We start from the raw sequence: 57,123 nt of genomic DNA, 5'->3' as shown, positions 1-57,123 counted from the left end.
TCATGCTTTACGAGATGTGCTGCGGTGTCACTCCGTTCGCCGACAAATCCACGCTGGTCATACTGAAACGGCACGGCGGCAGCATGCCGGGGCGTCCGCCGGGCGTCCCCGACCCGCTGTGGGAGCTGGTCGAGGCGCTCCTCGCCAAGGACCCCGACGCCAGGCCCGGTCCGGCGGGACGGGTGGCGATCCTGCTGGAGGCGCTGGCCCGCGACCTGCACCAGCTGCCCGCCGCGCCGACCCTCGCCGAACCGCCGGAACCGGTTCCCGTCGCGCACGACGCCGCGACCGAGATGTCCCTGCGCAACCCGCACCGCGCCACGGGCGACCAGCCCGGCGACACCGGACGGCGGCGCGGCCGGGGACGGCGGCGCGCGCTCATGGTCGCCGCCGGATGCCTCGTCGTGGCCTGCGCGATGGCGGGCGGCGCCTACGTCGCGACACGGTCCGACGATCCGAAACGGGCCGCCTCCCCCGGGCCGACCTCGGCGCCGTCGACCGGGGAGTTCTCGCCGCCGCCCAGCCCGGGGCAGACCACGGCGCGGCCCTCCTACGGCCCGAACCAGGTGCCCGCCCTCGTCGGCCTGCCCGAGCAGGAGGCGCGGGCGTTGCTGCCCCCGACGGTCGGCGTGCAGATCCGCCGGGAGCAGGCGCCGCCCGGCTCGCCCGACGGGGTCGTCCTCGCCCAGGACCCCAGCCCGGGCTCCGACCTGCCGTCCACGATCGCGCTGACGATCTCGTCCAAGCAGGCGATCCAGTACCTCGCCGACATCGAGCCGAGTTCGGGCGACGACGTCATCACCGGAACCAACGCGACGAACTACCGGCTGTCGGGACACGCCCAGCTGCACGCGGTCGGGGTCGAGGGATCGCCGTGCAGTCGCGAGGCGGGCGGCGCCGAGTACGACCTCGGGCAGCACTACACGCTGCTCCAGGGCCTCGCGGGCGTCGACGACAACTCGGCGGCGGCCAAGACGCAGGTGACCGTCGAGTTCTACGGCGACGCCCGCAAGCTGAAGGCGATCACCGTGACGCTCGGAAAGGCCAAGGACCTCGACGTGGACGTGCGCGGCGTCCTGCGGCTCAGCATCCGCTGGACGTTCAGCGGCGGCGACGCCTCGAAGTGCGCGGGCGGCACCCTCGTGCTCGGCGACGCCCAGCTCGTCGCCGCCGCCGGGTACACGCCGCCGCCCACCGGGGACCCGACCGCCCCGGTCCCGGGCGGGTGAGCGAGCCGGGCACCGGCCCGGGGCGGCTCACCGTGACCGCCGCCGGGACGACCCGCGCGTTCCGTCCCGGCGACAGGGTGCTGGTCGGCCGCGGCGCCGAATGCGACATCGTGCTCGCCGACGCCCGTGTCTCCCGCCGCCACCTGGAGCTGGCGTTCGACGACGGCTGGGTGCTCCGCGACCTGGACACCGCGAACGGCACCTGGCACGAGGAGACCGCGCTCAGCGCGCGGCCGGTCGGCGCGGGGCTCGCCGTCCGCGTCGGCGACCCGCTGGACGGGCCCGTGGTCGAGCTCGTCGCGGTGACCGCCCTCCCCGGGAGCACCGGCGGCCTGGCGACGACGGGCCCCGGCGCGTTGCCCGAACCGGTGGCGCTGGGCCGTCACCTGACGATCGGACGCGGGCGGGGCAACGCCGTCGTGCTGGACGATCCGCTCGTCTCCCGCAAGCACGCGCGGATCGTCCTCGGGGCGCGCGGGCACGTCGTGCAGGACCTCGGCAGCGCCAACCTCACGTTCGTCAACGGCGACTGCGCGACCCGCGCGGCGTTGCGCGACGGCGACGTGCTGACCTGCGGGCGGACCCGGCTCGTCCGGATCGCCGACCGGCTGCACTTCCTGCCCGGCACCGCCGACACCGGGCTGGAGGCCGACGGCCTCACCGTGTTCCCGGCCGCGCCCGGGGGACGGCTCGCGCCGACGCTGACCCTGCGGCTGGCCGGTGGCTCGCTGCTGGCGGTCGTCGGCCCGTCCGGCTGCGGCAAGTCGACGCTGCTGCGGCTGCTGGCCGGGCGGCTGCGGCCGTCGGCGGGCCGCGTCCGCTACGAGAGCCAGGACGTGCACGCCAACGCCGAGGTCCGCACCAGGATCGCGCTCGTGCCGCACGAACCCGTGTGCCCGGCGCGGCTGACGGTCGGACGGGCGCTGTCCTACACCGCGGAACTGCGCCGCCCCCGCGACATCGGCGCCGCCCAGCGAACCGAGGCGGTGCGGAGCGTCCTCGCCCAGACCGGCCTCACGGACGCGGCGGGCCTGCGGGTGGCGGCCCTGGACGAGGACCGGCGCCGCCGCCTCGGCATCGCCGCCGAACTGATCACCGATCCGTCGCTGCTGCTGGTGGACGAGCCGCTGGCGGGCCTCGACCCGGGGCGCGCCCGCGAGATGATGCGGCTGCTGCGCCATCTCGCCGACGCCGGACGCCAGGTGGTGGTCACCACCCGGGAGCCCGCCGAACTCGACCTGTGCGACTCGGTCCTGGTGCTGGCGCCCGGCGCGGCCGAGTCCTATCTCGGGCCGCCCTCCGGGCTGCGGCGCCGGTTCGTGTCCACGTCCTGGGCCGACGTGTTCGACGACCTCGCCACGGTCGCCGCCGCCCGATCCGGCCTGGCAGGCGCGAGAACGGGCGGCGGGGCGGATACCCATGCGGGCGGTCGTCCGGAGTCGCCGACCGCGCCCGCCGCGCCGGTGGTCCGCGACCCGGCCGTCCGGCGCCGGGTGCTGCGCGACGCCGGGGTGCTCGCGCGGCGCCGCCTCCGGCTGATGGTCACCGACCCGACCGAGGCGGCGCTGCTGGTCCTGGTCGCGCCGCTGCTGGTGCTGCTCGCCGTCGCGGTCGCCGACCCGTCCGGGCTGGCCGTGCCCGGCGACGGTGCCCGCCGCGTCCTGGTCGTGCTGGTGCTCGGCGTCGCGGCCGCGGCGGCGCTGCCCGCGGCCCGGGACCTGGCGCGGGAACGTCCGCTGTACGGGCACGAACGGGACGCCGGGCTGCTGCCCGAGGCGTACCTGCTCGCCAAGGTCGCGGTCTTCGGCGGCGCGGCGGCCGCGCAGGCCGTGCTCGCGGTGCTGGTGCTGCGCGCCCTGCGGCCCGGACCGGCGGACGCCGTCCTGCTCGGCGCGGCGACCCTGGAGATCGTCGTGGGGCTGGCCGTGACCGCCGTGGTGTGCGCGCTGCTCGGTCTCGTCGTCGCCGCGCGCGCCCCGGGCGTCGAATGGGCACTGCCGGGCGTCACGCTGGTGACGGCGGTGCAGATGGCGTTGTGCGGCGGGCTGATCCCGTTGGGCTCCGCGCCGCTGCCCGCCGGGGCGGCGGTGCTGCTGCCCGCCCGGTGGGGCCTCGCCGCGCTCGCGGTGACCGTCGACCTCGGACGCGGCACAGCCGCACCGGACCCGCTGTGGCGGCACTCGGCCTTCATCTGGACGCTCTGCCTGCTCGCCCTCGCCGCGCAGGGCGGCCTCGCGGCGTTCCTCACCCTGCGCAGGCTCCGGCGGTGACCCGCCCCGCCCGGCGCCGGGGGGCTGGCGCCGGGCGGGGGTACGTCACTCCTCCTCGGCGCCCCGGCCGACGTGCAGGACGACGCCCGCCCGGGGGACGGCGCTCAGCGCGGCCACGACCCAGTAGCCGTGGCCGAACGGGACGGCGGTGTCGGCGGCGCCGATCGCCATGGCGACGGCCGCGGCGATGAGGCCGAGCCGGGTGGCGAGGTCGACCGCCACGACCGCGGCGGCGGTCCGCACCCAGCGGAAGCGTACTGTCCGGAACATCGTTCCTCCTGCTCGTTCGCGCCTCGTGGACGCTTCCCAGCATCGGGAAAAGCGATGGTCGCGGCTGCTCCCCGATCGGGGAGTTGCGCCCCGGCTCCGGGCGCTGCTCCAGCCCTACTCCAGCCGCTACTCCAGGCACTGCGCCCATTGGTTCGCCTGGACCTGTTTCCAGTAGTCGTTCTCGAAGAGGTCCAGGTGGCGGCGGCCGAGAATGTCGTGGCGGATGATCGTGGAGGCGATGACGGTGTTCCCGACCGGCCCCTCAGCGGGGAGCAGGGCGCGCGCCTCCAGCTTCTTGCGCAGCGCCTTCAGGTGATCGCGCACCTTGCGCCGGAGCCGCTCGCGCAGCTGCGGGTCGGCGCGCACCCGGCGGGCGAGGTAGTCCTCCCCCACCGACTCCAGCACCAGCGGGCCGATCTCGGGTTCGGACGGCAGCGGGTCGACCCAGGCGCTGTCGCGCAGCCACGGCACACACAGTTGCAGCGCCACCATGAACTCGCGGGACTCGGGGTTCATCGTGATCCCGGCCACCGTGCTCGTCTTCCCGCCGGTCCCGGCGGGCGGGACGGCGGTGACGTCGGGCATCGCCCCCGGCAGCCGGAGGTGGACCGCGCGGCGCTCCCGCAGCATGAGCGCCGACCCGACGAGCGCGCTGCCCGCCGTCAGCAGGCACGCCTCGGCCGGGTCCTGCGGCATCCTGGCGCGTAACGTCACCGGCTCGCGCAGCGCCGGGGCGGCGGCGCCGGGGGCGTAGTCGCCGCTCTGGACCACGAGCGCGTACTTGCGGCTGAGGTTGACGACGCGGACGCCGTCCACGGCAACGATGATCTCCCCCACCCGCCGGGAGATCCACCGGTCGTCGGGGCCGAGCGGCAGGTCCACGTCCGGGCCGCGCCCGAAGACCAGACGGTCACCCGGGCCAAGGCGGCGCGGCGGGCCGAGCGGGCCGCTCACGACCACGGCGTCGTCGTCCGCGCCGTCGTCGGCGCCGTCCAGGTCAACGTCCACGTCGTCGAAGGCATCGTCCACGGTGGCACCCCACGGCTCGTCCGGTCCTGTGGGCACCAGCATCCCGCTTCCGGGCCCGTCCGGGACGCCGAACGCCGGACGTGGCAGGGCCTCGGCGTTGATCTCCACCGTGGTCGAGGTTGCAGCCTTGGTCCATGGACATCGGAATCGGACTGCCCGGTCACGCCCCCTGGACCGACGGCAGGGCCCTGGTCGAATGGGCGCGACGGGCCGAACGGCGCGGCTTCAGCACGCTCAGCGTCAGCGACCGGCTCGTCTGGACGACCCCGGAACCCCTCATCACCCTGGCCGCGGCGGCGGGCGCCACCACCCGGATCGGCCTGCTCACCAGCGTGCTGCTGGCCCCGCTGCGGGCCGACCACGCGCTGTTCGCCACGGCCGTCACCACGCTCGACCAGGTGGCCGGTCCCGGACGTCTCCGGCTCGGGCTCGCGCCCGGGGTGCGCGAGGACGACTTCACCGCGGGCGGCGTCGACTACGCCTCGCGTGGCCGGGACTTCGACCTGCTGCTCGACCGGCTCGCCTCGGTGGTGGGCGACGGCTCCGTGGACGGCCACACGCCGGTCGGCCCGCGTCCGTCCACCCCGGGCGGGCCGCCGCTGCTGTTCGGCGGCCACTCCCCCGCCGCGATCCGCCGCGTCGTGACCCGCGGCGCCGGATGGATCGCCGGTGACGCGACGGTGGAGGGCGTCCAGGGCTTCATGCAGGGCCTGCGGAAGGCGTGGGCGGACGCGGGCAGGCCGGGCTCGCCACGGCTGGTCGCGTCCGTGATGTTCGCGCTCGGCCCAGACGCGCCGAAGGCCCTCGCCAACGCCATCGGCCCCTACTACGCCTTCGCCGGGGAGGAGTACGCCGAGTACGGCGTCTCCCAGGCGTACCGGTCCGCCGACCGGATCAGGGCGGCGGTCCGGGAGTTCGCCGAGATCGGCGTCGACGAGCTGATCTTCACCGGCAACGACCCGAACCCTGACCAGGTCGATCTGCTCGCCGACACCGTGGGACTGTGAACGCGTCCAGTGAACGCGGCGCAGGGACCGGCAGACCGCCGGTCCCTGCGTCATTCCATCGTCACGGGCCCTCGGGGTCGACGATGTCACGGTCCACCCAGAAGGGGTCGAGGAGGGAGCGCAGCTCCTCCGCCCCGACGCTGTCCAGCAGGTCCAGCGCCGCGATGTTGTCCTTGAGCTGCTGCATGCTCGTGGAACCGAACAGCACGGTGCTGGTGGACGGGTGCGTGAGCGTGAACGCGATGCACAGCTGGGCGGGCGTCGTGTCCAGCTCGGCGGCCAGGGCGGCGATGCCCTGGGCGGCCTCCTGGATGCGCGGGCGGATGTCGCCCGGGTCGCGGCCGATCTGCCGGGTCTCGCCCGACTTGCCGGCCAGGATGCCGCCCTCCAGGACGTCCGACGCCTGGAGGGACACGCCCTCGGCGAAGACGGCCGCGAACGGCTCCCCGTCGGGGATGGACCGGCGGCACGGGCTGTACTTGAGCTGCGCGAGCTGCGGGCCAGGGGACCCAGCGGCCAGCGCGTGCTCGCGGATCGTCCGGATGGCGGTCGCCGACCAGTTGTTCACGCCCCAGCAGCCGAGCAGGCCCTCCCGCTCCAGCGCGGCGAGGTCCTCGGCGAGGGCCTTGAGGTCCAGGTCGTCGCTGCGGATGTCGCCGAGGACGGCCACGTCCGCGTGGTCGACGCCCGCGCGGAACAGCGCGTTGGTCAGCTGGTCGCGCATCGAGTGCTGGGGGTAGCCCTCCAGCCACAGCTTGGCGGACAGGAGGTACTCGTCGCGGGCGATCCCGGCGGCGCGCACGATCGCGGAGAACAGCACGTCGGTGAACACCGGCGGGTGGATGCCGGGGATCCCGTAGACGGCGACGTCGAACATGTTGACGCCGGAGTCGACGGCGTGCCGGACCATCTTGACGGCGTCGCCGAAGTCCATCCGGTCGTAGGTGTGCCAGGAGCCGAGCGCCAGGACGGAGACGTCGGGACCGGCGGAGCCGAGACGGCGGTGGGGGACTTGCTGCGAAGACACGAGGGGGCGTTTCCTTACTGGTTGGGGTTGATGACGGCCTTGACCTGCTCCAGCCTCGACATGGACGACAGGGCGCCGGACGCGCCGTCGAGACCGCTCGGGGTGCCGAACAGGTCGTCCCAGGGGAAGCGGTCCCGGGTCCCGCTGAGGAACTCGATGCTGCGGTACAGGTCGCCGACGTCGCCGTTCAGCGAGCCGAGCACGTTCAGCTCCTTGCCCATGATCGCGCCGAGCACGATCTCGTCGGGCTGGAAGCCGGTGCTGCCGACGATGACGAACTTCCCGCCGAACGCGGCCATGCCGATGGCCTCGGCGCCGACGCCGCGGGCGCCCGCGAGGTCGAGGACGAGTTCGGCGCCGCGCCCGTTGGTGGCCTCCATGACCGCCGCGATCCGGGAGTCGGCGTCGCCGTCCAGGTCGACGGTCACGTCGGCGCCGAAGCCACGGGCCAGCTCCAGCCGGGAGTCGGGGGCGCCGATCGTGATGACCTTGCCCGCGCCGGACAGGCTCGCCACGGCCGTCGCGACGATGCCGAGCGCGCCCGCGCCCTGCACCACGACGGTGGAGCCGGGACGCACTCCCCCGGCCCGGTCGTAGGCGTGCAGGACGGTCTTGACCGCGCACCCCGCCGACGCCGCCCAGGTGTCCTTGACGTCGTCGGGCAGGACGAGCTTCAGCGCGCCGGGCGTCACGTAGTTGTGCCCGGCGAGGCCGCCCGTCGCGTACGGGGGGCGGTCGGCGCGCAGCAGGAACCCGTAGCCGCGCTGCGAGCACGCCACCGGGTTGCGCAGGATCGCGCAGCCGTAGCAGTGCCCGCACACGGACTCCGACCAGCCGATGCGGTCGCCGACCTTGACGTCGCGGCCGAGCGCGTCGCGCGTCCCCGCGCCGACGCTGATGACGGTGCCCATCGTCTCGTGGCCGAGGACGATCGGCAGCATCTCCGGGAACGCCATGGCGCCGGACCACAGGTGCACGTCCGTGGCGCAGAGCGTGGCGCAGTCGACCTTGACGACGGCCGCGCCCGGCTCGACCTCGGCGGGAAGGGGGAGCTCCTCGATGCTCAGGTCCGCGCCGTGCTCGCGCAGCACGGCAGCCCTGGTGGTGGTCGGGTGACCCATCTTTCCTCTTTCCTCGTCCGGGGGGACGACCCCCCAAGGCCCCCCGAAAGGGCTTTCTTCGCTTGTTACCTGCTGTGGGCGGTGTCCCAGACCTCGCGGCGGCTGCGCCACCACAGGAGCACCAGGATCACCAGGAAGGGCACGACGCCCTGGTACTTCTGGATGGAGTCGACGGACGACGACATGCCCTCCAGGCAGCCCACGATGATGCCGCCCGCGAGGGTCAGCGGCAGGCTGCGGAACGCGCCGACCATCGCCACGGCCAGCGCGGTGCTGATCAGACCCGACAGGGCGCTGAAGTCACCGCCGAGCCGGGGCGCGACCAGCACGATCACCAGCATGGTGATGGCGCCGACGCCCGCCCAGACGCCGACGGCGAGCCGCGGCGCGGGGATGCCGACGACCTCGGCGGTGCCGGGCCGCTCCGACAGCGCCTGGAGCTTCAGCCCGAGCCGGGTGCGCGTGAGCAGCAGCCCGACGCCCAGGGTGATGAGCACCGCGAACGCCAGCGACACCAGCACCGACTGGGGGACGACGACGCTGTCGAGCGTGAAGACCGGCTTGTTGAACGGGTTCGGGAACTGGTGCGCGCCGGTGGAGTTGCCGCCGAAGAGGCGGACTCCGAGGGCGGTCAGCGCCACGAACAGCGCGACCGTGACGGCCGCCTTGGTGCCCTCGCGGTGCCCCGCGAACCAGCGGACGAGCGCCGCGCCGAAGACCGCGGACAGGGCCGCGGACGCGACCAGTCCGATGAGCAGGGCGAGCCAGACGTTCCATCCCCGGTCGGTGAGCGACACCATCACGAAGGCGCCCATGGCGCCGACGGCCGTCATCGCGAAGTTGACCACCGCGACGAGGCGGTAGGTCAGCACGACGCACAGGCCGAGCAGGGCGTAACCGCCGCCGCTGGTCAGCCCGGCGATCACAGAGTTCAGCATCGGATACCTCCGGGTGGGGCCGGGCGCGCGGCGCGCCGCGCGCCCGGCTACAGGGCGGCTACTTCTTGGGGGTGGGGACGGTGAAGCCGCCGGGGAGGACCTTCCAGCCGCCGTTCGTCGCCTTCACGAACTGGCTGCCCTTGATCGGGTTGTGCTCCTTGTCGGGCCCGAACACGTACGGGGTCCCGACCATCGGGTAGTTGATCGGCTGCATCGTCTTGAACGCCTTGGTCACCGACTCGCGGGTGATGTCGCCCTTGATGGTCTTGAGGACCTGGACGAAGATGTCCGCGGACATGACGGCGCCCTGGCTGAACGCGGTCTTCTGGATGCCGTTCTTGTCGGCGATCTTCGACCAGCGGTCGTTGCCGGGCAGCGACGGGTCGGTGTAGGGCTGCCACTCGGTGCCCGCGTAGACGTTCATGTCCGCCGGGATCACCTTGGCGTTGGCGTCGGTGTAGCTGTTGGCCGCCAGGATGAAGTCGATGTTCTGCATCTTCTGCACCTTGGCCTGCTGGAACCACGGGCCGACCGTCGCGTTGTAGGCCACGGCCTGGCAGCCGGCGTTCTTGAGCTGCACCAGGTAGCGGGTCGGGTCACCCTGGCCGACGGCGACGTTCTTGAGCGTCAGCGACTTGCCGGTGAGGTCCGACCAGTCCTTGATGGCCTTGTCGATGCCGCCGCCGCTGCCGGGCAGGATGGTGTAGGCGAGGCAGACCTTGTCGCGCTTGAGCGTCTCGGAGGCGTAGTACAGCATCGCCGTGGTCAGCGTGAACGGGCCGGGGTTGACCGGCGCGATGTTCGGGCTGGTGAAGCAGGACGGGTCGACGCCGACCGCCGGGACCGAGACGACCTTCTCCTTGCTGTAGGTGGCGCGGTTCACCGCGCAGTCCACCGCGCTGGAGGAGCCGGCGAGCGCCACCACGTTCTCGGACTTGATCAGCTCGCGGGCGGCCTGGCCGGACCGCGCCGGGTCCATGGCGTCGTCCTTGCTGATCAGTTCGAGCTTGCGGCCGTTGATGCCGCCGGCCGCGTTGACCTCGTCGAAGACCGCCTTGACGGCCTTCGGGACCTCGGGCGTCTGGAACAGCCCGGTGACACCGTTGATCGCTCCGACCTTGATCGGGCCCTTGCTGTCGTCGGACGACGAACAGCCTGCGCCCGCCAGGGACAGGCCGATCGCGGCCGCGGCGGCGATCGAGATTGTGCGCGCGTATGAGCGTTTCATTGCTGGACCTTGTTTCGCGGGGAGGGATGGATTTGTTGACGAGTTCCTTGCCGGGATCCGGTCAGGTCGCCGGGACGTCCGCGGCGCCGAGATAGGCGGCCCGGACGGCGGGATCCTCGAGGACCTCGCCGGTGGGCCCGGAGGCGATCACATGTCCGAAGTCAAGGACCGTGACTTCCTCACAGACCGCCTGGACGAGCTCCATGTCGTGCTCGACCAGGAGGATCGATACCCCGAATTTCTCGGGTACAGCCGCGAGCCGGGCGCCGAGCGCCAGGGACTCGGCCGCGGACTGCCCGGCGGCGGGCTCGTCCAGGAGCGCGACCTTCGGTCGGGCCGCGATCGCGGCCGCGACGTCGAGGAGTCGGCGGGTTCCGGCGTCCACGATCGACACCGGCACCTCCCCGGGCGGGCAGCCGAAGAACTCCAGCAGCTCGTCCGCCTCGGCCCGGGGCAGCCGCCGCCCCGCACCGATCGTCAGGTACTCGTACTGGCTCAGCTCCGGCGCGATGACCGTCGTCTGGAAGGTGCGGCGCAGGCCGAGCGTGGCCCGCTTGTGCGGGGACAGCTTGTCCAGCGGCCGCCCGTCCAGCTCCACCGAGCCCTGGCCACCGACGAAACCGCTGACCGTCGCGATGAACGTCGACTTCCCCGCGCCGTTCGGGCCGATCAGCCCCACGACGCCGCCCTCGGGGACGGTCAGGTCGACGGCGTCGAGCGCGACGACCTCCCCGAACTTGACGGTCAGGCCCCGCACGGTGAGGACCGGTCTCCGGTCCGCCGCCGCACGTGGTGTCGGCGGCACGGGCACGGCGGGTGTTTCGGATGTCCTGCCCTCCGCCGTGGCCTTCTCCTCGGCCTCCTCGCCCGCCTTGAGCATCTTGCGGGCGCTGATCTCGCGCTTGCGCATCCGGGTCATGTCGGTCTGGCTCAGGCCGCTGCGCAGCGCGAGCAGCGCGCCGGCGCCGAACAGGATGCCGCCGAAGTCCTGCGGCAGCGAGATCTTCTCCATGATCGTGGCCGTGATCGCGCCGAAGATCCCGCCGAGCACGGCGCCCTCCGGGTGGTGCGGGCCGATCATGATGGCGACGGCGAACAGCGCGAGGGACTGGCCCATCGCGAAGTTCTGCGGCACGACCAGGCTGAGCTGGCCGACCAGCAGGCCGCCGCCGATCCCGGCGACGAACGCGCTGATCGCGAAGGCGGCGAGCTTGCTGCGCGCCACCGAGATGCCGTGCGCGGCGGCGGACCGCTCGGAGTGCCGCAGCTCGTACCAGGACAGGCCGAGCCGGGTCTTGCCGATGATCCCGAGGATGACCGCCAGGATCGTGAAGACGATCACGCAGAGGATGAAGTACCCGCCGTCGGTGTCGAACGGCTTCGGCCGGTCCAGCATCAGCAGGTCCTGCGCGCCGGGGAACGGGTTGACGCTCAGCACGATGTCGGCCGAGACCGCGAACCCGAAGGTGACCACCGCGAGGTTGACGCCGCGGATGCGCAGCGCGGGCAGGCCGATCGCGATGCCGACGGGCACCGCGGCGAGGCCGCCGAGGATCAGCCACACGAAGAAGCCGCCCGGCGCCTCGGCCACGTTCAGCCGCAGCATGACCCACGCGCCGATCGCCGCGAACGACATCTGGCAGAGCGACATGACCCCGGCCCGGCCGACGATCACGCCGAAGCTCTGCATGATCACCGCGCTGACCGCCGCGCTGATCGCCAGGTAGATCCAGTACGGCGGCAGCACCACCGGCAGCACCGCGCACGCGAGGACCGCGGCGCCGAGGCCGGCGCCGAGGCTCCGCTTGTCCAGCACGTTCATTCGGGCTCGCTCTCTGTAGTGGCGGTGTCCGCCGCGTCCGACGCGGTGTCGGTCGTGGAGGCGCTGAGGGGCGGTCCGCCGAAGTAGAGCCGGTGCAGGCGCTGTTCGTCGCCGCGCAGCTCCGCGCACGGGCCGGAGAAGACCACGCCGCCCTTGCGGAGCACGTGGACGTGGGTGCCGACGTCGAGCGCCAGGTTCGCGAACTGCTCGATCAGCACCACCGCGATGCCCATCCCGGCCAGCTCGGTGACGGTGCCCATGAGCCGCCGCACCACCAGCGGCGCGAGGCCCAGCGACATCTCGTCGATCAGCACGACCTTCGGCGCGGAGACCAGCGCCCGGCCGAGCACCAGCATCTGCTGCTCGCCGCCGGACAGGTACCCGGCCTGGAGGCTGCGCCTCTTGTCCAGCTCGGGGAAGAGCTTGTAGACCGTGTCGAGATCACCGTCGCGCGACTGGGACACGATGAGGTTCTGCTCGACGGTGAGCGTCCGGAACGTGGTGCGGGCCTGCTCGACGTAGCCGAGCCCGGCGCGGGCCCGCTTGTAGGGGGCGAGCTTCTCGATGGCCGTCCCGTCCAGGCGGATCGAGCCGGCCTTGACGGGCGCGAGGCCCGCGATGCCGTCCATCAGCGTGGTCTTCCCGGCGCCGTTCGCGCCGAGGATGACGGTGACGGCGCCCGGGGCGGCGTCGAGGGTGACGTCGTGGACGACCGGGACCTCCGCCCGGTTCACGGCGACGCCCTCCAGGGACAGTGCGGGGGCCGCCATCACCGGCCGTCCGTCCCGAAGGCGGCGCGCAGCGCGGCGGCCGCCCTGTCCCTGGCCTTCTCCGCGGCCGACAGCTCGGTGGCCAGCGGGCCGAAGAAGGCGTGGATGAGGCCGTCGCAGCGGACCACCTCGGTCCGCACGCCCGCCTCCGCCAGCCGCGCCCCGTACTCCTCGCCCTCGTCGCGGAGCACGTCGTACTCCGCCCCGAGGATCAGCGCCGGGGCCACGCCCGTGAGGTCCTTGGACCGCAGGGGCAGCAGGTAGGGGTTGTCCAGGTCGTCCGGGCCCGTCGGGTACGTGACGAAGAACCAGTCCATGCTCGACTTCGACAGGAAGTAACCCTCCGAGAACTCGCTGTAGGAGGCGCGCCCGTCGTCGGGGTGGCCCAGTACCGGGGACACCAGGACCTGGAGCGCGATCTCGGGGCCGCCGAGGTCGCGGGCCTTCAGCGCCGCGACGGCGGCCAGGTTGCCGCCCGCGCTCTCGCCGCCGGTGGCGATCCGGGGCAGTTTCCCTGTGGGGGGGCGACCCCCCACACCCCCCGGCGACGGCGCTGGGTCGGCGCCGATCTCGGCCCCGTGCTCGGCCACCCAGGCGACGGCCGCGTAGGCGTCGTCGGCGGCCGCGGGGAACGGGTTCTCGGGCGCCAGCCGGTAGTCGACGGACATCACGATCGTGTCCGCCGCCGCACAGACCGCGCGACAGGAGAACTCGTTCTCGTCGAGGCCGCCGATCGTCCAGCCGCCGCCGTGGAACCAGACGAACGCGGGGAACGGGCCCTCGCCCTCCGGGGTGTAGATCCGGACGGGCAGGTCACCGCCCGGGCCCGGGATCGTGGTGTTGACGACGGAGCCGACCTCCGGCAGGGGGTCGGGCATCTTCCACATCTGCTGGAAGCCCTCGCGCATGGCGACGACGTCCAACGGCCCGGACGCGTTCGGGTCCTCGGCGGGGGTGCGGTCGATGATCCGCTGCGCCTCGGGATCCAGGGGCATCGTTTACCTCCGAAGGCCCGGTGTGTCCGTCCCGCGAGTGAACCAGCAGGTCGGACACTCCAAAATCGTATCTGATTCCGTGTACGTTAATTGGACCTCAGCGACGGTGTCCAGAGTTGGAGCAAGTTATGCCGGATGAATCCGCAGCCGCCGACCTCGTCCTTTTGGGTGGACGGGTCCACACGGTCGACGCGCGTGACCGCGTGGCCGAGGCGGTCGCCGTGCACGGTGACAAGATCACGCGCGTGGGCGCGACAGAGGAGGTGTCTCCCCTGGTCGGGCCCGGTACCCGTGTGGTCCGGTTGGATGGTAGATCCGTTTTGCCCGGCATCAACGACTCGCACCTGCACGGTATGTGGCTTGGCTCGATGTGGCCAAACCTGCTCATGGACCAGCTGGCCGGAACCGGCGGTCACAGCCACGAGGGCCCGACCAGGCTGGAGACCTCGGACGACCGCCGCCGGGCCCTGCTGCGCACCGCGGAGCTGCTGTCCTCGTTCGGGATCACCAGCTACACCGAGCCCGGCCTCGGGCCCGGCGAGGACGACGGCGCCACCGGCTGCTTCGGCTCCGCCGCGCTGCACGACTACGCCGAGCTCGCCGCCGACGGCGCGCTCAAGGCGCGGGTGACCGCGCTGCTGCTGTTCGGCGAGCTGGACGGCCGCAGCTCGGCCGCCGAGCTGCTGGCGGGGCTGCGCGACTTCAAGCCGCCCGCGGACGTGCCCGGCCGGTTCCACATCGCCGGGGTGAAGATCTTCGCCGATGGCATCCCGCCGATGCAGAGCGCGTGGACGGATCGTCCCTACGCCGACGGGTCGCACGGGGCGCTGCTGGTCGACGGCGACTCCGACGCCGAGCGGGAGGCGGCGCTGCGCGCGATGATCGACGCCGCGCACGACGCGGGGCACCAGATCGGCGTGCACGCGACCGGCGACCGCACGACCCGGGTGGTGGCCGACGCCTTCGCGGCGGCGCTCGCCAGGGACGACCGCGACGCCCGTCACTACCTCATCCATGGCGACCTCCTCTCGCCGCAGACGCTGACCGTGCTCGCCGCCGCCCGGATCGGGCTGAACACCCAGGCCGGGATCCCCGTCGCGACCGAGCCGATGCTCGCCGCCGCGCTCGGGGAGGACGCCCTGCGGGACGCCTGGCCCACCCGTGACGCCCTCGACGCGGGCGTCCGGCTGTCCCTCAGCTCGGACGCGCCCGTGCTGACCCCCGACTGGCGGGCCGGGCTGGCGGCGGCGGTGACCCGGCGCGGCCTCGACGGCTCGGTCCGGGGCGAGGCGCAGCGGCTCGCGGTCGCCGAGGCGCTGCGCGCGTACACCGCCACGCCCGCGTGGCAGGACGGCGCGGAGGACGTCAAGGGCACCATCGAGCCGGGCAAGGTCGCCGACCTGTGCGTCCTGGACGGCGATCTGTACGACGTCGAGCCCGAGTCGCTGCCGTCGGTGCCGGTGCGGATGACCGTCCTCGACGGCGAAGTCGTATACGAAATCTGAGACCGAACGCGTGCGGGCCGCCGGGCCGAAACCCGGCGGCCCAGCCGTGCGTCAGCTACGGGCCACTCAGTTACAGGGCGCTCAGTTACAGGGCACGGAGTCGTCGTCCGCGGGCGGGGCGGGGACGTCGGTGCCCCAGGAGGCCGCCGGGTCGACGACGCCCTCGTCCAGCCACAGCCCGGCCGCGGCGGTGCGCAGCTCCTCGCCGTACCGGGCGCACAGCCCGAGCGCGGCCAGGTTGTTCTCGAACTGGGAGATCCGGCTGACCCCGACCAGGACGTTCGCCACCGCCGGATGGGCGAGGCAGAACGCGATCGCGAGCTGCGCGGGAGTAACGCCGAACCCGTCGGCGATCCGCTGGATCTCGGGCAGGGCGGCGCGGATCCGGTCACGAATCCCGCCGGGATCGGCGCCGATCTTGCGCTCCGGGTCGGACTTGCCCGCGAGGATGCCGCCCTCCAGGACGTCCGACGCCTGGAGTGCGAGGCCCTCTTCGGCGAACAGCCGGGCGTACAACGTGCCCTCGGGCACGGACCGCCGGGCCAGGTTGTACTTGAGCTGCGCGAACGACGGCGGCACCAGGCCCTCCGCGGTCGCGAAGCGACAGGCGAACAACACGTCGCCGGCCGACCAGTTGTTGACGCCCCACGAGGCGAAACGCCCGGCCCGGACCAGTTCCGACACGTCGGCCACGACGGTCTTCAGATCGGGACGCTCCATGAAGTCGCCGACCACCACCATGTCGGCGTGATCGGTGCCGACCCGTCCAAGTGAGACCTTGATCTGTTCCGCGAACGACGACGCCGGGTACTCCCACAGCCAGAGCTTCCCGCACAAAAGGTAGTCTTCGCGAGCGATTCCGGCATCTCGGACGGCCTGCCCGAACAACACATCGGTAACGGCGTTCTCCGCGTGCGGACCGAAGTTGTAGTGCGCCACATCGAACATATCGACGCCGCGGTCGACCGCCAGGCGGACGAGCCGGGCCGCGTCCTCACGGTCCATCCGGTCCCAGGTGTTCCAGGAACCGAGCGCCAGAAGCGGCACCTCCGGACCGTGCACACCGAGGCGGCGCCTGGGCACCCGCTCTGCGAACTCCATCGTGACCTCCGGTGAGGGGTGGGGGTCGGCCCCGGGAGGACCCCTGGCCGTCTCATGATAGATCGTATAGCATCCTGCATATTCTTACCGCGAAGGAGACATTTTCATGTCGCATCCCTCCCCGGGCGCCGACCCGTCGGGCATCCTCGGCGTCGCCACCGGCTACATGGCCGCCAAGCAGCTGTTCGCGGCGAGTGACACCGGCGTTTTCGCCGCGCTCGCGGACGGTCCCGCGACGGCGGCCGAGCTGGCCGACCGGGCCGGGCTGCCGCAGCGCAGCGCCCGTATTCTCGCCGACGCCATGGCCTCGCTGGGCCTGCTGACCCGCGAGGACGGCCGCTACGCCAACACCGAGGCCACCGCCGCCTACCTTGCCGGTGCCGAGGGCGGCATCGACCTGCGGCCCTTCCTGGCCTTCCTCGAAGCCATCAGCTACCCGCACTGGCTCGAGTTCGGCGCGACGGCGCGCAGCGCCGAGCCGCAGCCGCTCGACTTCGGCGGCGACCGCATGCAGGAGTTCATGACCGGTGTCATGACCTACAACGCGCTGCACGCGAAGATGCTCGCGGACAACTTCGACTTCACCCCGTTCAGCCGCATCCTGGACTTCGGCGGGCTGTCGGCCGCCTTCCTCGTCGAGGCGCTGAAGACCACCGACAAGGCGCACGGCACCTTCGTCGGCCCGGGCGACTTCACCGGTCTCGCCCGCACGGCGTTCGAGGAGGCGGGCTTCGGCGACCGCAGTGAGGTCGTGGACTCCGACCCGCTGACCGGCGACCTGCCGGACGGTTTCGACTGCGTCCTGCTGGAGCACGTCGTGCACCGCTTCGACGCCGAGCAGAACAAGACCCTGATCAAGAAGGCCCGCGAGGCGGCCGCGCCGGGCGCCACGCTCGTCCTGCTCGACTTCTTCCTCGACGACGACCCGGAGCAGCGCGTCCTGGACGCCCTGCACGCCGGGGAGTACCTGGTCATCGACGGCACGGTCGTGTACCCCGAGTCCGAGGTGCGCGGCTGGCTGAGCGACGCGGGCTGGGAGCCGGTGGAGACCCGCGCGCTGCCCGGCAGCCCGCGGATCATCATCGCGGAGGCCCGATGACCGCAGCGGAGCGAGGATCTTCGGGCCTCCGGCCTCGGGGGTCTGGGGGTCGCCCCCCAGAAGGGCAGGGCCCGATGACCGCGGGTCGGGTCGTCCTCGTCACGGGGGGCGCCAGCGGCATCGGCCGGGCCGTCGCCACGGCGTTCGCGGCGGCGGGCGACCGCGTCGTGATCGCCGACCGGGACGCCGAGGCCGCGGCCAAGGTCGCGTCGGAGATCGGCGCCCAGGCCGTCACGGTGGACATCACCGACGCGGACTCGGTCGCCGCCGGGGTCGCGCACGTCGCCGAGACCGTCGGCCCGATCGAGATCCTGGTCAACAACGCGGGCCTCGTCGCGGGCGGCGGCCCGCTGGTGTCGCTGCCGCTGGAGGTCTTCGACACCGTCGTCTCGGTCAACCTGCGCGGCACGTTCACCGTCACGCAGGCGGTGGCCGGCCAGATGATCGAGCACGGGACGAAGGGCCGCATCGTCAACATCAGCTCGATCGGCGCCCGGCAGCCCACCGCCGGCCTCGGCCACTACGAGGCCACCAAGGCGGCCGTGGACGCGCTGACCCGCACCGCCGCGCTGGAGCTCGCGGGCCACGGCATCCGGGTCAACGGCGTCGCGCCCGGACCGGTCCACACCCCGATGACGGCCGGGCTGATGGAGCACGCGGAGGCCCGCGCGGCCTGGGAGGCCCGCATCCCGCTGAGCAAGATCGCCACGACCGACGACATCGCGCCGCTCGTGCTCTTCCTGGCGTCCGACCAGGCGGGCCACATCACCGGCGCGGTCGTCCAGGTGGACGGCGGCCAGCTCCTGACGTGAACAAGACGAACGCGCCGTCCCCACCACGAGGGGGGACGGCGCGTTCGGCGTTCCGGCCTACTTGTTCATGCGGGCTTACTTATGCGGGACGGCGCTGTGCAGGGCGTCCGCGGTGGCGTTCTTGTGGGCGCAGGCGATGCGCTCGATCTCGGCGGGATCGGCCGACTTGGCGATGAGCTCCAGGATGCGCTCGTGCTCGACCACCGAGCGGCGGGCGCGGCCCGGGACGTAGGTGAAGGTGGAGCGGCGCATGTGGTCCAGGCGCGTCCACTGGGCCTCCAGGAGCGACCGCAGGTGCCCGTCCGGGCAGTGCTCGTAGATCGAGAAGTGGAACTCCCGGTTGAGCGCGGTGAACGCGCTCGGGTCGAACTCCTCCAGCGCCTCGACCATCCGGTTGTTGATCTTGCGGGAGCGGTCGAGCTCCGCGCCCTTCATGTTGGGCGCGGAGATCGCGGTGGCGTAGCCCTCCAGCCGGGCGAGGATCTGCAGCGTGTGCTCGACCTGCTCGGCGTCGAAGACCGCGACGCGGGCGCCGACGTTGCGCACGACCTCGACCAGCCCGTCGGACTGGAGGCGGCGCAGCGCCTCGCGCAGCGGGATCGTGCTGACCCCGGTCTCCTGGGCGAGTTGGTTGATGACCAGCCGGTACCCGGGCACGTAGGTGCCCTCCAGGATGCGCGACCGCAGCAGCTCGTAGCAGAACTCGGCCTTGCTCTCCTTCGCCTGGTCCGGCTTCCTCGCGGCACTCACCCGGTTCTCCTCATCGTCGCCCAGCGCCCCCGGCCCGTGCTCGACGGCTCTGTGACCGTGTCCGACGGCCCTGTGACCGTGCTCGACGGCACCGTGTTCGACGGACTGTTCACCGTGCCAGCGCGCCGAGGAGGGCGTCGCGGAAGCCCGCGCCGCCCAGCACCTCGTGGTGCGCGCCCGGAACGGTCACCAGTTCGGCGCCGTCGATCTCCTCGGCGAGGCCGCCGATGCCTCGTGTCATCTCGTCATTCTCGCCGAGGATGAAGACGGGCGGAACCTTAGCGTTCCAGGCGCCGCCCGCGAAGGGGACAGCGCGCAGCCCCTCGACGCACAGCGCGAGACCCGCGGCGCGCTCGCCCTGGGACCTGATCATGCCCGCGACCATGCCGGTGAAGGGGTCGGCGGGGTCGGAGCCGTCCCGGACGGCGGCGTGCAGCGCGTCGATGTCGACGGCGGTGAACGGCTCTCCGGGGGCGAGTCCGCCGAGGACGGTACGTTCCACCCTCCCGGGCGCGGCCACGGGAAGCTCCCATGCGATCCTGGCACCCAGGGAGTATCCGGCGGCGTCGAACGTGGAGATGCCGGCCCGGTCCAGGGCCGCGACCAGCGCGGCCGCGATGACGGGGGCGGTGGTCTCGGCGGCGGAGGCGGGCGCGGGGCTCTGTCCGTGGCCGGGCAGGTCGGGCACCACGACGGTCCGGCCGGCCGCGGTGAGGGCCTCGGCGACGCCGGTGTCGACCCAGTCGGTCTGCCCGTCCGAGCAGAAGCCGTGCACGAGGAGCACGGGCGGGGCGTCCACCGGACCGGCGGACGTGAACGTGCGAACGGCGAGGTCGCCCATCCGTCAAGCACCTCCTAGAGGATTTCGCATACGATTTGCGATCATACTGCACGGGAACATCGCATCCGGCTCGGCGGGCGCCCGCCGAGTTGGAACGATCGAAGTCAGACGGGCCACACCCCCTCGTCATCGTGCATGACTTCATATACGATTTGCTCGTAAGCTCTCCCCTGGGTTCGTTCCCGTACCGTCAGGAGAACCGCACGTGCCGCACCCCCTGGGCGACCGGCCCTCGAAGATCATCGCCGTCCACCTCAACTTCCCGTCCCGGGCCAAGGAGCGAGGGCGGATTCCGGGGCATCCCTCGTACTTCCTGAAACCGCCGTCCTCGCTCGCCGGGACCGGCGACCCGCTGCCCCGCCCGGACGGCTGCGAGCTGATGACCTTCGAGGGTGAGATCGCCCTGGTCATCGGCCGTCGCGCGCACCGGGTCTCCCCCGCCGAGGGCTGGGACCACGTCGGCTGGGTGACCGCCGCCAACGACGCGGGCGTGCACGACCTGAAGTACGCCGACCGCGGCTCCAACCTGCGCTCCAAGGGCGCCGACGGCTTCACCCCGATCGGCCCCCGGCTGCTGGACGCCCGCGACCTCGACCCGGCCGCCCTGCGGATCCGCACCTGGGTCAACGGCGAGGTCGTCCAGGACGACACCAGCGACACACTTCTGTTCCCCTTCGCGGAGCTGGTCGCCGACCTGTCCCGGCTGATCACCCTCGAAGCCGGTGACATCATCCTCACCGGGACCCCGACCGGCGCGTCGGTGGCCCGTCCGGGCGACACCGTCGAGGTCGAGGTGACCTCCGGGTCCGCGTCCACCGGACGGCTGTCCAACACGGTCGTGGAGGCCGGGCCGCTCGCCGACTGGGGCGCGATGCCCCACGCCGACGAGGCCGCCCGAGCGGACGCCTGGGGCGCGACGTACGTGGCCGAGCCCACACTTAACCCGGTCCTCGCCGAGGCGTTGCGCGGCCTGTCCACCGCCACGCTCAGCTCGCAGATGCGCAAGCGAGGCCTCCAGCACATGTCGATCGACGGCGTCCACCCGGCGGGTAGCGACTCCGTAAAAGACACAGTGAAAATGGTCGGGACGGCCCACACGCTCCGTTACCTGCCGTTGCGCGAGGACCTGTTCAAGCGGTACGGCAACGGCATGAACGCGCAGAAGCGGGCGATCGAGGAGCTGCGCCCCGGCCAGGTGCTGGTCATGGACGCGCGCCGCGACAACAGCGCCGGGACGCTCGGCGACATCCTCGCCCTGCGTGCCATGAAGCGCGGCTCGGCGGGCGTCGTCACCGACGGCGGGCTGCGCGACAGCGCGGTCGTCGGCGGGCTCGGCCTGCCCGTCTTCCACGCGGGCGAGCACCCGGCGGTGCTCGGCCGCCGCCACGTCCCCTGGGACACCGGGCTGCCGATCGCCTGCGGCGGCGCGCTCGTCCAGCCGGGGGACATCCTGGTCGGCGACGCGGACGGCGTCGTCGTCATCCCACCCGACATCGCCGTCGACCTCGCCACCGACGCGGCCGAGCAGGAAACACAGGAGCGCTTCATCACCGAGCGCGTCGCCGCCGGGGAGTCCGTCGACGGCCTGTACCCGCTCGGGCCACGCTGGCGGGACGCCTACGAGGCCTGGCGCCGCGACAACGACCACTGAGGAGCAGACGTTGAAGTTCCGTACCGACCCGGCCACGATCCGCGGCTCCATCGCGCCCGTCGTCACGCCGTTCACCGCCGAGGGCGCCGTCGACCATGACGCGCTGCGCGGCCTGATCCGCTGGCAGCTGGAGTCCGGCTCGCACGGCATCTCGTTCGGCGGCTCGACCGGCGAGCCGAGCAGCCAGACCACCGCCGAGCGCATCGCCGCGATCCGGACGGCCGCCGACGAGGTCGCCGACCGCGTCCCGTTCCTGCCGGGCACCGGCTCGGCGAAGCTGGACGAGACCCTGGAGATCACGGCCGCCGCCCGGGACGCGGGCGCCGACGCCGCCCTGATCATCACCCCGTACTACGCGCGGCCCACCCAGGAGGCCCTCTACACCTGGTACGCGACCGTCGCCCGCGAGTTCCCCGACCTGCCGCTGGTCATCTACAACGTGCCGTCCAGGACGGCGGTGGACATCGCCCCCGAGACCGTCCGGCGGCTGTTCACCGACTTCGACAACGTCGTCGGGATCAAGGAGACCACCAAGGACTTCGAGCACTTCTCCCGCGTCCTGCACGCCTGCGGCCCGGAGCTGCTCGTGTGGTCCGGGATCGAGCTGCTCTGCCTGCCCCTGCTCGCCCTCGGCGGCACCGGCTTCATCAGCGCCGTCGCCAACCTCGCTCCCACCGCCGTCGCGCGGATGTACGAGCTGTGGACGGCTGGCGACCAGGCCGCCGCCCGTGACCTGCACTACCGCCTGCACCCCCTCGTCGACCTGCTGTTCGTCGAGACCAACCCGGCGCCCGCCAAGTGGGTGCTGGAGCAGCAGGGCCGGATCCCGTCCGGGTACGTCCGGCCGCCGCTGACCCAGCCGACCGGCGAAGGCCAGCTGCGCATCCGCGCGCTGCTCGAACGTGGCGGCGACCTCACCGCGGGGATCTGACGCCGGATCCCCGTTCCGCCCGCGACGAGCGCCGCCCCACCACGAACCGGAAGAGAGCACGATGTCCCTCCCCTCCACAGCCGCCCGCCCTGACGGCCTGCCGGACCGCATCCGGCACTGGATCGGCGGCGAGTTCGCCGACAGCGTCGACGGCGCGGTCTTCGACGTCGCCGACCCCGTCACCAACGTCACCTACACCACCGCCGCCGCGGGCGGTCCCGCCGACGTGGACCGTGCCGTCGCCGCGGCCCGCGCGGCGTTCCCCGGCTGGTCGGCCCTCGGCAACCGCGAGCGCGCCACGATCCTCAACCGGATCGCCGACGCCGTGGAGGCGCGTGAGGACCGGCTGTCGGCGTTCGAGTCGTTCGACTCCGGACTGCCGATCACGCAGGCGCGCGGGCAGGCCCGCCGCGCCGCCGAGAACTTCCGCTACTTCGCCGACGTGATCGTCGCGCTGGGCGATGAGTCCTTCCGCGTCGGCGACAAGCAGCTCAACTACGTGGTGCGGAGCCCCGTCGGGGTCGCCGGGCTGATCACCCCGTGGAACACGCCGTTCATGCTGGAGAGCTGGAAGCTCGCCCCGGCGATCGCGTCCGGCTGCACGCTGGTGCTCAAGCCCGCCGAGTGGACGCCGCTGTCGGCGAACCTGTGGGCCGAGATCTTCACCGAGGCCGGGGTGCCCGCCGGTGTGGTCAACATCGTGCACGGCATCGGCGAGGTGGCGGGCCAGGCGCTGGTGGACCACCCGGACGTGCCGCTGCTGTCCTTCACCGGGTCCACCGACACCGGACGGCACATCATGCGCTGCGCCGCCGACGGGCTGAAGACCCTGTCGATGGAGCTCGGCGGCAAGTCGCCCGTCGTGGTGTTCGCCGACGCCGACCTCGACGCGGCCCTCGACTCGGTCGTGTTCGGCGTGTTCTCCCTGAACGGGGAGCGCTGCACCGCCGGGTCCCGCGTGCTGGTCGAGCGGCCGATCTACGAGGAGTTCACCCGGCGGATCGCCGAGCGGGCCGAGCGGGTCAAGGTCGGGCCGCCGTCCGACCCGGCGACCGAGGTCGGCGCGCTGGTGCACCCCGACCACTACGCGAGCGTCCTGAACTACGTGGAGATCGGGCAGGGGGAGGCGAAGCTGGTCGCGGGCGGCACCCGTCCCGACCACCTGCCCGAGGGCAACTACCTCCAGCCCACCGTGTTCGCCGACGTGCCCCGCGACGCCCGGATCTTCCAGGAGGAGATCTTCGGCCCGGTCGTGGCCGTGGCGCCGTTCGACGACGAGGCGGAGGCGATCGAGCTGGCCAACGCGACCCGTTACGGCCTCGCCGGCTACGTCTGGACGAGCGACCTGCGCCGCGGCCACCGGATCGCCCACGCGGTCGACTCGGGTATGGTCTGGATCAACTCCCACAACGTCCGTGACCTGCGCACTCCCTTCGGCGGGGTCAAGGATTCGGGGGTCGGGCGAGAGGGGGGCGCGCACAGCATCGACTTCTTCTCCGAGACCAAGATCGTCCACGTCATGCTCGGCGAGGTGCACACGCCTCGCTTCGGCGTTCAGGAGAACTGATGAGCACTCCCCCCGACGTCGTCCGGTCCGCCTACGCGCAGCTCGTCGTCACGGACCTCGCCGCGTCCCGCTGGTTCTGGGTCGACATGCTCGGCCTACACGTCCAGCACGAGGACGCGAACGCCCTGTACCTGCGGGGCACCGACGAGCTGACCCACCATTCGCTGGTGCTGCGCAAGGGGCCGGCCGCGGCCCTCGACCACCTCGCCTACCGGGTCCGGACGCCCGAGGACGTCGACCGCGCCGAGAAGTTCTTCGCCGAGCGCGGCCGTCCCGTGCGGCGCATCCCGGCCGGTGAGGGCACCTACGGTGTGGGCGACGCCGTCCGCGCCGTCGACCCGCTCGGCTTCACCGTCGAGTTCTTCCACGACATCGCCCGCGGCGAGCGCCTCATCCAGCGCTACGACCTGCACCGCGGCGCCCAGATCGCGCGGCTCGACCACTTCAACATCTGCACGCCCGACATCCCCGCCGCCTACGAGCACTACAAGTCGCTCGGGTTCGGCTGCTCGGAGACGATCGAGGGCGACGAGCACGAGATGTACGCGGCGTGGATGTTCCGCAAGCAGACCGTCCACGACGTCGCGTTCACCGGCGGCGCGGGCCCCCGACTGCACCATCTCGGGGTCGCGACGCACGAGTCGCACCAGGTGCTGCGCACCGCCGACATCTTCGGGTCGCTCGACAAGCAGCACCACATCGAGCGCGGCCCCGGGCGGCACGGCGTGTCCAACGCCTTCTACCTCTACATGCGCGACCCCGACGGGCACCGGGTCGAGATCTACACCTCCGACTACTTCACCGGCGACCCCGACCACGAGACGTACGTGTGGAACGTGCACGACGACCGCCGCCGCGACTTCTGGGGCAACGCGGTCATCGAGTCGTGGTACAAGGAGGCCAGCCCCGTCCTTGACCTGGACGGCGCCGTCCAGCCGATCCTGGAGGGCGTGCTGGACGAGTCGGCCGTCCAGGTCGGCGCCGACGGTCTCGGCATCATCGAGCCCTCCTGACCGTTCGCTAGCCGTCGGGCGGCTCCGGGGCCGGGTGGCCCTGGTCGCGGCCCAGCAGGACCGCGCGTGTGATGGCGTCCCGGCCGAACCGGTCGCGGACGCCGTCGACCGCGCCGTCCAGCTCCCCGCCGCCCATCGCGGCCCGCCTTTGGACGGCGTCGAACGGCAGCGCGAGCTGCACGGCCCGGTCATCGCGCAGGTCGCCGAGCGACACCCCGATCAGGGTCAGGCCCCGGTCCTCGACCATCGGCGTGGCGGCGGCGAGCAGGCCCCGGGCCGTCGCCAGGATCAGCGCGGTGTCGGCGGTCGCCTGCGGCAGCGTGCGCGAGCGGGTGGCGCGGGCGAAGTCGCCGAACCGCAGGCGGAGCACGACCGTCCGGCACACCCGCCTTCCTTTGCGCAGCCTGCCGCCGAGCCGGTCGACGAGCCCGACCAGCATCGCGTCGAGATCCGCCGCCGTGCGTGCGCGGCGACCGAGGGCCCGCTGCGCGCCCACCGATCTGCGGCGCGCCCCCGTCCGCACCACGCGGGGGTCGCGGCCGCTCGCCAGGGCGTGCAGGTGGCGGCCCGCGCCGGGGCCGAGCAATGACACCAGCGTTGCCTCCGGCATGTCCGCGACGTCCCCGACCGTGGTGACGCCGTAGCGGGCGAGCTTGTCCGCCGTGGCCCCGCCGACGCCCCACAGCCGCCGCGCCTGGCCGCCGCCCATCGCCGTCCGCACCCCGCACGCCCTGGCCTCGTAGCTGGCCGCCAGCACCACGCCACCGCCGACGATCACCGGGCGCCCCCGCAGCCCCGGATCGTCACGCTGCTCGACCGACGCGTAGAAGGCGTCGAGATCGGCATGCAGGATCGCCGCGCCCTCCGAAACCAACACTGACACGAACATATGTTCGCATACCCGGCATGCACGCGTCATGGCGCGGTGAGGGCCTCCGTCGGTGGCAGTCTCGCCGCCCGGACGGCCGGGTACAGGCCCGCGACACCCCCGATGACCAGGGTCGCGAGGATCCCGCCCGCCATCGCCCACGCGGGCACGACCGTCGGCCAGCCCTGCGCCACGGCGAAGCCCGCGGTGACGACGACGCCGAGCGCGACGCCCCCGGCCCCGCCGAGCGCGGCGAGAAGCTGCGACTCGGTGAGGAACTGGAGCCTGATCTGCCCCCGGGTCGCGCCGAGCGAGCGGCGCAGCCCGATCTCCGCGCGCCGCTCCAGCACCGAGATCACCATCGTGTTGGCGACGCCGACGCCGCCGACCAGCAGCGCGACGCCGCCGAGGCCGAGCAGCAGGCCGGTGAACGCCCGGTCGGTGGCGTCACGGGCGGCCAGCGCGTCCGAGGGGCGGCTGACCTCCACCTCGGTCGGCGCCTCCGGGTTCGCGGTTGCCGCCAACAGGTTCTGCACCTTCTCGACCGCGTCCTCGCGGGCCCGGGTGTAGACGGTGGTGGGATGGCCGTCGAAGCCGAGGCGGGCCGCGGCGGCGTCCCAGCCGACGAGGGCCGCCGAGTCCAGCTCCGGCGCCGGCTCGGTCGGGTTCAGGACGCCGACGACGGTGAACCACTGCGAGCCGAGCCACACCTGGACGCCCGGCGTCGCGACCCCGAGCCGCTTCGCCGAGTCGGCCCCGAGGACGACGGCCGGATAGCGGGCCGTCCCGGAGTTGAGCCAGGTCCCGGCGGCCATGGTGAGACCGACCGTGTGGGGCAGGTCGAGGCGCGCCGCGCGGACGCCGATGCCGCCGCTCTGCCCCTCCGGGATGTGGTCGTTGCGGTAGACGTGGACGTCGTCCAGGGCCGCCGTGGCGGACGCCGACTCCACGTCCGGCATCCGGTTCACCATCCCGACCGACTCCACCGGAAGCTTGGCGGCCTCGCCGAAGAAGTCCTGGCCGGGCCCGACCGTCAGCAGGTTGGTGCCCAGCCGGTCCAGGACGGCCTGGAGCTCCGCGCGGCTGGACGTCGAGATCCCCACCACGCCGATCATCGCGGCGATCCCGATCGCGATGCCGAGCGCGGACAGGAACACCCGCAGCGGGCGCGAGCGCAACCCGGCGGCGCCGACGCGCAGCACGTCCGCCGGGCCAAGCCGGTCAGAGGCGGGCGCACCGCTCGTAGCGCCGCTCATAGGGTCGCCTCCACCTGTGCGTCGTCGTGGACGATCCGGCCGTCGCGCATGCGCACCTGGCGGGGCAGCAGGGCGGCGATGTCCCGGTCGTGGGTGATCAGGACGACGGTCGTCCCGCCGCCGGACAGCTCGCGCAGCAACTCCAGGACGCCCGCGCCCGACGCCGAGTCCAGCGCGCCGGTCGGCTCGTCGGCCAGCAGCAGCGCGGGCTCCCCCACCACCGCGCGGGCGATCGCGACCCGCTGCCGCTCGCCACCGGACAGCTGGTGCGGACGGTGCCCGAGCCGGTGCCCGAGCCCGACGCGCTCCAGTGCCCGGCGGGCACGGCGGCGGCGCTGCGCCTGCGGCACCCCCGCGTACAGCAGCCCGTCCACGACGGCGTCCAGTGCGCTGACCCCGGCGGCGAGGTGGAACTGCTGGAACACGAACCCGATCCGGCGGGCCCGCAGCGCCGACAGCCTCCGGTCCGGCAGCCGGGACACGTCGGTGCCCTCCACCAGGACGGTCCCGGCGCTCGGCCGGTCCAGGGTGCCGAGCAGGTGCAGCATCGTCGACTTCCCCGACCCGGACGGCCCGACGATCGCGACGAACTCGCCCGCCGCCACCGTCAGCGACACGTCGTCCAGCGCGGTCACCCCGCCCGGGTGGGTCCGCGTGACGTCCCGCAGTTCCACTGCCGTCCTCATGCCCGCTCCTTGTGGGGGGTCGACCGTCTGGCTCTCCGGGTCCAGCCCGCTGCCCTTCTTCGCCTTGAACAGCAACCCGCCGTCGGGCCGCGGGTCGGGGAACTCGCTGATCCCCTGGTCGCGCATGCATGCGGAGAAGACGCGCATCTTGGCGAGCTCCTCGGGGTTGGGCTTCTTCGGCTTGCCACCGTTCGGCATCAGGTGGCGGCACTTCTTCTGCGCCGCCTCGGCCTTGCCGTTGATGTCCGGGCCGCCCTTCCCCGCACCCTCGCTGTGCCGGATCGTGAGCTTGCCGTCACCGGACGGGTCCTCCATGTCCACGCCGTTGTCGCGCATGCACTGGGCGAACTGGCGCATCTTCTCGTGGTTGTCCGCGGCCTTGGCGGTGGCACCCGATCCCGCGCCCCCGCTCTCACTTCCACAGCCCAGCGGGCCGAGGGCGAGAGCCGGGACGAGGGCCAGCGCCGCCAGCGTCCGTCGTCGCATCGTTCGGTCTCCCTGTCGTCGCCCCCCGGACGTCCCGGCGGGCGACGGCAAGTCCAGCCGAGCGCCGATAACCCGGGCGTAACCGGTTCGCGTTATGCCCGCGTTACGCCCCTGGCCCGATGCTGGACCAGCACCGTCGAGGACGGGCACCACCAATGGACGGGCAGGGGGCGGCGCGTGCGGGTACTGATCGCCGAGGACGAGCGGATGCTCGCCGATTCGATCGCCGACGGGCTCAGGGCCGAGGCGCTCGCCATCAACCGGACGCTCATCGACGTCGCGGTGCGGCGCCACGACGCCACCGGCGACGTCAAGCGGCTCGGCGAGTCGCTGCTGGTCGTCAACGGGCGGCACGAACGCCTCATCGACGGCCTGCTCACCCTCGCGGGCACGGGCGAGGCGATGCTGGACGGCGGCCCGCTCGACCTCGCGGACGTCGCGGACCACGTGCTCGACCAGGCCGCCGCCGAGGCCGCCGCCCGGGGCCTGGCCATGACCCGCGACCTGGGCCCGGCGCCGACGGGCGGCGACCCCGTCCTCGTCGAACGGCTGGTGCAGAACCTGGTCGAGAACGCCGTCCGCCACAACCACGACGGCGGGACGCTGTCGGTGACGACGCGGAACGGGGACGGCGCGGCGGAGGTCGTCGTGTCCAACACCGGGCCGGTCGTGCCGGCCTACGACGTCGAGACGATCTTCGAGCCGTTCCGGCGGCTCGGCAACGACCGGCTGCGCTCGGACCGCGGGTCCGGGCTCGGCCTGTCGATCGTGCGGGCCACGGCGACCGCCCACGGCGGCACGGTGACCGCCGTGTCCCGCCCCGGCGGCGGCCTCCAGGTCACCGTCCGGCTGCCGTCCCGCGCGGCGGCGGTGATAACCGGCGTCCCCGCTGGGTAGCGTCTGTCCAATGACCAGTGCGCTTCTGCTCACCGACGCCTTCGGACGGATCCGGGAACAGGTCCACGGGGCCGTCGACGGGCTCACTCCACAGCAACTCGCCTACCGCGCCGACGCCGACGCCAACTCGATCGCGTGGCTCCTCTGGCACCTCACCCGTGTCGAGGACGACCACATCTCCGACGTCGCCGGGACCGCGCAGGCGTGGACGGAGGGCGGCTGGGCGGACCGCTTCGGCCTGCCGTTCGACCCGTCCGACACCGGCTACCGGCACACGTCGGCGCAGGTCGCGGCCGTCCAGGTGCCCTCAGCCGACCTGCTCACCGGCTACCAGGACGCCGTGCACGCCGAGACCGTCGCGTACGTCAGCACGGTCACCGACGACGACCTGCCCCGCGTCGTGGACCGGTCCTGGGACCCGCCGGTCACGCTGGGCGTGCGGCTCGTCAGCGTCATCTCCGACTGCATCGAGCACACCGGTCAGGCGGCGTTCGTCCGCGGCCTTCTGCTGCGGGCCTGACCGTCCCCGCCGGCCTCGCCGGACGGGCACAGGCCGGAGATCAGCCGGGACCACCGTGGCCCGATGCGCTCAAGGTCGTGGGCGCGCGCCGACTCGGCGGCCAGGTCGCCGAGCCGGTCGCGCAGGGCCCGGTCGGCGACCAGGTCGCGGAGCGCGGCCGTGAACGCTTCGGTGTCGCCGGGCGGGACGAGCAGCCCGTCGCGGCCGTGCGCGATCAGCTCGGCGGGGCCGTGCGGGCAGTCGAACGACACCACCGGCAGGCCCATCCCCATCGCCTCGATGATCACCATCGGCATGCCCTCGCGGCGGGACGACAGCGCGTAGACCGACGCGCGGGCCATCTCGGCGTGCAGGTCGCGGGTGACGGGACGCAGCTGGACCCGTCCGGTGAGGCCCAGCTCAGCGACCAGCGCGCGGAGCGCGTCCCGGCGTGGTCCGCGGCCGAAGATCCGCAGCGTCCAGTCGGGATGGTCGGCGGCGATCGGCGCGAAGGCCCTGATCAGCGTGTCGAAGCCCTTGTTGGCGACGAGCCGTCCGGCGGCCAGCACGACCCTGTCCTCGCGCCGGGACGGTCGCGGCGGCAGCGGCGGCGCGGCGTTCGGAATCCGTACGACCCGAACCCCCGACCCGGCGAGAGCCTTCTCGTAGCCCGCGAGAGCCGCCTCCGTGAGCACGGCGAGCGCGGTGAGCCCCCGATACCCGCGGACGACCTGGCGGCGCAGCGCGGGCCGGTAGGAGTCCAGGCTCATGTGGTCCTGCCCGATCGTGACGGCCCCTCGGGGCGCGAGTTCGGCCGCGAGCAGCACGAGCGACGGCCGCGTGCCGATCACGACGTCGGCCGGGGCGCCGTACAGGGCGCGCAGGAGGCACACGTCCGTCCAGAGGCTCATCAGGCGGAAGGACGCCTCGTCGGCCGGTGTCAGGACGCTCGGCAGCCGGGCCAGGAACCGGACCGTCCTCCCCCTGGCGGCGAAGCGGTCGTCGGCGTACGTCACCCTGGCGCCGAGCGGAATCGCGAAGAACGGCCGTTTGCTCCGCCGCAACGCGCTGACGATCTCGACGTCATAATCGCGCGCCAAGTAGCCGCAAAGATTCAGGACGGTACGGATCGTCCCTCCGGTGCCATGCGCGTTCTGCAACAGAACACGCACCCGAATCCGCTCACTGGCCTTGGGCGGACGCCTCCACCGCAACGGACTAAGTGCCCACAGCGCCACGCGGCGCACGCAGCGGTGTGCCCGGCGCCGGACGCGGCGGCGGAATCTCAGCGCCCGGCGCCCCGACGTGGTCGCGGGCTCGTTCACCGGGTGCCCCATTCCCGCCGCCGGGCCCGGTGAACGTCACCCCGTGGTCACGGAACGGTCGAGGGCGCTGCCCTTGACCCACTTGCTCCACGACATCTGGTAGTAGCTCCACCCGTTGAGCGGCGCGAGCTTGCGCTTGGTTCCGGTGATGATCACCGGGTCGCCCCGGTAGGACCAGCCGTAGTACCAGCGGGCGTCCTTGGGCGGCGAGTTGACGCAGCCGTGGCTGACGTTCTGGTGGCCCTGCGCCCACGTGGTCGAGGCCATCGAGTGGATGTACTCGCCGCTGTTGGAGATCCGCACCGCGTGCGGGATGACCTCCTTGTAGCCGCCGTGCTCCTTGTCCTCCGGCTTCACGCCCATCCACTCCGACGTCATGATCGCCGGATTCTCCTTGCCCATGGTGAGGTGGATGCCGCTGGTGGTGAGGTAGGTGTCGACGCCATTGACGACGCGGCCGCCCCGGCCCGCGCTGATCGGCCAACTGCGGACCTTCACGCCGTTCTTCTCGACGACCGCCCTGTGCTTCTTGGTGCTGATCTTCACCATGTGCGCGTCGCCGATGCGGAAGCTGCGGTCGAAGTCGTCCACGCCGTAGGTCTTCTTGCCCGCCTTCACGCCGGACAGCTTCGCCGTGAACGTGACCTTCTGGTTGGGCTTCCAGTACTCGCCGTTCTTCGTCCGGAAGATCACCGTGGTGTCGCTCACCCAGTACCAGGCGCCGGTGGCGGGCTTGGCGGACCTGACGTCCAGGGCCTTCTCCACGGCCGCCTTGTCGTCCACCGCCCGGTTGAAGACGACCTGGATCGGCATGCCGATGCCGACCTTCTCGTTCTTGTTCGGGGTGACGTCGACGATGTCGAGTTCCTTCGCCGCCTTGGCGGTGGCGAAGGAGGCGCTGAGGGTGGCCGTCTTGCCCTTCGGGCTCGTGGCGACGGCGGTGACCTGGTACTTGGAGCCGGGACGCAGCGTCCGCGACTTCCAGGTGGTCTTGTCGGCCCCCATCTCGCCGTCGACGGGCTTGCCCTTGAGCGTGACCGTGACCTGTTGGAGCGTGCCGCCCGCCGCCGTGACGACGACGCCGTCCTCCGGCTGCGCCTTGGCGCTGCCGTTGCCCGGGTTGATCGTCACCTGGGGGACGGAGGCGTCGGCCTTCTCGCCGACGGTGACGCCGCCCTCCTTCTCACCGCCGCTGCACGCCGTCGTGAGGAGCAGCACGACTCCCGCCACACCCGCGCCCGCCCGAACACCCGCGGAAGCTCTCCGCTGCACTGCGACCTCCCGAAACCGCCGTCTACCAGGGAGACATTAGCGATAAAACCAACGAATCCTGCCATGACCCAGGCTTTTCTCTGGTGTCCGAGATCAAAGCGTTGCAAGAGGGACATGTGGGATGACCTGGGTCACCGCAGGGCGCTGCCCTCCCGCCACGTGTCGAAGGACATCTGCCAGAAGCTCCAGCCGTTGAGGGGCTCGACCTCGCGGTCGGAGCCGGTCAGCTTGATGACGTCGCCGCGCTGCATGATGTCGTAGAACCACTTCGCGTTCTCGGGGCTGACGTTCAGGCAGCCGTGACTCACGTTCGCCGAGCCCTGCGCGCCGACCGACCACGGCGCCGAGTGCACGTACTCACCGCTGTTGGAGAAGCGGACCGCGTAGTTGACGACCTGCTTGTAGTAGCCGGGGTCGCCCGGCTGGCGGCCGGGGGACGTCATCGTGACCGGGTTGCCCTTCTCCATCAGCAGGTGGACGCCGCTGGTGGTGGTGAACTCGCGGGTCTGCCCGTTGCCCGCGCTGAACGGGACGGTGCGCAGCTTCTCGCCGTCCCGCGTCACCGTCATGCGGTGCCCGTCGATGTCGCCGGTGGTGATCTGCTTGGCACCGATCGAGATGGTGGCCTGCGCGTCCTTGGCCCCGTACACGCCGCCGCCCGCGTTCACCCCGGCGAGGCTCGCGTGGAAGCGGACGGTCTGGTGCGGCTGCCAGTACGTCTTCGTCCGGTAGATGACCTGGTCGGCGGAGACCCACCGCCAGGCGCCCTCGACGGGCTTGTCGGGCGTGACGCGCAGCGTCCGCTCGACGGCGGCCTTGTCGGTGACCGGGCGGTCGAACCGGACGATGATCGGCATGCCGACGCCGACCTTCTCACCCGTCAGGTTCGGGGTGACGTCGGCGATCGAGAGCGTCTCAGCGGGCTTGAGCGTGGTGAACGAGCTGGTCACGGTGCGGGTCTTGCCGTCGTCACGGGACTGCGCCGTGACGGTGTAGGACGTCCCGGGCGTCAGCGTCCTGGTGGAACGCCACGTCTTGTGGCCGCCGCCGAACGCGCCGGTGACGGTGGCTCCCGCGCCCTGGACGGTGACGTTCTGGAGCTTTCCGTCCGACGCCTTCACCTCGATCGTCCCGTCCGGTTTGACCTGGGCGGTGCCGTTGGCCGGTGTGATCGTCACGGTGGTGGCCGAGTTCCCCGAGGCCAGCTTGCCCGCGCCGCCGACCCCGCAGCCCGTCGCGCAGCCGACCGCGAGGATCGCGGCGGCACCGGCGCCGCCGGTCAGCGCGAGCCTCAATCGCCCCTGAGTCACAGCCAACTCCCCCATCCCCGTTTTTTCACCCAAGTGGTGAATGCGTCTGAGAAAGGAGACGCCACGACCGGGCCGGAAGTTCGGCAAGCCGGGCAGAGATTTCGCTGCTCAGAGACGGCGGCGGGCGAGGAGCGGAGGGATCAGGCCGGTGTCAGGCGGTCGGGGCGGGCTCGTGGTTGACGTGACGCACGAGGCGCTTGAAACCCCACACGGAGACGGCGACGCCGACCGCGCCCAGCCCGGCGACGATGCCGGTGCGGAACCACAGGTACATGCTGATCGACTCGTTGAAGAGCATCCAGAGGCTGACGCCGACGTTCGCGAACAGCACCATCGACCACAGCAGCGAGATCCGCAGGAAGAACCGGTGCACCCTGTCGTGCTTCAGGAACGCCTCGGGGATCGGCGCCATGTCCCGGGCCAGCTTCATGGCGAGGGGACGGCCGAGCGGGACGGACGCGAGGAACGCCAGGCTGATCGTCAGGGTGCCGAGCGTCGGCTGGAGGAAGTACATGACGGCGCTGTGCGTGGCGGCCGCCGTGGCCGCCCGGACCGTCACGCCGACCGCGGCGAGCAGCAGCATGCCCGACACCCGGTGGCCCCGCGCGTAGCGGTAGGCGATGCCGCCGTACACCCAGGCGACGGCGGCGACGAGGGCGCCGTTCAGCCCGAGGAGGGTCAGCGCGGCGTAGAAGACCGCGACGGGGGCGATGACGCCCTCGATGAAGCGCGGGAGCGCGTGCATCAGCAGCGCGGTCACCCGGGGCAGCTCGAACACGTGGTGGCCGCCGCCCTCGGGCGGGGCGACCACCGCCGTCGCCCCTGCGGGCTCGGCGGGAGTTGTCGCTGGTCGTTCCATCGAGTGCTGCGCTCCCCGATCGGTGTGCATGGACTCGGATGTGGTCACGATTGCGCCCTACCGTACGTGATGTACGGCACGCGGTTGTCCGTTTTCGTGTGATCCGGTCGCGTGCCGTCCTTCCCCCCGTGGTTCGGATCAGTGGTCCGTCCAGTTCGGGCGGCGGCCACAAACGGCCAGGATTGAACCCGTGTGACCCACGCCTCACTTCCGACAGTAGCCGGTGCCGGGGTCAGCTCTCCGGCGGGGCGGCCTCAACGTCGCGGGCCGCCGCGTAGACGGCCCTGAGGGTGACCGCGACCGACGGACGGCGCACGCTCGCGGTCCTGGTCACGGCGTACACCTCGCGCGCCAGGGTGCATTCGGGGATGCGCCGGACGGCCACCCCCCGGTCCCCCGCCGACAGCGCCAGGGCGGGCACGGCGGTGATGCCGATGCCGCGCGCCACGAGGCTCAGGATCGCGTGCAGGCCCTCGAACTCCCACGGGACGGGACGGGCCCCGCCCACGGTGTCCATGAGCCGTTCCAGGGCCTGCCGGGACGGTTCCCCGGACGGCGCGGCCATCCAGGGCTCCTCCCTGAGCCGTTGCAGGTCGACGGGCCGGTTCGGGTCCGACATGGGGTGCCCGGCCGGGACGACCAGGACCAGCGGATCGCGGAGCAGGTGGAAGAACTTCAGCGCGGCCGGGGCCTGTTCGGGGACCTTGCCCGTCCAGTCGTCGATCAGCGCGATGTCGACCTCGCCGTTCTGCACCTGCCGGATGCCGTCGCCTGGACGGGTCTGGCGCAGGACGAACGTCAGGTCCGGGTGCTCGGCGAGGCTCTGGGCCAGCGTGGACGCGAAGGCGACGGCGGCGGTGGGGAACGCGGTGACGACGACCCGTCCCATCGGCGTGTCGGAGTGCGCCGACAGCTCCGCCTCGGCGGTCTCCACGAGGCTGAGGATCTCCTCGGCGCGGTCGGCGAGGCGGCGTCCGGCGTCGGTCAGCTCGGCGCTGCGGGCCGTGCGGTCCAGCAGTGGGACGCGGGCCTCCCGTTCGAGGGCCGCCAGCTGCTGCGAGACGGCCGACGGGGTGTAGCCGAGGGCGGCGGCGGTGGCGGCGATGCTGCCCCGGCGGGCGAACTCGGCGAGCAGCCGCAGGCGGCGCAGTTCGAGCATCGCTCCATCTTACGGTCAGCATCGACGAGACTCGCTTGTGATGATGCTGGGAGCGGGAAAGGATGAGACTGAGCCCGGCCGGGTCACACAGGGGGATTCCGCTAGCACTCAGCGTTATCTTCGCATGCCCATTTTTCAGCGTGTCCTTTTTTTGGAGCATTGTGATGCCTGCCCAGGATGAGTCCGCCCGGGAAGAGTCCGACCCCGTCGGGTCGCTGCCGTTCGCGCCGCGTCCCGTCGCGCTGTCGGCGACCCTCGCGGTGAACGAGGCCATCGCCCGCAAGCGCGCGGAGGGCGTCCGCGTCCTGCCGCTCGGCTTCGGCGAGGCGGGGATACCCATCCACCCGGCACTGACCCGTGAACTCTCGTCCGCCTCGGACCGCGGCGGGTACGGCCCGGTCGCCGGGTCGGCCGCGCTGCGCGCCTCCGTCGCCGGGTACTGGTCGCGGCGGGGGCTGCCGACCGACCCGTCCGCGATCGTGGCGGGCCCCGGCAGCAAGCCGCTGCTGTACGCGCTCCTGTCGTCCCTGGGCGGCGACGTGGTGGTCCCGGCGCCGAGCTGGGTCAGCTACGCGGCCCAGGCGTCGCTGTTGGGCGCCGAGCCGATCCGCGTCGCCACCAAGCGCGGCGAGGGCGGGGTGCCGAGCCCGCTGCTGCTGGCCGACGCCGTGGTGCGGGCCCGCGCGCGTGGTCGCGACGTCCGGGCCGTCGTGGTGACGCTCCCCGACAACCCGACCGGGACGCTCGCGTCCGAGGACACCGTCCGGCGGTTGTGCGCGGTGGCCCGCGACCAGGGCCTGGTGATCATCTCGGACGAGATCTACCGCGACCTGGTGCACGCGCCGGGACGCGCCGTCCCGAGCCCGGCCCTGTTCGCGCCGGAACGGACGGTCGTCACCACCGCGCTGAGCAAGAACCTCGCGGCGGGCGGCTGGCGGCTCGGCGTCGCGCGGCTGCCGGACGGCCCCTTCGGCCGCGCGCTGCGCGACAGCCTGCTGGGCGTGGCGAGCGAGATCTGGTCGAGCGCGCCCGCCCCGATGCAGCACGCCGCCGCGTACGCCTTCGGCGAGCCGCCGGAGCTGGTCGAGCACATCGACCGCAGCAGGCGGCTGCACGCCGCGATCACGGCGGCCGTCGCGGACCGGTTCGCCGCCGCGGGCGCCCGCGTCGCGCGCCCCGAGGGCGCCTTCTACGTCTACCCCGACTTCGGGCCGATCCGGGACGCGCTGGCCGCGAACCACGGCGTCCGCACGGCCGCCGACCTGACGCACCTGCTTCTGGAACGTTACGGAGTGGGCGTCCTGCCCGGCAGCTCCTTCGGCGACGCCCCGGCCCTGCTGCGGACGCGGGTGGCGCCGAGCCAGCTGTACGGCGACGACGACGCCCAGCGCCTCCAGGCCCTGGCGTCGCCCGCCCCGGCAGCCCTGCCGTGGATCGCGGGCGCCCTGGACCGGCTGAGCGAGGTGCTCGCGGGACTGACCGAGACCGTCACCGTGAGCGAGCCCGTTCCCGTTTGAGGCCGAATGGCGTCGAGAATTGCGGAGGGTAAGGGAGTCGAACCCCTTCGAGTGTCACCTCGACGACCGTTTTCGAAACGGCTGCCTTACCGTTCGGCCAACCCTCCCGGGGGCCCGTCGCGGGCCGTCCGTCCGGCGGACGGCCCGCGGCGGAACGAGAGTGGACCAGCAGGGAGTCGAACCCTGATCGCCTCCTTGCAAGGGAGGTGTGCTTCCGTTACACCACAGGCCCAGCGTGGTTCTCAGCAGGGGCGGTAGGAGTCGAACCCACTTTCCGCCGGATTTGGAGACCGGCCGCCTAACCGGTGGCTCACCCCTTCGCGCTTTCGTTGTGATCAATGATGCGCGGGGCTCGTCGGCGGGCACAAAGGATTTTCTGCGTGAAGGCGCGGATGCGCACCGTCATCGGGTCGTGATCGACTTCCGAGTGGTCGCCACCCGACCCGTTCGGAGCGTATAAGCGTGGTGTAAGGTCCAACGACGCACGGGGGGCGAACGTCACGAATCAACCGGTGGCAGGCCAAGGGACGCGCTGTCCCGTTTGACCGTGGTAAACCCGACAACAGGCACGACGTCACGCGAGTGATGGAAGAAGGCGAGGGGGCCCGCCATGAGGCACGCACGGGACGGGGCTGCCGCGGCGATGAGCGCCGCCTCCAGAATCCTGGTCGCGCGGGGCAAGAACGAGCCCCAGGAGATGGAGAACCCCGACGTCGCCTGGGGTCAGCGCGCCCGCGACGGCGTGTGGGTGCCGACCAAGGACGGGCAGCGGATCCACCTCGGCATCGACGTGGCCGCGGCCGACACCGTCGCCCAGGTGCTGCGCCCCAGCCTGCGGGTGTTCGTCGGCGTGGACGTCGACACCGACATCGTCGCGCAGACCACCTCCGGCGGGGTGCGGCTGCTGACCGTCATCCACGGCCCCGACGCGCCCTCCGAGTTCCGCTTCACCCTGTCCCTCGCCGACGGCCTGGCGCTGGAGTCGATGCCGTCCGGCGGGTACGACGTCGTCCACCTGCGGTACGGCGCGACCGTCGGGCGCCTCTACAACCCGTGGGCCAGCGACTCGATGTTCCGCCAGGTGAAGGCCGACTACACCCTTGAGGGCCCGGCGGTGACGATGCGCATCCAGCACTCCGACGCGTACTACCCGGTCGTCGCCGACCCCCACTACGAGCGCTGAGCGACCCCCGCGCTCCCCGTCTCCGCCCGTCTCTGCCCGTCTCTCCGATGCGCGTCGACGCGTCGGCTTCTCGTCATAAGGTTGTGGCACCGCCCGCGCGTCCGGCTCCCGGCGGCGCCGCCGGGCACGATCGCCCCGGGTCCCCGAGACTGGAGTCCTTGTGATCTTCGCCCATGACACCGAGCACGCGCTCGCCGTCGTCGTCGACCTGATCAACACCGGCGCGGCGACGTCCGGCGCCGAGGAGCTCGGCGGGCTGCCCGGCCTGCACGCCTTCGTGGCGCGCAACACCTTCAGCGACATCGGCGACCTCACCGACTCCGACCTCGCCCGCGTCCTCGACCTGCGCGAACGGTTCCACGCGGTGTTCCACGCCGGGGACGTGCCGGCCGCCGTCCAGCGCGTCAACGAGATCGTCGGCGAGGTCCGCGCCACGCCGCACCTGACCGACCACGACGGCTACGACTGGCATGTGCACTTCTTCGCGCCCGGCGCGCCCCTCGGCGAGCACCTGGCCGCCGACTGCGGCATGGCGCTGGCGTACGTCATCGCGTCCGGCGAACTCGACCGGCTGCGCACCTGCGAAGCGCCCGACTGCTCCCGCGTCCTGGTCGACCTGTCCCGCAACCGGTGCCGCCGCTACTGCGACAGCCGCACCTGCGGCAACCGCATGCACGTGGCCGCCTACCGCGCCCGCAGGAGAGCCCTGTAGCACACGCTAACCTCATGTTTCACGCTCGTTGCGGGTTCTCTCCCGTGGTGGGCCCACATCGGACCTATTCGGCCAGGAGGATCCGCTGTCCAGGCGAGCACTCATCACCGGCATCACCGGACAGGACGGCTCATATCTGGCCGAGCATCTGCTCGCCCTGGGGTACGAGGTCTGGGGCCTGGTGCGGGGGCAGGCGAACCCCCACGTGTCACGGCTGCGCAAGCACATCGGCGACGTGCAGATCACCACCGGCGATCTGCTCGACCAGGGCAGCCTGATCTCGGCCGTGGAGCGGGTGGAGCCGGACGAGGTCTACAACCTCGGCGCGATCTCCTACGTGCCGATGTCCTGGCAGCAGGCGGAGCTGACCGCCGAGGTGACCGGCATGGGCGTGCTGCGGATGCTGGAGGCGATCCGGGTGGTGTCGGGCATCAGCCCGTCCAGGACGCCGGGACGCGGCCAGATCCGCTTCTACCAGGCGTCCTCGTCGGAGATGTTCGGGATGGTGCGCGAGACGCCGCAGAACGAGCGGACGCCGTTCCACCCGCGCAGCCCGTACGGGGTCGCGAAGAGCTACGGGCACTACATCACGCAGAACTACCGCGAGTCCTACGGGATGTTCGCGGTCAGCGGGATCCTGTTCAACCACGAGTCGCCGCGCCGGGGCGCCGAGTTCGTCACCCGCAAGGTGTCGCTCGGCGCGGCCCGCATCAAGCTCGGCCTCGCCACGGAGCTGCGCCTCGGCAACCTGGACGCGCGCCGCGACTGGGGCTTCGCGGGCGACTACGCCCGCGCGATGCGGCTGATGCTCGCGCAGGACGCTCCCGAGGACTTCGTCATCGGCACGGGCCAGACCCAGTCGGTGCGCGAGCTGGTCGAGTTCGCGTTCCGCACGGCCGGTCTCGACTGGGAGGACCACGTCGTCCACGACGCCCGCTACACGCGCCCGGCGGAGGTCGACCTGCTGTGCGCCGACCCGAAGAAGGCCCGCGAGCAGCTCGGCTGGGAGCCCGAGGTGACGTTCGAGGACCTGGTCACGATGATGGTCCGCTCCGACCTGCGGCTGCTGTCGGGGTCGGCGCGTCCCGAGGACGAGCCGTTCAGCCCCGATCATTGGTGAACCCGTGACCGGGCCCGTGACACCATATGGGCATGGCCACTTGCGAACATGTGCAGAGCGTTCCGGTCGAGGACCCGTCCCCGAACACGCCGCAGGGGTGCGAGGAGTGCCTGGCCGAGGGGACGCGGTGGGTGCACCTGCGGCTCTGCCTGAGCTGCGGGCACGTGGGCTGTTGCGACTCGTCCCCGATGCGGCACGCCACCGCGCACTTCGAGAAGGAGGGGCACCCGATCGTCCGCTCGTTCGAGCCGGGCGAGGACTGGCGCTGGTGCTTCGTGGATGAACTGATCGTCTGATGCCGGACGTCCGGCTGAGCACGGGGCCGGGCCGCTGGATCCTGCTGGCGACGGTGCTCGGGTCGGGTGTGGCGCTGCTCGACTCCACCGTCGTGAACGTGGCGCTCCCGAAACTGGGCCACGACCTGAACGCCGGAATGGCCGGACTCCAGTGGACGGTCAACGCGTACACCCTCACCCTCGCCGGTTTCATCCTGCTGGGCGGGTCCCTGGGCGACCGCTACGGCCGACGCCGGATCTTCCTCATCGGCGTCGTGTGGTTCGCAATAGCGTCGGTCCTGTGCGGCATGGCCCTGAACATCGAGATGCTGATCGTGTCCCGCGCCCTCCAGGGAGTGGGCGGCGCCCTCCTCACCCCCGGCGCACTGGCGATCATCCAGGCGTCCTTCGTCGCCGACGACCGTCCCCGAGCCGTGGGCGCCTGGTCGGGACTCGCCGGAGTCGCGGGCGCGGTCGGCCCGTTCGCGGGCGGCTGGCTGGTGGAAGTGGCCGGATGGCGCTGGGTGTTCCTCCTGAACGTCCCGCTCACGGCCGTAGTGGTCCTGGTCGCCGTCAGGCACGTCCCCGAGAGCGTCGACCCGGAATCACACGGCCGCTTCGACGTCCTGGGCGCCGCCCTCGCGGCCCTGGCACTGGCCGGAACGACCTACGCACTGACCGAGGCCCCGGACGGCGCGTCCCTGGCAGTCATCACCGCAGCCGTCGCAGGAACAGCGGCCGCCGTCACCTTCGTGACAGTGGAGCGAAACAGAGGCAACCGCAAGAACCCACGACCAATGCTCGCCTTGGACGTGTTCGCCTCCCGCCAGTTCTCCGCCGTCAACATCGTCACGTTCATCATGTACGGCGGGATGGGCGTGATGTTCTTCCTGTTCGTCCTGAACCTCCAGGTCGTCGGCGGCTTCTCCCCCATCGCCGCGGGCACGGCCCTCCTCCCGGTAACGGCCCTCATGCTGCTCCTCTCAGCACGGGCGGGAGCGCTGGCCCAAAAGATCGGCCCCAGACTCCCCATGACGATCGGCCTCCTCATCGCAGCGGCCGGAATGCTGTGGGTGGGGCAGATAGACGCGGACTCGTCCTATGTCCGGGGCGTCCTACCCCCCGTCGTCGTCTTCGGCCTGGGCCTCTCAGCAGTAGTGGCGCCGCTCACCGCCACGGTCCTGGCCACGGCCGACGTCCGCCACGCGGGCGTCGCCAGCGGCGTCAACAACGCCGTGGCCCGAGCCGCGGGACTCCTGGCCGTGGCGGCGATCCCGCCGATAGCGGGCCTGACCGGCGACGCCTACAACGACCCGAGCAAGTTCTCGCACGGATTCGGGATCGCGATGGCGACCTGCGCCGCGATGCTCGCCGCCGGTGCCGTGCTGAGCTTCCTGACCGTCAGCGACGACGCGCTGCGCGCCCCGTCCGGCGAACCCGTCGAGCCCGAGTGCAGGAGCCACTGCGCCGTGGGCGCCCCCCAACTCCAACCCGACCGGGACACCGCACCTTGATCAACAGGGCGTAGCGGTTCAATCTCGGTCCGATTCCGGCTATGTCCGGGCCCCGAGAGGTTCGTTGGCATACGGTCGGTGCATGAATCTGCGGCAGCTGCGCTATGTCGTGGCGACCGCCGACCACGGCACGATGACGTCGGCGGCCCAGGCTCTCTACGTGGCCCAGCCCGCGCTCTCGCGGGCCGTCCGCGAACTGGAACGCGAACTCGGCGTCGAACTGTTCGCGCGCTCGGGACGCGGCGTCGCCCTCACCGACGTCGGCGCGGAGGTGGTCCGCCAGGCCCGCGTCGCCCTGGACGCGGTCGACGCCATCGAGGGCCTGGCGGTGACCCGGGCCGACGGCCGAGGCGCCGAACTGCGCATAGCCGTGACGTCGTCCCTGGAACCGGAGCTGACCGGCCGCCTCCTCCCCCGCTTCGCCCGCTGCCAACCGGCCGTCCGCGTCCGCGTCGTCCGCTGCGAGGACCGCGACCGCGTCACCATCGCCCTCCGCGCCGGCCGCGCCGACCTCGCGCTCACCGACCTCCCCATGCCGGGCGACATGACGGCCCACCCGTTCGAGCAACGCGAGGTCGTCCTGATCTCACCCCCCACCCTGAAGATGCGCGAACCCCTCCCGCCCACCGTCCTGGACGGCCTCCGCCTGGTCCTCCCCGCCCGAGGCGGCGCCCGCCGAGCCGAGATCGACACCGTCCTCAGACGAATCGGCGCCACCCCCATCGCCGCCGTGGAGTCCGACGAACGAGGCGCCTGGATCGGCTGGGTAAGAGCGGGCCTGGGCTCCCTCCTCTGGTACCGCAACCAGATCGACGACACCGAAGGCGTCACCGTCCGCTCCTTCATGCCCCCCATAACCCGCATGAGCGGCATCGTCCACCCCCACCGCAAACTCCCCCCGGCAGCCCGAGACTTCCTGACCTTCGCCAAAGAAGAAGCTGCTGGCTAACTGGGGGGGCGCCCCCCAATAAACTCCACGAAGTGGAGACTACGCATGCGCTTTGGTTGCTTGCTGTGCCTGTTACCGCCCTCATGGTGGCTGCCGGGGCGCGGCGGGCTGGGGTTTCGGCGCCGTTGATTCTGGTGATCGCGGGGTTGCTCGTCTCGTTCGTGCCGGGGGTGCCGGAGTTCGAGCTCGATCCGGAGGTGGCGCTGTACGTGTTCTTGCCGCCGTTGTTGTTCGCGGCGGCTTGGCAGAGTTCCTACACGAATCTGCGGCAGAACGTGTGGGGCATCGGGTTGTTGTCGGTCGGGCTGGTGCTGTTCACGACGTTCGCGGTGGGGTACGTGGCGTATCTGCTTGTGCCTGGTCTGCCGCTTCCGGCGGCGTTCGTGCTGGGGGCGATCGTGGCACCGCCGGACGCGGTGGCGGCGGTGAGCATCGCGCAGCGGCTGGGGTTGCCGCGGCGGACGGTGACGGTGCTGGTCGGGGAGAGCCTGTTCAATGACGCGACGGCGTTGACGGCGTTCCGGGTCGCGTTGATCGCGGCGACGGGCGCGGGGTTCACGTTGGCGGACGGTGTGTGGCGGTTCCTCTTCGCGGCGGCCGTGGGCGCTGCGGTCGGGTTGTCGCTCGGGCCGCCGCTGCACTGGTTGCGAACGCGGCTCAACGATCCGCTGGTGGAGAACGGTGTCGCGGTGGTGACGCCGTTCGGGGCGTACCTGATCGCGGAGAGCCTGCACGCCTCCGGGGTGATCGCGGTGGTCGTGAGCGGGCTCTATCTGGGGCATCGGGCCACCGAGTCGGCGGCGGCGACGCGGTTGATCGGACGGTCGTTCTGGAAGGTGATGGTCTTCGTCCTGGAGTCCGTGGTCTTTCTGCTGATCGGGTTGCAGTTGCCGCCGGTGCTGGACGGGTTGTCGGGCCGCAGCACGCCGGAGTTGGTGTGGTGGGCGATCGCGGTGTTCGCGGCCACGGTCGTCGCGCGGTTCGTCTGGGTCTTTCCGGCTTCGTACGTCCCGTGGTTGATGTCCAGGCGGGAACGAGGACGGGAGCACGTCGGGTGGCGGGGACGGGTCGTCCTGTCGTGGGCGGGCATGCGGGGTGTGGTGTCGCTGGCGGCGGCGTTCGCGATTCCGTTCACCACGTCGGATGACGCGGCGTTCCCGGGGCGCGATCTGATCCTGTTCCTGACGTTCACGACGGTTCTCGGGACGTTGCTGGTGCAGGGCCTGACGTTCCCGGCGTTGATCCGCGTGCTCGGTGTCGGTGGTGAGCGGGAGCGTTACGCCGACACCGTCGCGGAGGCGGGGGCGCAGCACGCGGCGGCGCAGGCGGCGCTCGAGCGGCTGGAGGAGCTGATCGCCGAGGACGAGGTGGACGCCGCCGTGGTCGACCGGCTGCGTGAACTCGCCGAGCATCGGCAGTTGCGCGTGTGGGAGCGGCTCGGCGGCGGGACGGGCCCGGAGGGCGCGGAGGTGCCGACGGCGGCGTACCGGCGGTTGCGGCGGGAGATGCTCGCGGCCGAGCGGCGGGTTTTCGTGCGGATGCGCGACGAGCGTCGTCTCGACGACGAGGTGCTGAGCCGGGTCATGAACGAGCTGGACCTGGAGGAGGCCGCCCTCCACAGGGAGTAGGGCACCGGGAGTGAGACCGGATGCCCTGGCCACGGTGCGTACGCCGTGGCCAGGGCGAGGGGGTCCGGTCAGGACGTCCCGTTGAGGGGTTGGTCGGGCAGCTCGACGGTGTAGGACTCCTTCACCACGTCCAGATGGTGCCAGGACTCGCGCACCGTCACGCCGGGCACGGCCCGGATGGAGTCCAGCACGGCGACCAGCTCGCTGCGCGAGGCGGCCTCGGCCTGTCCGACGATGTCGTAGCGACCGAAACCGGTCGCCAGGTAGCGGATGCCCTCCAGGGCGGCGACCGCGTCGGCGGCCCGTCGCAGCCCGCCGGTGACCACCAGCCCGAACCCGCCGAGCTCGGCGGCGCCGAGGGCCAGCGGGTCGGCCAGGCCGGTGACCTGGATGACGCCCGAACGCATGAGCCTGACCACCCGGGCCCGGGTGGCGGCCTGCGACAGGCCGATGATGTGCGCGAGCCGGGTGTAGGGGGCGCGCCCGTCGCGCTGCAGCTCCTGTAGGAGGCGCCAGTCGATGCCGTCGAGGCTGACCTCTTCGAGCTCGCGTACCACCGCGTGCGTGTCGCGCACGGTGGACACCGACCGGAAAACCTCCGCCGCCCGCACCCCGGGGACGGACCTGATGCGGTCCACCTCGGCGGCGAGCGTGGCGTCGTCACGGGTGCGCACCTGCGCGACCAGGTCGTACGGGCCCGCGGTCAGCGCGGTGAAGCTGACGGCGGGACGGTCGGCGACGACCGCGGCGACCTTCCGGGCCGAGCCGTCCACCGTGACCGAGAGGTGCCCGATGGCCTCCGCCCCGACGACGGCGGCGTGCACGATGCCGACGACGCGGACGACCTGGGTTTCGAGAAGGTGCTGTACCCGTGCCCGCACGGCCGTGCGGGAAAGCCCGACGCGGTCGGCGAGGGCCTGGAACGTCGCCCTGCCATCCCGCTGGAGCTCGCGGACGAGCACGGCGTCGACCGCATCCAGCACGGTTCTCCTCCTCGACATGTCATGAATCGGTTTGTCGGCGACTGCAAGATCATTCCATTTCAGGACGGTATGACGTCAAATATTGATCTTGCTCGTGTTCGCGGTGCCCGGTGGCCGTCGAAGCGGCTGTGGCGAGTTCCGAGTGACGACGTTTCCGGCGCCGCGTACTCCCGTCGGGAAGCGCAACGAGGCCGGTTTTTCGCACGCGGACCGGGCGTTTTCGGGGTCGGCGGTGGACGCGCGCGGTGGCCATGATCACTGTGCTGGTCGCCGTGCTGCCAGGGCGGCGCGCGACGCGGAGAAGCGCGGCCGACCGGGTCCGAGTGCGTGGGCTGCATGCGCTTCTCCCGGTGTTCTGATGTCACGCCCCTTACGGCGGTACCGCCGTTCGTGTGAGGCACATGTAAGAAAAGTGCATCGAGGGCGCAGTTACGTCAAGAGGTAACTTTACAGAGAGCCAAGCCTCACGTTGCACGGTTTCCACCACGTCGTGAAGTTCTGTTCGACGGCCGGGTCGCCCGCCCGCACCGCCCGCGCCGGGGGCCTCCGTCAAGATTGGCGGCGGCGGCCCCGTCCGGGTCGGTTCCGACGCGACCGGGTATGGCCGACAATGGACGGTGGCCCAGCCACCCTGACCTGCGATTGGTGTGGATTAGACCCGTGCGCCTGCTGAACGGTGAGCGGCCCGCTCACGACCTCACCTACAACGACGTCTTCATGGTCCCGCGCCGCTCCGCGGTCGGGTCGCGCCTGGAGGTCGACCTGTCGACCGTGGACGGCAGCGGGACGACGATCCCGCTCGTGGTCGCCAACATGACGGCCGTGTCCGGCCGCCGGATGGCCGAGACCGTCGCGCGGCGCGGCGCGATCGCGGTCCTGCCACAGGACATTCCGGTCGAGGTCGTCGCCGAGGTGATCGGCTGGGTCAAGGGACGCGACCTGGTCGTCGACACCCCGATCCGGCTCGGTCCGTCCGCGACGGCGGGCGACGCGCTGGCGCTACTGCACAAGCGGGCCCACAACGCGGTGATCGTCGTCGCGGACGACCGTCCGGTCGGCGTCGTCACCGAGGCCGACTGCCAGGGCGTCGACCGGTTCGCGCAGCTGAGCGACATCATGTCCCGTGACCTGGTCACGGTGCCGGACGGCGTCGACCCGCGCGAGGCCTTCGACCGGCTGCACGGGCGCGGCCACCGTCTCGCGCCCGTCGTGGACGCGGACGGACGGCTCACCGGCGTCCTCACCCGCACGGGCGCGCTGCGCGCCACGCTCTACTCCCCCGCCGTGGACGGCGCCGGACGGCTGCGGATCGCCGCCGCGGTCGGCGTGAACGGCGACGTCGCGGGCAAGGCGAAGGCGCTGCTGGACGCGGGCGCCGACCTGCTCGTCGTCGACACCGCGCACGGCCACCAGGACAAGATGATCAGCGCGCTGACCGCCGTCCGGGCACTGGACCCGGCAGTGCCGGTGGTGGCCGGGAACGTGGTGACCGCCGAGGGCGTCCGCGACCTGGTCGAGGCGGGTGCGGACATCGTCAAGGTCGGCGTGGGCCCCGGCGCGATGTGCACGACCCGGATGATGACCGGGGTCGGCCGCCCGCAGTTCTCCGCCGTCCTGGAGTGCGCCGCCGAGGCCCGGCGGCTCGGCAGGCACGTGTGGGCGGACGGCGGCGTCCGGCACCCCCGCGACGTGGCGCTGGCGCTGGCGGCGGGCGCGGCCAACGTGATGGTCGGGTCCTGGTTCGCGGGCACCTACGAGTCGCCCGGCGACATGCAGCGCACCGCCGAGGGACGGCTGTACAAGGAGAGCTTCGGGATGGCGTCCGCGCGGGCGGTGCGGCTGCGCACCGCCGACGACTCGCCGTTCGACCGGGCCCGCAAGGCGCTGTTCGAGGAGGGGATCTCCACGTCCCGGATGTTCCTCGACCCGCGGCGTCCCGGCGTGGAGGACCTGATCGACTCGATCGTGGCCGGGCTGCGCAGCTCGTGCACGTACGCGGGCGCCCGCACGCTGGAGGAGTTCCACGAGCGGGCCACCATCGGGATCCAGGGTTCGTCCGGATTCGCGGAAGGTATGCCGCTGTCCAGCAGTTGGTGAAATCCACTCCATACACTGCGTGGCCTTCGCGACACGCCGCGTTTTGACTTGGCCTTTCCGCCGTTTCTGACTGCACGCTCTTGATCAGAGGGGCGGAGAAGGGGGTCTTCGTCCCCGAAGGGGGCGAAAGCATGGCGGAGGGCGATCCGGGCGGGGACGAGACGGGTCCGCACGGGACAGGTGGAGCCGCGACAGGCGGGCACGAGACAGGCGGGCACGGGACGTGGGGGCTGGTGCGGGCGCTGCTGATCGCGGCGGTGTCCCCGGTGCTGCCCGGCATCGCGCAGCTGCGGTCCGGACGGGTCAGGCTCGGCGCGGCGCTGCTCGGCGCGCAGGCGCTGCTGGTCGGGGGAGCCGTGGCCGCCGCCTGGCGGGGCCGGTCGCTGTTCCTGGAGCTGTCGGTGCGGCCCGGCTGGCTGCTGGCGGTGTCGGCGGGCTGCGTCGTTCTGGCGGGGCTGTGGGCGGTGCTGATCATCCACTCCTACGCCGTGCTGGTGCCGGACGGCCTGTCCCCGCTCTGGCGGGCCGCCGGGGCGACGACCGTGTCGGTGCTGTGCGTGCTCGCCGTCCTCCCGCCGCTGACCATCGCCCAGTACGGCCGTATCCAGCGCGACCTGGTGGAGAGCCTGTTCGGTGAGGGGACGTCCGCGAGCGCGGCCGGACGGGCGGCGGGCGCCCCGGCGGACACCGCCGACCCGTGGGCGGACACGCCGCGCCTCAACGTGCTCCTCATCGGCGGTGACGCCGACGTGGGCCGCCCCGGCGTCCGCACCGACAGCATGACGCTCGCCAGCGTGGACACCAGGACCGGGAACACGCTGCTGCTGAGCCTGCCCCGCAACCTTCAGCACGTGCCGGTGTGGTCGGGCACCAAGCGGGTTCCGTTTCCGCCCGAGGAGCTGCTGAACGAGGTGTACGACAACGGCGTCCACCATCCCGGTCTGCTGGCGGGCGACGAGCACGTCCGCAACACGGGCGCCGAACTGCTGAAGCGGACCGTCTCGCACATCCTCGGCCGTCCCGTCCCCTATTACGCGATGGTGGACATGCGCAGCTTCCGGCAGATCGTGGAGGCCGTCGGCGGCGTCCGGGTCTGCGTGGAGCACGCCGTCCCGGTGCCGAAGGAGCAGGTGCCCTCCGGCGTGCTCAGGCCCGGCTGCCGCAGGCTCACGGGCCGGGAGGCCCTCTGGTACGGGCGGTCCCGGACGGACAGCGACGACTACGCGCGGATGAGCCGCCAGAAATGCCTGATGTGGGCACTGGCGCGGCAGGCGGGGCCGATGACGGTGCTCCGCAGCTTCCAGCGGCTCACCAAGGTGTTCAAGTACTCCGTCAACACCGACCTGCCGCGCGAGCTGCTGCCGCCGCTGGTCCAGCTGTCCGCCAAGATCAGGAACGCCGAGATCACCAGCCTCCAGTTCGTCCCGCCGATCATCTCGACCTGGCGTCCGGACTACCGGAAGATCAAGGCGATGGCGGCGCGGGCGGTGCGGGACTCGGCGGCCGGCGTCCCCGCGACGGGCGCCCTGCACGTGCTCGGCGACGGCTGCGGCTGACCCGCCGCGCCCACCTCCGCGCCCACACCCGGCGGCAGTTGAGATCGACTTGCACGCAACCTTTGCCCGGTTCCGAGCGTCCTTAAAGTGAGCCAAGGCTTATTTCACGGTGTGCGGGAATCGGGGACTACATGGGTCGATCGGCGAGTCGGCGTGCTCGGACGGGGGACGCGGAGCGTTCGTCCGGCGGAGGTCTGCTCCGCGCGCTGGCGCTGACGCTCGCGTCCGCCCTGGTCTGGGGGGTCGCCCACTTCGTCACCGGCCGCCGCGTCGCCGGAGGCCTGCTGCTGGCCCTGTACCTGGCGCTCGCCGCGTCCCTCGCCGCCGCCGCCACGACGTACCGCTCGGAGCTGCCGGAGCTCGCCGTCCAGCCGGACTGGCTGGAGCGCCTCACCGCCGGGCTCGTCGTGCTCGGCCTGGTGTGGATGCTCGTCGTGGTCCGCTCCTACTTCGTGCTGCGCCCGTCCGGGATGTCGGGCGGGGCCCGCTCGCTCGGCGGGGCCATGGTCGTCGTGATGTGCGTCACCGTCGCCGCGCCCGCGGCCTGGTCGGCGCACAAGAGCTACGTCGCCCGGGACGCCCTGACCAGCATCTTCCGCACCGGCAGCGAGAACGGCAGGCCCGTCGACACCGACGACCCCTTCGACGGGGAGCCGCGCGTCAACATCCTGCTCATCGGCGGTGACGCCGCCGAGAACCGCACCGGTGTGCGGACCGACAGCATGACGGTCGCGAGCGTCGACACCGAGACCGGCGACACGGTGCTGCTGAGCCTGCCGCGCAACCTGGAGAACGCGCCGATGCCGCCGGGCCCGGCCCGCGACCGGTTCCCGTACGGCTTCACGGGCGACGGTCCGCAGAACCCCGGCCTGCTGAACGAGGTGTACCAGTACGCCGAGGAGCACCCGGACGTGGTGCCCGGCGTCGCCAAGAACCACCGCGGCCCCGAACTGCTGAAGGCCACCGTCGCGGGCGTCCTCGGCCTGCGCGTCGACTACTACATCCTCGTCGACATGTTCGGCTTCGCCGACATCGTGGACGCCATGGGCGGCGTCAAGATCAGGGTCGACCACCCCATCCCGTACGGGCTGCGCGGCCAGGTCCTGCAACCCGGCTACCGCAAGCTGACGGGCAAGGAGGCCCTCTGGTACGGGCGGTCCCGCACCAACAGCAGCGACTACGTCCGGATGGGACGGCAGAAGTGCCTGATGCAGGCGATCGCCGAGCAGGCCAACCCGCAGACCGTCCTCACCAGCTTCGACAAGCTCGCCGCCGCCGCCAAGCGGACCCTGTCCACCGACATCCCGCAGGAGCTGCTGCCCGCGCTGGTGAAGCTGTCCAACAAGGTGAAGGACGACGCGCACATCAACAGCCTCCAGTTCGTGCCGCCGCTGATCTACTCGGGCAACCCCGACTTCGACCTCATCCGCAAGCTGACGTCCGACGCGATCAACACCGACCCCCGCCAGGTGAGCACCCACCCGAGCACGCCGACTAGCGGGACGCCCTCCCAGGCCGGGCAGTCCCAGGACGGTGACGGGGACGGGACGTCGAAGCCGTCCAGCAAGCCGGTGTCCCTCAAGTCCAGCTGTCCTTCCTGACCCTTCCCACGGTCCGCTCCCCCACCAAACAGTGCCAAGGGGGGCGGTGCGGTGAGAAAACGCTCCGCGGAGGGGGGAAGATTGAGGAGGAACATGTCCTCGATCTCCTGGAAAGGCGGATGCGGGTGCCCCGGATCCATGGCTGCGACGCCTTCCGCGTGGTGATGCGGCGCGGGCGGCGGCCGGTGAGCGTCCTCGTCCGCCTCGCGTCCGCCGACGCGGTCGGCTGGGGCGAGATGGCCGTCCCGCCCGACGCGAACCACCCCGACGCGAACCGTCCCGGCCCGCACGGCTCGGACGGCTCGGGCGCGGACGGCTCCGGCGCGGCGTGGGCCGACATCGAGGAGCGCATGGGCCCCGCGCTGATCGGGCTCGACTGGGACCGTCCCGAGGACGTGTCCGCCGCGGCCGACCTCGGCGCCAGCGAGGCCGCCGCCGCCATCGACACCGCCTGCTGGGACCTGTGGTGCCGGACGCGGGGCCTGCCGCTCGCGCACGCCCTCGGCGGCACCCGCACGTCCATCGTGACGGGTGCGCGGATCGCCCCCGAGGCGACGCTCGACACGGTCGCGGGCCGTGTCAACCAGGCCGTTGGAGCGGGCCACACCCGCGTCACGCTGGACATCCGTCCCGGCTGGGACATCGAGCCGATCCGGACGGTCCGGCAGGCGTACCCGGCGCTGGCGCTCGTCGCCGACGCGGGCCACGCCTACACCGAGTCCGCCGAGCACCTGGCGGTGCTGGAGGGCCTGGACGCCTACGGCGTGGTGGCGATCGAGCGGCCGTTCCCCGCCGGTGACCTGGCCGCGCACGCCCGGCTCCAGCTCCGGGTCGGCACCGCCGTCGCCCCGGCCGTCGGCGACCTGGACACCCTCGACGCGGCGCTGACGCTCGACGCGGGCCGCGCGCTGCACCTGCGCCTGGACCGGCTCGGCGGGCTCACCGCCGCCCGCAGCGCCCACGACCTGGCGTACGCGGCGGGCTGGGACGTGTGGTGCAGCGGCTCCGGCGCGTTCGGCATCGGGCAGGCCGCCGCCGTCGCGCTCGCCTCCCTGCCGGGCTGCACGCTGCCGAGCGACGTGTCGGACCCGGCGGGCGGCCCGGTGTTCGTGACCCCGCCCGTCCGGTCGTCCGGCGGCGTGGTGGGCGTGCCGCTCACCCAGCCCGGCCTCGGCCACGTGATCGACGAGGAGCGCATCGAACGGCTGGCGACGCGCCGGATGCGCCTGTCGACGTGACGTCCGCCCCGGCGTGGGTGGTCGCGGGCCCGCCCGGCTCCGGGAAGAGCACCGTGGCGGGGCTGCTGCTGGCGCGGCTGCGTCCTGTCCCCGCGCTGCTGGACAAGGACACGCTGTACGGGCCGTTCGTGGCGGCGGGCCGCGACCCGGGAGAGCGCGAGGGCCCCTGGTACGACGGGCACGTCAAGCCGCACGAGTACGCGGGGATGACGGCGGCGGCGCGGGAGATCCGGGGGCACGGCTGCCCGGTGCTACTGAACGGCCCGTTCACCGGGTACATTCGCTCCCCGTCCCGCTGGGCGGAATGGGGTGACGCGCTGGGTGGGCCGCCCGTGCGCCTCGTCTGGATCCGGACGGACGCGGCGACACTGCGCCACCGCCTGGAGGAACGCGGCTCGCCCCGCGACACCGGCAAGCTCGCGGCGTTCGACGCCTTCACGGCCCGGATGCGTCCGGACGAGCCGCCTCCCGTCCCGCACACGGCGGTCGACAACCGGCTGACGGCGGCGAGGTCACTGGCCGCCCAGCTGGACGACCTCCTCGGCTGACGTGCTCACCCGTTCCCACCGGACGGCGGGTCCGGCGGCCGGTACGGGTCGGGCGCCCAGTGCTGTGCGGGCCGCTGCTGATCGGGCTGCACGACCGGCCCGTAGTCCGGCAGGGGCGGCTCGATCGCGGGCGGCTGGCCAGGCGGCGGTTCGGGTGGGCGTTGGGCGGACTTGCGGTCGGTGTAGGCGCCCTTGATGCGTCCGCCGAGGCGTTTGCCCACGTCCTGGGCCTGCCTGGCCCGTTCGCCCTGGGCCGCGTCCCGCATCTTGGCGGCGGACCGGCGGCCCAGGTCCTGCGCCTGCCGCATGCGGTCCTCGGTGGCGAGGCGCGCTGCCTGGTCGCGGACGGCGTAGCCCGCCGCCTGCGTCCCGGCCCAGGCCCGTCCGGCGCCCTGCCGGGCGAACTCGGCGGCGCGCCGGTAGGTGTGCGCGGGCACCACGACCGTGCCCGCCGCGCGGTCGGCGAGAGTGCGGCGCGCACCGAACAGCGCGGGCACGCTGTTGGCCACGAACACCGAGACGGCCGTCATCCACGCCAGGACGGCGACGAAGAACATGCCGTGCAGCAGCAGGATCCAGGCGACGCAGTACAGGCCGGTGCCGCCCGCCGTGGTGAGGGCGGCGCGGCGCAGCACGCGCGACACCGCGGGCTTCACCTTCATCGCGGGCTGGACGTTCCCGACACGCAGATCCAGGACGGTCTTGCCGAGGGTGCGACCGGCGAGGGCCTGTCCGGCAAACTGGTGCAGGAACTCGACGAGAACCAGCAGGATCAACGCCTGCTCAATGGCGCCGACGACCGAATGCCAGATGCTCATGCCGAAATTCTCGGCGGCGGCCTCGATGTCGCCGCCGGACAGCAACAGCCCCCAGATTCCGCTCAGCACCTGGTCCCAGAGGCCGTCGTTGAGGATGCCGTTCAGCCGTCCCCAGGTCATGACGCCCAGGAAGAAGGCCACGACGGCGAGGGCGGTGGCGTCGATGCTCCAGGCAGCGAACCGCCGGCCACGCGCGGCCGCGAACCCCTGGGCGACGGCGGGCGGAGGCCCCGGGACGGCAGGGGGCGGGACCGGATAAGGACCGTACACGTAGCCCTCTAACTATTGTGAGACATCGGCGACTGTTTGATCACGGGGTGTGCAAATCCTAAAACGACCAAAAGCGTCCCGCCAACAGTTTCCGAGGGTTCGGACGACGATTTCTCGCAGTGACTCGCCACGACCCGCGACAACCGAGGTGGGAGCGGCACGGCCCGACGACAACGCGGTGATCCTCGTCTCGGAGCTTTGACGCGGACGGCGTGGTCGGCGCAGAATCTGAACTCATGTTCAGAACATCGGTTCAGATCGAGCGCCCGCCGAGAGCGGCACGTTTCCCGGCGACATGCGACGTGGCCGTGCTCGGCGGCGGGCTCGCCGGGATGGCGACGGCGGCGCGGCTCCAGGCGGCGGGAGTGTCCACCCTGGTCATCGAGGCGCACGGGCACGTGGGCGGCTGCGCGGGCTACTACCGGCGGCGCGGGTTCTCCTTCGACGTGGGCGCCACGACGATGGTGGACTTCGAACCCGGTGGCGTCGGCGCGGAACTCCTCGACAGCATCGGCATGGACCCGGTGCCCGGCGAGGCGCTGCCCGGCTACGTCGGCTGGCTGCCCGACCGCAAGGTCACCCTGCACCGCGACGCGCGGTCCTGGCACCGCGAACGGCTCCGCGCGCTCGGCGACACGCCCCGCCACCGCGCCTTCTGGTCCCAGCTCGACCGGATCGCGCAGGTCTTCTGGGACGCCAGCCGCGCCGGGGTGCGGCTGCCGATGCGCCGTCCCGCCGACGCCGTCCACAACCTGCGGGCGCTCGGGCCGCGCGGGCTGCCGCTCGCCCGCCACCTGAACACGACACTCGGGGACGCCCTCGTCCGGCACGGCCTGCGCGGCGACGCCCCACTGGTCGGGCTGCTGTCCATGCTGGTGGAGGACACGGTGCACAGCACCGTCGACCGGGCGCCGCTCATCAACGCCGCGCTCGGCGTCACCATCCGCGGCGCCGGACTCACCCGCGCGGACGGCGGCATGCGCGGCTTCTGGCGGCGATTCCTCGCCCACTACCGGAGTCTGGGCGGGGAACTGCGCGTCGGCTGCCAGGTCATACGGGTGTCAGGACGGGACGGGGCGTTCACCGTCCACACCCAACGCGGCGTCGTGCACGCCCGGCAGGTGGTGAGCGCGCTTCCCGCCGCCACCACCGCACGGGTCGTCCCCGCCCTGGCGGCACCACTCCGCCCCTACCTGCTCCGGGACGAACCCGACCAGGGCGGCGCCATCGTCGTGTTCCTCGGCGTGCCGGACGACGAGGTCGCCGGACAGGAGTTCACCCACCACCAGCTCCTCCAGGACTACGAACGGCCGCTCGGCGACGGCAACAACATGTTCGTGTCTGTGTCCGCGCCGGGCGACACCGAGAGCGCGCCGCCGGGCGAACGCGCCGTGATGATCTCCACGCACACCGGCCTCGCCGGCTGGCAGGGGCTGTCGGACGCCGACTACGAGGTCCGCAAACGGGCGATCGGGGAACAGCTCGTCGGGTTCGCGCGCCGCGTCCACCCCCGGTTGGGCGAACGGGCGCGGGTCTGGGACGTGGGGACGCCGCGTTCCTACGAGCGTTTCGCGTTCCGGCCCAGCGGCGCGGTCGGCGGCGCCCACCAGAGCTTGCGCAACACGAACCAGAACGCCGTCCCGCACTCGCTGGGCGTCCCCGGCCTGTGGCTCGTCGGCGACTCCACCTGGCCCGGCCTCGGCACCGTCGCCTGCGCGCTGGGCAGCCGGATCGTCGCGGACGAGGCGCTGCGAGCGGCGGTGCGCCGATGACGCTCCCCAAACTGTCCGACCTGGGCGCCGACCTGCTCGTCACGACACGTGGACGGCGGGCCCTCACCCTGTCGCTCCCCTACGCGGGCATCACCCTGTTCGCCTCCGCGTGGCTCGCGGGATGGTGGTGGCTGACCCCTCTCATCGCGTTCGGGATCTTCGTGGCGGTGGTGACGGCGACGCACGACGTCGTCCACCGATCCCTGGGACTCGGCAGACGTCCAACCGAGTGGGCCCTGTTCCTCCTGGGCGCCGTCCTTCTGGAAAGCGGTCATGCCTACCGCGCCACACACCTCCAACACCACCGGACGTTCCCCAGCGACGACGACCCGGAAGGGTACCCGGCGAACCTGTCCGCGGTCGGAGCGCTCTTGTACGGGCCGGTGTTCCTCATCCGTCTGTGGTGGTGGGCGTACCGGCGCGGACGTGGGAGCCAACGACTGTGGCTGCTGGCAGAGGCGGCACTACCGTTCGCGGCCGTCGCCGCCGGTATCACCCTCTCGCGGGGGCTGCTCGTGTACGCCGTCATGATGATCGTGGGAAGCTGGGTCTATCCGCTGCTGACCGTCCACCTGCCGCACCGGCACTACGGGGACACGCCGCTCACGCAGACCCGCACGTTGCGCGGACGAGTCGTCCCCGCGTTGTTCCTGGAGTTGACGTACCACTTGGAGCATCATCTGTACCCGCAGGTCCCAAGCCACCGTCTGGCCCGGCTCGCCCGGCGGCTCGACCCCGTCCTCGACGAGGCCGGGGTCAAACCCTGGAAAGTGATCTGAGCGACATGGCGCCACGCGCGGAGACCCGGAACCGCCTCCTCGAAGCGGCCATCCGGACGCTCGCCGTCGAAGGCTACGGCGGGACGACGGCACGCTCGATCGCCCGCACGGGCGGCTTCGCGCCCGGCGTCATCTACTACCACTTCGAGGACCTGGAGGCCCTGCTGGTCGCGGCGCTCCGCCACACCAGCCAGGCCCGGCGAGCCTACTACGAGGAGGCCCTCGGCTCCTGCACGGACGCCGCCGAACTCATCTCCCGTCTCCGCGACCTGTACGCCGAGGACATGCGGGACAAGGGGCACATCGACGCGGTCCAGGAACTCGTCACGGCATCCGCGACATCACCCCGGGTCCGCGCGGAGCTGCTCGCGCACATTGATTCCTGGTCGGAGTTCGCGACCGACGCCGTCCAACGCCTCGTCGCGGGGACGACTTTTGAGGACATGGCCCCGTCCCGTGACATCGGCATGATGGCGGTCGCCATGTTCCTCGGCGTGCAGACCCTCATCCACCTGGACGGCGACCGTTCCCGCATCCAGTCACTGTTCGCCACGGTCGAACCCGCCGCCATCCTCTGGGACACCTTCGCGGGCAACCGCACCCCAACACCCGACAAATGAGAAAGGCCCCGCCGTAAACGGCGGGGCCCTCCCCAACGAAATGTCCGGCGGTGTCCTACTCTCCCACACAGTCTCCCATGCAGTACCATCGGCGCTGAAAGGCTTAACTTCCGGGTTCGGAATGGGACCGGGTGTTTCCCTCTCGCCAAAACCACCGAACGCCACACGCACCACCCCAACCAACAGGGTGGGCAAACTCAAGCGTTCACACACGTATCCAGTTGTGAACAGGGTTCCCGGTTGTTTCCTGGGAACCACACAGGGACGCGAACATCTTCTTGCAGCGATTTGGATTGAACGTATTGTGTGTTCAAGCCACTCGGCCTATTAGTACCGGTCGACTCCACACC

Annotated in this window: 50 protein-coding genes, 3 tRNA genes and 1 rRNA gene (1 of these 54 only partly in view); 28 read left to right on the top strand and 26 right to left on the bottom strand. The window is 72.1% G+C overall.

Annotation, left to right across the window (positions count from 1 at the left end; genetic code table 11):
- On the top strand, positions 1-1,229 hold the 3' portion of the coding sequence (locus ABD808_RS03885; protein ID WP_344889760.1) for a protein kinase domain-containing protein. Its footprint begins 589 nt before the window's first position; 1,229 of the gene's 1,818 nt are visible here — the last part of the coding sequence; its start codon lies beyond the left edge, outside the window; it ends in the stop codon at positions 1,227-1,229.
- On the top strand, positions 1,226-3,499 hold the full coding sequence (locus tag ABD808_RS03880; RefSeq protein WP_344889757.1) for an FHA domain-containing protein: 2,274 nt from the start codon (positions 1,226-1,228) through the stop codon (positions 3,497-3,499). Before ABD808_RS03885 ends, ABD808_RS03880 begins: the two co-directional genes overlap by 4 nt.
- Before the next feature lie 45 nt (positions 3,500-3,544).
- Here ABD808_RS03880 and ABD808_RS03875 read toward each other — a convergent pair whose 3' ends face one another.
- On the bottom strand, positions 3,545-3,769 hold the full coding sequence (locus ABD808_RS03875; RefSeq protein WP_344889754.1) for a hypothetical protein: 225 nt from the start codon (positions 3,767-3,769) through the stop codon (positions 3,545-3,547).
- Positions 3,770-3,895: 126 nt separating this feature from the next.
- The gene (locus ABD808_RS03870; protein WP_344889751.1) at positions 3,896-4,906 is read right to left on the bottom strand and encodes an FHA domain-containing protein; all 1,011 of its coding nucleotides are present in this window, start codon (positions 4,904-4,906) and stop codon (positions 3,896-3,898) included.
- Between the two features lie 26 nt (positions 4,907-4,932).
- Here ABD808_RS03870 and ABD808_RS03865 point away from each other — a divergent pair, with 26 nt between their 5' ends.
- Positions 4,933-5,805, top strand: coding sequence for an LLM class flavin-dependent oxidoreductase (locus tag ABD808_RS03865; RefSeq protein ID WP_344889747.1), 873 nt, complete (start codon positions 4,933-4,935; stop codon positions 5,803-5,805).
- Between the two features lie 61 nt (positions 5,806-5,866).
- Here the strand turns inward: ABD808_RS03865 and ABD808_RS03860 are convergent, their stop codons facing one another.
- The 7 genes from ABD808_RS03860 to ABD808_RS03830 all read right to left on the bottom strand — a co-directional run bounded on the left by ABD808_RS03860 (position 5,867) and on the right by ABD808_RS03830 (position 13,706).
- On the bottom strand, positions 5,867-6,832 hold the full coding sequence (locus ABD808_RS03860) for an aldo/keto reductase (RefSeq protein ID WP_344889742.1): 966 nt from the start codon (positions 6,830-6,832) through the stop codon (positions 5,867-5,869).
- A gap of 14 nt (positions 6,833-6,846) precedes the next feature.
- Complete coding sequence (locus tag ABD808_RS03855; protein ID WP_344889738.1) at positions 6,847-7,953, bottom strand: zinc-binding dehydrogenase; 1,107 nt, start codon at positions 7,951-7,953, stop codon at positions 6,847-6,849.
- A gap of 65 nt (positions 7,954-8,018) precedes the next feature.
- Positions 8,019-8,891 carry a branched-chain amino acid ABC transporter permease gene (locus ABD808_RS03850; protein WP_344889734.1) on the bottom strand — a complete coding sequence of 291 codons (873 nt, stop codon included), beginning with the start codon at positions 8,889-8,891 and terminating at the stop codon, positions 8,019-8,021.
- A 58-nt stretch (positions 8,892-8,949) separates the two neighbouring features.
- Complete coding sequence (locus tag ABD808_RS03845; RefSeq protein ID WP_344889730.1) at positions 8,950-10,119, bottom strand: ABC transporter substrate-binding protein; 1,170 nt, start codon at positions 10,117-10,119, stop codon at positions 8,950-8,952.
- A 61-nt stretch (positions 10,120-10,180) separates the two neighbouring features.
- Positions 10,181-11,941: a branched-chain amino acid ABC transporter ATP-binding protein/permease gene (locus ABD808_RS03840; protein WP_344889726.1), complete on the bottom strand. Its 1,761-nt coding sequence runs from the start codon at positions 11,939-11,941 to the stop codon at positions 10,181-10,183.
- On the bottom strand, positions 11,938-12,711 hold the full coding sequence (locus ABD808_RS03835) for an ABC transporter ATP-binding protein (RefSeq protein WP_344889723.1): 774 nt from the start codon (positions 12,709-12,711) through the stop codon (positions 11,938-11,940). The genes ABD808_RS03840 and ABD808_RS03835 overlap by 4 nt, the downstream gene beginning before the upstream one ends.
- On the bottom strand, positions 12,711-13,706 hold the full coding sequence (locus ABD808_RS03830) for an alpha/beta hydrolase (RefSeq protein ID WP_344889719.1): 996 nt from the start codon (positions 13,704-13,706) through the stop codon (positions 12,711-12,713). The genes ABD808_RS03835 and ABD808_RS03830 overlap by 1 nt, the downstream gene beginning before the upstream one ends.
- Positions 13,707-13,834: 128 nt before the next feature.
- Here ABD808_RS03830 and ABD808_RS03825 point away from each other — a divergent pair, with 128 nt between their 5' ends.
- On the top strand, positions 13,835-15,211 hold the full coding sequence (locus tag ABD808_RS03825) for an amidohydrolase (protein ID WP_344889715.1): 1,377 nt from the start codon (positions 13,835-13,837) through the stop codon (positions 15,209-15,211).
- Positions 15,212-15,292: 81 nt separating this feature from the next.
- On the opposite strand, the gene ABD808_RS03820 is transcribed toward ABD808_RS03825, so the two are convergent.
- On the bottom strand, positions 15,293-16,312 hold the full coding sequence (locus ABD808_RS03820; RefSeq protein ID WP_344889711.1) for an aldo/keto reductase: 1,020 nt from the start codon (positions 16,310-16,312) through the stop codon (positions 15,293-15,295).
- Between the two features lie 106 nt (positions 16,313-16,418).
- Here ABD808_RS03820 and ABD808_RS03815 point away from each other — a divergent pair, with 106 nt between their 5' ends.
- Positions 16,419-17,411: a methyltransferase family protein gene (locus ABD808_RS03815; protein WP_344889707.1), complete on the top strand. Its 993-nt coding sequence runs from the start codon at positions 16,419-16,421 to the stop codon at positions 17,409-17,411.
- Between the two features lie 74 nt (positions 17,412-17,485).
- The gene (locus ABD808_RS03810) at positions 17,486-18,223 is read left to right on the top strand and encodes an SDR family NAD(P)-dependent oxidoreductase (RefSeq protein ID WP_344889703.1); all 738 of its coding nucleotides are present in this window, start codon (positions 17,486-17,488) and stop codon (positions 18,221-18,223) included.
- A 75-nt stretch (positions 18,224-18,298) separates the two neighbouring features.
- On the opposite strand, the gene ABD808_RS03805 is transcribed toward ABD808_RS03810, so the two are convergent.
- Together ABD808_RS03805 and ABD808_RS03800 are read right to left on the bottom strand one after the other, a co-directional pair.
- Complete coding sequence (locus tag ABD808_RS03805; RefSeq protein ID WP_344889698.1) at positions 18,299-18,973, bottom strand: GntR family transcriptional regulator; 675 nt, start codon at positions 18,971-18,973, stop codon at positions 18,299-18,301.
- A gap of 109 nt (positions 18,974-19,082) precedes the next feature.
- Positions 19,083-19,814 carry an alpha/beta fold hydrolase gene (locus ABD808_RS03800; RefSeq protein WP_344889693.1) on the bottom strand — a complete coding sequence of 244 codons (732 nt, stop codon included), beginning with the start codon at positions 19,812-19,814 and terminating at the stop codon, positions 19,083-19,085.
- A gap of 145 nt (positions 19,815-19,959) precedes the next feature.
- Between ABD808_RS03800 and ABD808_RS03795 the strand changes: the two genes are divergently transcribed.
- The 4 genes from ABD808_RS03795 (at position 19,960) to hpaD (ending at position 24,976) form a co-directional block, all read left to right on the top strand.
- Positions 19,960-21,465: a fumarylacetoacetate hydrolase family protein gene (locus ABD808_RS03795; RefSeq protein WP_344892823.1), complete on the top strand. Its 1,506-nt coding sequence runs from the start codon at positions 19,960-19,962 to the stop codon at positions 21,463-21,465.
- A 10-nt stretch (positions 21,466-21,475) separates the two neighbouring features.
- Positions 21,476-22,396, top strand: coding sequence for a 4-hydroxy-tetrahydrodipicolinate synthase (gene dapA, locus ABD808_RS03790; RefSeq protein WP_344889689.1), 921 nt, complete (start codon positions 21,476-21,478; stop codon positions 22,394-22,396).
- Between the two features lie 61 nt (positions 22,397-22,457).
- The gene (hpaE, locus tag ABD808_RS03785; RefSeq protein ID WP_344889684.1) at positions 22,458-23,963 is read left to right on the top strand and encodes a 5-carboxymethyl-2-hydroxymuconate semialdehyde dehydrogenase; all 1,506 of its coding nucleotides are present in this window, start codon (positions 22,458-22,460) and stop codon (positions 23,961-23,963) included.
- Positions 23,963-24,976: a 3,4-dihydroxyphenylacetate 2,3-dioxygenase gene (gene hpaD, locus ABD808_RS03780; protein WP_344889679.1), complete on the top strand. Its 1,014-nt coding sequence runs from the start codon at positions 23,963-23,965 to the stop codon at positions 24,974-24,976. Before hpaE ends, hpaD begins: the two co-directional genes overlap by 1 nt.
- A gap of 7 nt (positions 24,977-24,983) precedes the next feature.
- Here hpaD and ABD808_RS03775 read toward each other — a convergent pair whose 3' ends face one another.
- From ABD808_RS03775 to ABD808_RS03765, 3 genes are read right to left on the bottom strand one after another with little or no spacing between them, the layout of a single operon-like run.
- Positions 24,984-25,859 (bottom strand): DinB/UmuC family translesion DNA polymerase, encoded by an 876-nt coding sequence (locus tag ABD808_RS03775; RefSeq protein WP_344889676.1) that lies wholly within the window; start codon positions 25,857-25,859, stop codon positions 24,984-24,986.
- Positions 25,860-25,891: 32 nt separating this feature from the next.
- A complete protein-coding gene (locus ABD808_RS03770; protein ID WP_344889671.1) occupies positions 25,892-27,100 on the bottom strand; it encodes an ABC transporter permease in 1,209 nt (402 codons plus the stop codon).
- Positions 27,097-27,786, bottom strand: a complete 690-nt coding sequence (locus tag ABD808_RS03765) for an ABC transporter ATP-binding protein (protein ID WP_344892820.1) — start codon at positions 27,784-27,786, stop codon at positions 27,097-27,099. The genes ABD808_RS03770 and ABD808_RS03765 overlap by 4 nt, the downstream gene beginning before the upstream one ends.
- Before the next feature lie 663 nt (positions 27,787-28,449).
- Here ABD808_RS03765 and ABD808_RS03760 point away from each other — a divergent pair.
- The gene (locus tag ABD808_RS03760) at positions 28,450-29,169 is read left to right on the top strand and encodes a sensor histidine kinase (RefSeq protein ID WP_344889668.1); all 720 of its coding nucleotides are present in this window, start codon (positions 28,450-28,452) and stop codon (positions 29,167-29,169) included.
- A gap of 10 nt (positions 29,170-29,179) precedes the next feature.
- Entirely contained in the window at positions 29,180-29,689 is a 510-nt protein-coding gene (locus ABD808_RS03755; protein WP_344889666.1) for a mycothiol transferase, read from the top strand.
- Here ABD808_RS03755 and ABD808_RS03750 read toward each other — a convergent pair.
- The 5 genes from ABD808_RS03750 to ABD808_RS03730 form a co-directional block, all read right to left on the bottom strand.
- Positions 29,650-30,993: a glycosyltransferase family 4 protein gene (locus ABD808_RS03750; RefSeq protein WP_344889661.1), complete on the bottom strand. Its 1,344-nt coding sequence runs from the start codon at positions 30,991-30,993 to the stop codon at positions 29,650-29,652. The genes ABD808_RS03755 and ABD808_RS03750 overlap by 40 nt on opposite strands.
- Positions 30,994-31,029: 36 nt before the next feature.
- Positions 31,030-32,265, bottom strand: coding sequence for a L,D-transpeptidase (locus ABD808_RS03745; protein ID WP_344889658.1), 1,236 nt, complete (start codon positions 32,263-32,265; stop codon positions 31,030-31,032).
- Positions 32,266-32,396: 131 nt separating this feature from the next.
- Positions 32,397-33,575 carry a L,D-transpeptidase gene (locus ABD808_RS03740; RefSeq protein ID WP_344889655.1) on the bottom strand — a complete coding sequence of 393 codons (1,179 nt, stop codon included), beginning with the start codon at positions 33,573-33,575 and terminating at the stop codon, positions 32,397-32,399.
- 151 nt (positions 33,576-33,726) lie between these two features.
- Positions 33,727-34,482 carry a VC0807 family protein gene (locus ABD808_RS03735; RefSeq protein ID WP_344889652.1) on the bottom strand — a complete coding sequence of 252 codons (756 nt, stop codon included), beginning with the start codon at positions 34,480-34,482 and terminating at the stop codon, positions 33,727-33,729.
- Positions 34,483-34,666: 184 nt separating this feature from the next.
- Positions 34,667-35,593, bottom strand: a complete 927-nt coding sequence (locus tag ABD808_RS03730) for a LysR family transcriptional regulator (protein WP_344889648.1) — start codon at positions 35,591-35,593, stop codon at positions 34,667-34,669.
- Between the two features lie 164 nt (positions 35,594-35,757).
- On the opposite strand from ABD808_RS03730, the gene ABD808_RS03725 reads away from it, so the two are divergent.
- The gene (locus ABD808_RS03725) at positions 35,758-37,110 is read left to right on the top strand and encodes a pyridoxal phosphate-dependent aminotransferase (RefSeq protein WP_344889645.1); all 1,353 of its coding nucleotides are present in this window, start codon (positions 35,758-35,760) and stop codon (positions 37,108-37,110) included.
- A 22-nt stretch (positions 37,111-37,132) separates the two neighbouring features.
- Here the strand turns inward: ABD808_RS03725 and ABD808_RS03720 are convergent.
- The 3 genes from ABD808_RS03720 to ABD808_RS03710 all read right to left on the bottom strand — a co-directional run bounded on the left by ABD808_RS03720 (position 37,133) and on the right by ABD808_RS03710 (position 37,428).
- A tRNA-Ser gene (locus ABD808_RS03720) sits at positions 37,133-37,217 on the bottom strand.
- A 54-nt stretch (positions 37,218-37,271) separates the two neighbouring features.
- Positions 37,272-37,342: transfer RNA gene (locus ABD808_RS03715), tRNA-Ala, on the bottom strand.
- 14 nt (positions 37,343-37,356) lie between these two features.
- Positions 37,357-37,428, bottom strand: a tRNA-Trp gene (locus ABD808_RS03710).
- A 292-nt stretch (positions 37,429-37,720) separates the two neighbouring features.
- On the opposite strand from ABD808_RS03710, the gene ABD808_RS03705 reads away from it, so the two are divergent.
- From ABD808_RS03705 to ABD808_RS03675, 7 genes are all read left to right on the top strand, one after another.
- Entirely contained in the window at positions 37,721-38,293 is a 573-nt protein-coding gene (locus ABD808_RS03705; protein WP_344889642.1) for a hypothetical protein, read from the top strand.
- 160 nt (positions 38,294-38,453) lie between these two features.
- On the top strand, positions 38,454-39,005 hold the full coding sequence (locus ABD808_RS03700; protein WP_344889637.1) for a CGNR zinc finger domain-containing protein: 552 nt from the start codon (positions 38,454-38,456) through the stop codon (positions 39,003-39,005).
- An 85-nt stretch (positions 39,006-39,090) separates the two neighbouring features.
- On the top strand, positions 39,091-40,125 hold the full coding sequence (locus ABD808_RS03695) for a GDP-mannose 4,6-dehydratase (RefSeq protein WP_344892817.1): 1,035 nt from the start codon (positions 39,091-39,093) through the stop codon (positions 40,123-40,125).
- Between the two features lie 32 nt (positions 40,126-40,157).
- Positions 40,158-40,421 carry a ubiquitin carboxyl-terminal hydrolase 14 gene (locus tag ABD808_RS03690; RefSeq protein ID WP_344889632.1) on the top strand — a complete coding sequence of 88 codons (264 nt, stop codon included), beginning with the start codon at positions 40,158-40,160 and terminating at the stop codon, positions 40,419-40,421.
- A complete protein-coding gene (locus ABD808_RS03685; RefSeq protein WP_344889629.1) occupies positions 40,421-41,914 on the top strand; it encodes an MFS transporter in 1,494 nt (497 codons plus the stop codon). Before ABD808_RS03690 ends, ABD808_RS03685 begins: the two co-directional genes overlap by 1 nt.
- 82 nt (positions 41,915-41,996) lie before the next feature.
- Positions 41,997-42,863 (top strand): LysR family transcriptional regulator, encoded by an 867-nt coding sequence (locus ABD808_RS03680; RefSeq protein ID WP_344889626.1) that lies wholly within the window; start codon positions 41,997-41,999, stop codon positions 42,861-42,863.
- Positions 42,864-42,946: 83 nt separating this feature from the next.
- Positions 42,947-44,491, top strand: a complete 1,545-nt coding sequence (locus tag ABD808_RS03675) for a Na+/H+ antiporter (protein ID WP_344892814.1) — start codon at positions 42,947-42,949, stop codon at positions 44,489-44,491.
- A 68-nt stretch (positions 44,492-44,559) separates the two neighbouring features.
- Here ABD808_RS03675 and ABD808_RS03670 read toward each other — a convergent pair whose 3' ends face one another.
- Positions 44,560-45,474, bottom strand: coding sequence for an Lrp/AsnC family transcriptional regulator (locus ABD808_RS03670; protein WP_344889622.1), 915 nt, complete (start codon positions 45,472-45,474; stop codon positions 44,560-44,562).
- 660 nt (positions 45,475-46,134) lie between these two features.
- Here ABD808_RS03670 and ABD808_RS03665 point away from each other — a divergent pair.
- The 5 genes from ABD808_RS03665 (at position 46,135) to ABD808_RS03645 (ending at position 52,514) form a co-directional block, all read left to right on the top strand.
- Entirely contained in the window at positions 46,135-47,571 is a 1,437-nt protein-coding gene (locus tag ABD808_RS03665) for a GuaB1 family IMP dehydrogenase-related protein (protein ID WP_344889619.1), read from the top strand.
- 131 nt (positions 47,572-47,702) lie between these two features.
- A complete protein-coding gene (locus ABD808_RS03660; RefSeq protein ID WP_344889616.1) occupies positions 47,703-49,127 on the top strand; it encodes an LCP family protein in 1,425 nt (474 codons plus the stop codon).
- 131 nt (positions 49,128-49,258) lie between these two features.
- On the top strand, positions 49,259-50,728 hold the full coding sequence (locus ABD808_RS03655; RefSeq protein WP_344889613.1) for an LCP family protein: 1,470 nt from the start codon (positions 49,259-49,261) through the stop codon (positions 50,726-50,728).
- Positions 50,729-50,847: 119 nt separating this feature from the next.
- Entirely contained in the window at positions 50,848-51,966 is a 1,119-nt protein-coding gene (locus ABD808_RS03650; protein ID WP_344889610.1) for an enolase C-terminal domain-like protein, read from the top strand.
- Positions 51,963-52,514, top strand: coding sequence for a P-loop nucleotide/nucleoside kinase family protein (locus ABD808_RS03645; protein ID WP_344889607.1), 552 nt, complete (start codon positions 51,963-51,965; stop codon positions 52,512-52,514). The genes ABD808_RS03650 and ABD808_RS03645 overlap by 4 nt, the downstream gene beginning before the upstream one ends.
- Positions 52,515-52,519: 5 nt before the next feature.
- Here ABD808_RS03645 and ABD808_RS03640 read toward each other — a convergent pair whose 3' ends face one another.
- Positions 52,520-53,602 carry an RDD family protein gene (locus tag ABD808_RS03640; RefSeq protein WP_344889604.1) on the bottom strand — a complete coding sequence of 361 codons (1,083 nt, stop codon included), beginning with the start codon at positions 53,600-53,602 and terminating at the stop codon, positions 52,520-52,522.
- A 236-nt stretch (positions 53,603-53,838) separates the two neighbouring features.
- Here ABD808_RS03640 and ABD808_RS03635 point away from each other — a divergent pair, with 236 nt between their 5' ends.
- From ABD808_RS03635 to ABD808_RS03625, 3 genes are read left to right on the top strand one after another with little or no spacing between them, the layout of a single operon-like run.
- Complete coding sequence (locus ABD808_RS03635) at positions 53,839-55,374, top strand: phytoene desaturase family protein (RefSeq protein WP_344889601.1); 1,536 nt, start codon at positions 53,839-53,841, stop codon at positions 55,372-55,374.
- Positions 55,371-56,153, top strand: a complete 783-nt coding sequence (locus tag ABD808_RS03630) for a fatty acid desaturase family protein (protein WP_344889596.1) — start codon at positions 55,371-55,373, stop codon at positions 56,151-56,153. The genes ABD808_RS03635 and ABD808_RS03630 overlap by 4 nt, the downstream gene beginning before the upstream one ends.
- 5 nt (positions 56,154-56,158) lie before the next feature.
- Entirely contained in the window at positions 56,159-56,773 is a 615-nt protein-coding gene (locus tag ABD808_RS03625; protein ID WP_344889593.1) for a TetR/AcrR family transcriptional regulator, read from the top strand.
- A 42-nt stretch (positions 56,774-56,815) separates the two neighbouring features.
- On the opposite strand, the gene rrf is transcribed toward ABD808_RS03625, so the two are convergent.
- Positions 56,816-56,932: ribosomal RNA gene (gene rrf / locus ABD808_RS03620) — 5S ribosomal RNA — on the bottom strand.
- Between the last annotated feature and the right edge of the window lie 191 nt (positions 56,933-57,123).

It is taken from the genome of Actinomadura meridiana (assembly GCF_039537545.1).
GTDB lineage: Bacteria > Actinomycetota > Actinomycetes > Streptosporangiales > Streptosporangiaceae > Spirillospora > Spirillospora meridiana.
The sequence above is the reverse complement of the archived record's forward strand: the minus strand, read 5'-3'. Positions and strand labels throughout refer to the sequence as shown.

Excerpts from the sequence above, each read along its gene's own strand:
- ABD808_RS03875 (WP_344889754.1), bottom strand. The coding sequence starts at position 3,769 with ATGTTCCGGACAGTACGCTTCCGCTGGGTGCGGACCGCCGCCGCGGTC.
- ABD808_RS03865 (WP_344889747.1), top strand. The coding sequence starts at position 4,933 with ATGGACATCGGAATCGGACTGCCCGGTCACGCCCCCTGGACCGACGGC.
- ABD808_RS03855 (WP_344889738.1), bottom strand. The coding sequence starts at position 7,953 with ATGGGTCACCCGACCACCACCAGGGCTGCCGTGCTGCGCGAGCACGGC.
- ABD808_RS03850 (WP_344889734.1), bottom strand. The coding sequence starts at position 8,891 with ATGCTGAACTCTGTGATCGCCGGGCTGACCAGCGGCGGCGGTTACGCC.
- ABD808_RS03845 (WP_344889730.1), bottom strand. The coding sequence starts at position 10,119 with ATGAAACGCTCATACGCGCGCACAATCTCGATCGCCGCCGCGGCCGCG.
- ABD808_RS03840 (WP_344889726.1), bottom strand. The coding sequence starts at position 11,941 with ATGAACGTGCTGGACAAGCGGAGCCTCGGCGCCGGCCTCGGCGCCGCG.
- ABD808_RS03835 (WP_344889723.1), bottom strand. The coding sequence starts at position 12,711 with ATGGCGGCCCCCGCACTGTCCCTGGAGGGCGTCGCCGTGAACCGGGCG.
- ABD808_RS03830 (WP_344889719.1), bottom strand. The coding sequence starts at position 13,706 with ATGCCCCTGGATCCCGAGGCGCAGCGGATCATCGACCGCACCCCCGCC.
- ABD808_RS03825 (WP_344889715.1), top strand. The coding sequence starts at position 13,835 with ATGCCGGATGAATCCGCAGCCGCCGACCTCGTCCTTTTGGGTGGACGG.
- ABD808_RS03820 (WP_344889711.1), bottom strand. The coding sequence starts at position 16,312 with ATGGAGTTCGCAGAGCGGGTGCCCAGGCGCCGCCTCGGTGTGCACGGT.
- ABD808_RS03815 (WP_344889707.1), top strand. The coding sequence starts at position 16,419 with ATGTCGCATCCCTCCCCGGGCGCCGACCCGTCGGGCATCCTCGGCGTC.
- ABD808_RS03810 (WP_344889703.1), top strand. The coding sequence starts at position 17,486 with ATGACCGCGGGTCGGGTCGTCCTCGTCACGGGGGGCGCCAGCGGCATC.
- ABD808_RS03800 (WP_344889693.1), bottom strand. The coding sequence starts at position 19,814 with ATGGGCGACCTCGCCGTTCGCACGTTCACGTCCGCCGGTCCGGTGGAC.
- hpaE (WP_344889684.1), top strand. The coding sequence starts at position 22,458 with ATGTCCCTCCCCTCCACAGCCGCCCGCCCTGACGGCCTGCCGGACCGC.
- hpaD (WP_344889679.1), top strand. The coding sequence starts at position 23,963 with ATGAGCACTCCCCCCGACGTCGTCCGGTCCGCCTACGCGCAGCTCGTC.
- ABD808_RS03770 (WP_344889671.1), bottom strand. The coding sequence starts at position 27,100 with ATGAGCGGCGCTACGAGCGGTGCGCCCGCCTCTGACCGGCTTGGCCCG.
- ABD808_RS03765 (WP_344892820.1), bottom strand. The coding sequence starts at position 27,786 with ATGAGGACGGCAGTGGAACTGCGGGACGTCACGCGGACCCACCCGGGC.
- ABD808_RS03755 (WP_344889666.1), top strand. The coding sequence starts at position 29,180 with ATGACCAGTGCGCTTCTGCTCACCGACGCCTTCGGACGGATCCGGGAA.
- ABD808_RS03730 (WP_344889648.1), bottom strand. The coding sequence starts at position 35,593 with ATGCTCGAACTGCGCCGCCTGCGGCTGCTCGCCGAGTTCGCCCGCCGG.
- ABD808_RS03725 (WP_344889645.1), top strand. The coding sequence starts at position 35,758 with ATGCCTGCCCAGGATGAGTCCGCCCGGGAAGAGTCCGACCCCGTCGGG.
- ABD808_RS03705 (WP_344889642.1), top strand. The coding sequence starts at position 37,721 with ATGAGGCACGCACGGGACGGGGCTGCCGCGGCGATGAGCGCCGCCTCC.
- ABD808_RS03690 (WP_344889632.1), top strand. The coding sequence starts at position 40,158 with ATGGCCACTTGCGAACATGTGCAGAGCGTTCCGGTCGAGGACCCGTCC.
- ABD808_RS03685 (WP_344889629.1), top strand. The coding sequence starts at position 40,421 with ATGCCGGACGTCCGGCTGAGCACGGGGCCGGGCCGCTGGATCCTGCTG.
- ABD808_RS03680 (WP_344889626.1), top strand. The coding sequence starts at position 41,997 with ATGAATCTGCGGCAGCTGCGCTATGTCGTGGCGACCGCCGACCACGGC.
- ABD808_RS03675 (WP_344892814.1), top strand. The coding sequence starts at position 42,947 with ATGGTGGCTGCCGGGGCGCGGCGGGCTGGGGTTTCGGCGCCGTTGATT.
- ABD808_RS03660 (WP_344889616.1), top strand. The coding sequence starts at position 47,703 with ATGGCGGAGGGCGATCCGGGCGGGGACGAGACGGGTCCGCACGGGACA.
- ABD808_RS03655 (WP_344889613.1), top strand. The coding sequence starts at position 49,259 with ATGGGTCGATCGGCGAGTCGGCGTGCTCGGACGGGGGACGCGGAGCGT.
- ABD808_RS03650 (WP_344889610.1), top strand. The coding sequence starts at position 50,848 with ATGCGGGTGCCCCGGATCCATGGCTGCGACGCCTTCCGCGTGGTGATG.
- ABD808_RS03635 (WP_344889601.1), top strand. The coding sequence starts at position 53,839 with ATGTTCAGAACATCGGTTCAGATCGAGCGCCCGCCGAGAGCGGCACGT.
- ABD808_RS03630 (WP_344889596.1), top strand. The coding sequence starts at position 55,371 with ATGACGCTCCCCAAACTGTCCGACCTGGGCGCCGACCTGCTCGTCACG.
- ABD808_RS03625 (WP_344889593.1), top strand. The coding sequence starts at position 56,159 with ATGGCGCCACGCGCGGAGACCCGGAACCGCCTCCTCGAAGCGGCCATC.